The 57,671-nt window shown below is 69.2% G+C and carries 48 protein-coding genes, 1 tRNA gene and 1 pseudogene (1 of these 50 running past the window's edge); 24 read left to right on the top strand and 26 right to left on the bottom strand.

Annotation, left to right across the window (positions count from 1 at the left end; genetic code table 11):
• Positions 1-256 precede the first annotated feature (256 nt).
• The 6 genes from ABZ861_RS25580 to ABZ861_RS25605 all read left to right on the top strand — a co-directional run bounded on the left by ABZ861_RS25580 (position 257) and on the right by ABZ861_RS25605 (position 7,975).
• Entirely contained in the window at positions 257-1,192 is a 936-nt protein-coding gene (locus ABZ861_RS25580) for a hypothetical protein (RefSeq protein WP_361634345.1), read from the top strand.
• Positions 1,193-1,428: 236 nt separating this feature from the next.
• Positions 1,429-1,692, top strand: a complete 264-nt coding sequence (locus tag ABZ861_RS25585; protein WP_361634348.1) for a hypothetical protein — start codon at positions 1,429-1,431, stop codon at positions 1,690-1,692.
• Positions 1,693-2,239: 547 nt separating this feature from the next.
• Positions 2,240-2,680 carry a hypothetical protein gene (locus tag ABZ861_RS25590; RefSeq protein ID WP_361634351.1) on the top strand — a complete coding sequence of 147 codons (441 nt, stop codon included), beginning with the start codon at positions 2,240-2,242 and terminating at the stop codon, positions 2,678-2,680.
• On the top strand, positions 2,677-2,931 hold the full coding sequence (locus ABZ861_RS25595; RefSeq protein WP_361634354.1) for a hypothetical protein: 255 nt from the start codon (positions 2,677-2,679) through the stop codon (positions 2,929-2,931). The genes ABZ861_RS25590 and ABZ861_RS25595 overlap by 4 nt, the downstream gene beginning before the upstream one ends.
• Before the next feature lie 55 nt (positions 2,932-2,986).
• Positions 2,987-3,490, top strand: a complete 504-nt coding sequence (locus tag ABZ861_RS25600) for a hypothetical protein (RefSeq protein WP_361634357.1) — start codon at positions 2,987-2,989, stop codon at positions 3,488-3,490.
• A gap of 141 nt (positions 3,491-3,631) precedes the next feature.
• Positions 3,632-7,975, top strand: coding sequence for a hypothetical protein (locus ABZ861_RS25605; protein ID WP_361634360.1), 4,344 nt, complete (start codon positions 3,632-3,634; stop codon positions 7,973-7,975).
• A gap of 1,139 nt (positions 7,976-9,114) precedes the next feature.
• Here the strand turns inward: ABZ861_RS25605 and ABZ861_RS25610 are convergent.
• Positions 9,115-9,285, bottom strand: a complete 171-nt coding sequence (locus ABZ861_RS25610; protein WP_361634363.1) for a hypothetical protein — start codon at positions 9,283-9,285, stop codon at positions 9,115-9,117.
• 294 nt (positions 9,286-9,579) lie between these two features.
• Between ABZ861_RS25610 and ABZ861_RS25615 the strand changes: the two genes are divergently transcribed.
• Complete coding sequence (locus ABZ861_RS25615) at positions 9,580-11,451, top strand: helix-turn-helix domain-containing protein (protein WP_361634366.1); 1,872 nt, start codon at positions 9,580-9,582, stop codon at positions 11,449-11,451.
• Between the two features lie 213 nt (positions 11,452-11,664).
• Here ABZ861_RS25615 and ABZ861_RS25620 read toward each other — a convergent pair whose 3' ends face one another.
• Genes ABZ861_RS25620 through ABZ861_RS25635 form a run of 4 tightly spaced genes read right to left on the bottom strand, consistent with a single transcriptional unit; the run spans position 11,665 to position 15,395 of the window.
• Positions 11,665-13,053, bottom strand: coding sequence for an FAD-dependent monooxygenase (locus ABZ861_RS25620; RefSeq protein WP_361634369.1), 1,389 nt, complete (start codon positions 13,051-13,053; stop codon positions 11,665-11,667).
• On the bottom strand, positions 13,046-14,230 hold the full coding sequence (locus ABZ861_RS25625; protein ID WP_361634372.1) for an MAB_1171c family putative transporter: 1,185 nt from the start codon (positions 14,228-14,230) through the stop codon (positions 13,046-13,048). The genes ABZ861_RS25620 and ABZ861_RS25625 overlap by 8 nt, the downstream gene beginning before the upstream one ends.
• The gene (locus ABZ861_RS25630) at positions 14,227-14,823 is read right to left on the bottom strand and encodes a toxin (RefSeq protein ID WP_361634375.1); all 597 of its coding nucleotides are present in this window, start codon (positions 14,821-14,823) and stop codon (positions 14,227-14,229) included. Before ABZ861_RS25630 ends, ABZ861_RS25625 begins: the two co-directional genes overlap by 4 nt.
• A gap of 11 nt (positions 14,824-14,834) precedes the next feature.
• Positions 14,835-15,395 (bottom strand): hypothetical protein, encoded by a 561-nt coding sequence (locus ABZ861_RS25635; RefSeq protein ID WP_361634378.1) that lies wholly within the window; start codon positions 15,393-15,395, stop codon positions 14,835-14,837.
• A 588-nt stretch (positions 15,396-15,983) separates the two neighbouring features.
• On the opposite strand from ABZ861_RS25635, the gene ABZ861_RS25640 reads away from it, so the two are divergent.
• The 5 genes from ABZ861_RS25640 (at position 15,984) to ABZ861_RS25660 (ending at position 20,323) form a co-directional block, all read left to right on the top strand.
• Positions 15,984-16,268: a hypothetical protein gene (locus ABZ861_RS25640; protein WP_361634380.1), complete on the top strand. Its 285-nt coding sequence runs from the start codon at positions 15,984-15,986 to the stop codon at positions 16,266-16,268.
• Positions 16,269-16,466: a hypothetical protein gene (locus ABZ861_RS25645; RefSeq protein ID WP_361634383.1), complete on the top strand. Its 198-nt coding sequence runs from the start codon at positions 16,269-16,271 to the stop codon at positions 16,464-16,466.
• A 14-nt stretch (positions 16,467-16,480) separates the two neighbouring features.
• Complete coding sequence (locus ABZ861_RS25650) at positions 16,481-16,846, top strand: hypothetical protein (RefSeq protein ID WP_361634385.1); 366 nt, start codon at positions 16,481-16,483, stop codon at positions 16,844-16,846.
• Between the two features lie 489 nt (positions 16,847-17,335).
• Positions 17,336-18,718, top strand: coding sequence for an NAD(P)/FAD-dependent oxidoreductase (locus tag ABZ861_RS25655; RefSeq protein ID WP_361634388.1), 1,383 nt, complete (start codon positions 17,336-17,338; stop codon positions 18,716-18,718).
• Positions 18,719-19,012: 294 nt separating this feature from the next.
• A complete protein-coding gene (locus ABZ861_RS25660; protein WP_361634391.1) occupies positions 19,013-20,323 on the top strand; it encodes a cyclopropane-fatty-acyl-phospholipid synthase family protein in 1,311 nt (436 codons plus the stop codon).
• A 68-nt stretch (positions 20,324-20,391) separates the two neighbouring features.
• On the opposite strand, the gene ABZ861_RS25665 is transcribed toward ABZ861_RS25660, so the two are convergent.
• On the bottom strand, positions 20,392-22,920 hold the full coding sequence (locus ABZ861_RS25665; RefSeq protein WP_361634394.1) for an FtsX-like permease family protein: 2,529 nt from the start codon (positions 22,918-22,920) through the stop codon (positions 20,392-20,394).
• A gap of 58 nt (positions 22,921-22,978) precedes the next feature.
• Positions 22,979-23,752 carry an ABC transporter ATP-binding protein gene (locus ABZ861_RS25670; protein WP_361634397.1) on the bottom strand — a complete coding sequence of 258 codons (774 nt, stop codon included), beginning with the start codon at positions 23,750-23,752 and terminating at the stop codon, positions 22,979-22,981.
• A 428-nt stretch (positions 23,753-24,180) separates the two neighbouring features.
• Here ABZ861_RS25670 and ABZ861_RS25675 point away from each other — a divergent pair.
• Positions 24,181-24,263, top strand: a tRNA-Leu gene (locus tag ABZ861_RS25675).
• A gap of 361 nt (positions 24,264-24,624) precedes the next feature.
• Positions 24,625-25,566, top strand: a complete 942-nt coding sequence (locus ABZ861_RS25680; protein WP_361634400.1) for a Bax inhibitor-1/YccA family protein — start codon at positions 24,625-24,627, stop codon at positions 25,564-25,566.
• Positions 25,567-25,699: 133 nt separating this feature from the next.
• Here the strand turns inward: ABZ861_RS25680 and ABZ861_RS25685 are convergent, their stop codons facing one another.
• On the bottom strand, positions 25,700-25,927 hold the full coding sequence (locus ABZ861_RS25685) for a DUF4287 domain-containing protein (RefSeq protein ID WP_361634403.1): 228 nt from the start codon (positions 25,925-25,927) through the stop codon (positions 25,700-25,702).
• A 101-nt stretch (positions 25,928-26,028) separates the two neighbouring features.
• Between ABZ861_RS25685 and ABZ861_RS25690 the strand changes: the two genes are divergently transcribed.
• Positions 26,029-26,340 carry a hypothetical protein gene (locus ABZ861_RS25690; RefSeq protein WP_361634406.1) on the top strand — a complete coding sequence of 104 codons (312 nt, stop codon included), beginning with the start codon at positions 26,029-26,031 and terminating at the stop codon, positions 26,338-26,340.
• 12 nt (positions 26,341-26,352) lie between these two features.
• Here the strand turns inward: ABZ861_RS25690 and ABZ861_RS25695 are convergent, their stop codons facing one another.
• From ABZ861_RS25695 to ABZ861_RS25705, 3 genes are all read right to left on the bottom strand, one after another.
• Entirely contained in the window at positions 26,353-27,186 is an 834-nt protein-coding gene (locus tag ABZ861_RS25695) for a hypothetical protein (protein WP_361634409.1), read from the bottom strand.
• 308 nt (positions 27,187-27,494) lie between these two features.
• On the bottom strand, positions 27,495-28,715 hold the full coding sequence (locus tag ABZ861_RS25700; protein ID WP_361634411.1) for an acetyl-CoA C-acetyltransferase: 1,221 nt from the start codon (positions 28,713-28,715) through the stop codon (positions 27,495-27,497).
• Positions 28,716-29,076: 361 nt separating this feature from the next.
• Positions 29,077-30,108 carry an SGNH/GDSL hydrolase family protein gene (locus ABZ861_RS25705; protein ID WP_361634414.1) on the bottom strand — a complete coding sequence of 344 codons (1,032 nt, stop codon included), beginning with the start codon at positions 30,106-30,108 and terminating at the stop codon, positions 29,077-29,079.
• 160 nt (positions 30,109-30,268) lie between these two features.
• Between ABZ861_RS25705 and ABZ861_RS25710 the strand changes: the two genes are divergently transcribed.
• Positions 30,269-31,660: a cystathionine beta-synthase gene (locus tag ABZ861_RS25710; protein WP_361634417.1), complete on the top strand. Its 1,392-nt coding sequence runs from the start codon at positions 30,269-30,271 to the stop codon at positions 31,658-31,660.
• A gap of 348 nt (positions 31,661-32,008) precedes the next feature.
• On the opposite strand, the gene ABZ861_RS25715 is transcribed toward ABZ861_RS25710, so the two are convergent.
• Together ABZ861_RS25715 and ABZ861_RS25720 are read right to left on the bottom strand one after the other, a co-directional pair.
• Positions 32,009-32,437, bottom strand: a complete 429-nt coding sequence (locus ABZ861_RS25715; protein ID WP_361634419.1) for a hypothetical protein — start codon at positions 32,435-32,437, stop codon at positions 32,009-32,011.
• A 76-nt stretch (positions 32,438-32,513) separates the two neighbouring features.
• Positions 32,514-32,951, bottom strand: coding sequence for a hypothetical protein (locus ABZ861_RS25720; RefSeq protein ID WP_361634422.1), 438 nt, complete (start codon positions 32,949-32,951; stop codon positions 32,514-32,516).
• A gap of 435 nt (positions 32,952-33,386) precedes the next feature.
• On the opposite strand from ABZ861_RS25720, the gene ABZ861_RS25725 reads away from it, so the two are divergent.
• Genes ABZ861_RS25725 through ABZ861_RS25735 form a run of 3 tightly spaced genes read left to right on the top strand, consistent with a single transcriptional unit; the run spans position 33,387 to position 35,152 of the window.
• Positions 33,387-33,794 (top strand): hypothetical protein, encoded by a 408-nt coding sequence (locus ABZ861_RS25725; protein WP_361634425.1) that lies wholly within the window; start codon positions 33,387-33,389, stop codon positions 33,792-33,794.
• Positions 33,766-34,290 carry a DUF6879 family protein gene (locus ABZ861_RS25730; RefSeq protein WP_361634428.1) on the top strand — a complete coding sequence of 175 codons (525 nt, stop codon included), beginning with the start codon at positions 33,766-33,768 and terminating at the stop codon, positions 34,288-34,290. The genes ABZ861_RS25725 and ABZ861_RS25730 overlap by 29 nt, the downstream gene beginning before the upstream one ends.
• 7 nt (positions 34,291-34,297) lie before the next feature.
• Positions 34,298-35,152, top strand: coding sequence for a helix-turn-helix transcriptional regulator (locus ABZ861_RS25735; protein WP_361634431.1), 855 nt, complete (start codon positions 34,298-34,300; stop codon positions 35,150-35,152).
• 532 nt (positions 35,153-35,684) lie between these two features.
• Here ABZ861_RS25735 and ABZ861_RS25740 read toward each other — a convergent pair.
• The 6 genes from ABZ861_RS25740 to ABZ861_RS25765 all read right to left on the bottom strand — a co-directional run bounded on the left by ABZ861_RS25740 (position 35,685) and on the right by ABZ861_RS25765 (position 40,761).
• Positions 35,685-36,155 carry a hypothetical protein gene (locus tag ABZ861_RS25740; RefSeq protein WP_361634434.1) on the bottom strand — a complete coding sequence of 157 codons (471 nt, stop codon included), beginning with the start codon at positions 36,153-36,155 and terminating at the stop codon, positions 35,685-35,687.
• Positions 36,156-36,582: 427 nt separating this feature from the next.
• Positions 36,583-37,089 carry a hypothetical protein gene (locus ABZ861_RS25745; protein ID WP_361634437.1) on the bottom strand — a complete coding sequence of 169 codons (507 nt, stop codon included), beginning with the start codon at positions 37,087-37,089 and terminating at the stop codon, positions 36,583-36,585.
• A 471-nt stretch (positions 37,090-37,560) separates the two neighbouring features.
• Positions 37,561-38,592: a hypothetical protein gene (locus tag ABZ861_RS25750; RefSeq protein WP_361634440.1), complete on the bottom strand. Its 1,032-nt coding sequence runs from the start codon at positions 38,590-38,592 to the stop codon at positions 37,561-37,563.
• 74 nt (positions 38,593-38,666) lie between these two features.
• Positions 38,667-40,157 (bottom strand): ThiF family adenylyltransferase, encoded by a 1,491-nt coding sequence (locus ABZ861_RS25755; RefSeq protein ID WP_361634443.1) that lies wholly within the window; start codon positions 40,155-40,157, stop codon positions 38,667-38,669.
• Positions 40,154-40,513: a hypothetical protein gene (locus tag ABZ861_RS25760; RefSeq protein ID WP_361634446.1), complete on the bottom strand. Its 360-nt coding sequence runs from the start codon at positions 40,511-40,513 to the stop codon at positions 40,154-40,156. Before ABZ861_RS25760 ends, ABZ861_RS25755 begins: the two co-directional genes overlap by 4 nt.
• Complete coding sequence (locus ABZ861_RS25765) at positions 40,510-40,761, bottom strand: hypothetical protein (RefSeq protein ID WP_361634449.1); 252 nt, start codon at positions 40,759-40,761, stop codon at positions 40,510-40,512. Before ABZ861_RS25765 ends, ABZ861_RS25760 begins: the two co-directional genes overlap by 4 nt.
• Positions 40,762-40,941: 180 nt before the next feature.
• On the opposite strand from ABZ861_RS25765, the gene ABZ861_RS25770 reads away from it, so the two are divergent.
• Both ABZ861_RS25770 and ABZ861_RS25775 read left to right on the top strand, forming a co-directional pair.
• The gene (locus ABZ861_RS25770; RefSeq protein ID WP_361634452.1) at positions 40,942-41,337 is read left to right on the top strand and encodes a hypothetical protein; all 396 of its coding nucleotides are present in this window, start codon (positions 40,942-40,944) and stop codon (positions 41,335-41,337) included.
• Positions 41,337-42,452 (top strand): ImmA/IrrE family metallo-endopeptidase, encoded by a 1,116-nt coding sequence (locus tag ABZ861_RS25775; protein WP_361634665.1) that lies wholly within the window; start codon positions 41,337-41,339, stop codon positions 42,450-42,452. Before ABZ861_RS25770 ends, ABZ861_RS25775 begins: the two co-directional genes overlap by 1 nt.
• Before the next feature lie 61 nt (positions 42,453-42,513).
• On the opposite strand, the pseudogene ABZ861_RS25780 reads toward ABZ861_RS25775, so the two are convergent.
• The 4 genes and pseudogenes from ABZ861_RS25780 to ABZ861_RS25795 all read right to left on the bottom strand — a co-directional run bounded on the left by ABZ861_RS25780 (position 42,514) and on the right by ABZ861_RS25795 (position 49,728).
• Positions 42,514-43,205 (bottom strand): annotated as a pseudogene (locus ABZ861_RS25780) (transposase family protein).
• Positions 43,202-44,122: a hypothetical protein gene (locus ABZ861_RS25785; protein ID WP_361634455.1), complete on the bottom strand. Its 921-nt coding sequence runs from the start codon at positions 44,120-44,122 to the stop codon at positions 43,202-43,204. Before ABZ861_RS25785 ends, ABZ861_RS25780 begins: the two are co-directional and overlap by 4 nt.
• Complete coding sequence (locus ABZ861_RS25790) at positions 44,119-48,552, bottom strand: SNF2-related protein (protein WP_361634458.1); 4,434 nt, start codon at positions 48,550-48,552, stop codon at positions 44,119-44,121. The genes ABZ861_RS25785 and ABZ861_RS25790 overlap by 4 nt, the downstream gene beginning before the upstream one ends.
• 435 nt (positions 48,553-48,987) lie before the next feature.
• A complete protein-coding gene (locus ABZ861_RS25795; RefSeq protein WP_361634461.1) occupies positions 48,988-49,728 on the bottom strand; it encodes a hypothetical protein in 741 nt (246 codons plus the stop codon).
• Positions 49,729-50,136: 408 nt separating this feature from the next.
• Here ABZ861_RS25795 and ABZ861_RS25800 point away from each other — a divergent pair, with 408 nt between their 5' ends.
• Both ABZ861_RS25800 and ABZ861_RS25805 read left to right on the top strand, forming a co-directional pair.
• On the top strand, positions 50,137-51,303 hold the full coding sequence (locus ABZ861_RS25800) for a hypothetical protein (protein ID WP_361634463.1): 1,167 nt from the start codon (positions 50,137-50,139) through the stop codon (positions 51,301-51,303).
• Between the two features lie 163 nt (positions 51,304-51,466).
• Entirely contained in the window at positions 51,467-52,255 is a 789-nt protein-coding gene (locus ABZ861_RS25805) for a hypothetical protein (protein ID WP_361634465.1), read from the top strand.
• 695 nt (positions 52,256-52,950) lie between these two features.
• On the opposite strand, the gene ABZ861_RS25810 is transcribed toward ABZ861_RS25805, so the two are convergent.
• Positions 52,951-53,184: a hypothetical protein gene (locus ABZ861_RS25810; protein WP_361634467.1), complete on the bottom strand. Its 234-nt coding sequence runs from the start codon at positions 53,182-53,184 to the stop codon at positions 52,951-52,953.
• 268 nt (positions 53,185-53,452) lie between these two features.
• Between ABZ861_RS25810 and ABZ861_RS25815 the strand changes: the two genes are divergently transcribed.
• Entirely contained in the window at positions 53,453-54,277 is an 825-nt protein-coding gene (locus tag ABZ861_RS25815; protein ID WP_361634470.1) for a hypothetical protein, read from the top strand.
• Between the two features lie 377 nt (positions 54,278-54,654).
• Here ABZ861_RS25815 and ABZ861_RS25820 read toward each other — a convergent pair whose 3' ends face one another.
• The gene (locus ABZ861_RS25820; protein WP_361634473.1) at positions 54,655-55,752 is read right to left on the bottom strand and encodes a hypothetical protein; all 1,098 of its coding nucleotides are present in this window, start codon (positions 55,750-55,752) and stop codon (positions 54,655-54,657) included.
• A gap of 4 nt (positions 55,753-55,756) precedes the next feature.
• Positions 55,757-57,671 carry the 3' portion of a methyltransferase, FxLD system gene (gene fxlM, locus ABZ861_RS25825; protein WP_361634475.1) on the bottom strand. The gene runs 137 nt beyond the window's last position, so only the last 1,915 of its 2,052 coding nucleotides appear in the window; its start codon lies beyond the right edge, outside the window — the gene reads right to left on this strand; its stop codon occupies positions 55,757-55,759.

Consider the following 57,671-nt stretch of genomic DNA (forward strand, 5'->3'; position numbering starts at 1 on the left):
CCGTGCAGAACTGCGCCGACTCCGACAACTATCGCGTGTACTACAACTCCGACTACGGCGGCGCATCTCAGTACTTCGCGAAGAGAGACCCTTACGCCGACTGTACTCTCACCGACCTGATCTCCGCCTTGAAGAACAACAACGCGTCCTCCCACTTCTCTTGAGAGGAAATCACCTCGTGAAGCACGTCAAACGGACGGCCGTCGCAGCAGCCTTAACCGCTTCAGCTTTTCTGGTCAGCGCCTGTTCCTCTGGCATGGCCGCGGACACCGCGAAGAACGCGGCCGACGGCAAACCGATTGTGAACAAGGAGAACTGGCCTGCGAAGACCCCGACCAGTGGTCTGGTGAAGGGCCTGACCCTTCCACTGGAGACGTACATGTCCTCCTACGCGGATCAGGTCGTCGTCGAGCAGGCCGCCGATGATCTTCAGCAGTCCTGCATGAAGGACTATGGCATCGACCTGACGCTTCCACTGGCGGGCGCCAACCCGCCTCCCAGTGACAACGACGCCAACATCGAACGCCGTTACGGCATCACCGACCGGGCCGAGGCGGAGAAGTACGGCTACGAGCTGCCGCCGGCGCTGCAGGAGCACACCCGGCAGACTCTGCCGGACCTGTCCGGTGTCGAGGTCGAGGTCCTGACCGGCCACACCAAGCCCGAACTGCCCGAGGTCCGCAAGGGAGTCAAGACGGGACAGGCGCCTGTCCCCAGCCGGGGCACGAAGCCCGCCCGAGCGGAGTACGACGGAAAGAAGCTGAAGACGGGCGGCTGCATCGGCTGGTCCAAGGAACAGCTCGGCACGAAGGAAGCCGAACCGACCCTCGTGGCACAGCTCGCCGGGGACAGCCTGGTGCAGTCCAGGAAGGACGACAAGGTCGTCAAGGCGATGGCCGCGTGGTCTTCGTGCATGGACGGGAAGGGCCACAAGGGACTCGCCGATCCCTACAAGGCGATGGACCAGGGTGTCACGGACGGCGGGCAGCCGTCGCAGGATTCCATCGCTCTGGCGGTCGACGACATCGACTGCAAGAAGCAGACGGACCTGGTGAAGACGTGGTTCGGTGTCGAGTCGGCGATCCAGGACAGGCAGATCGCCGACAACAAGAGCCGGCTGACCGGAATCGAGGAGCAGCACGGTGAGCAGCTAACTGCCGCGCGCAAGGAAACGGCGGCTTCCGCCCGGTGAAGACTGATGCAGTGGTGTCAGTGGTGTCCGGATCGAGCCTGGTCAGGGCACTATGCATGATGACGGCGTGTGCGCTGGCCGGCGGATGCACGGCGAGCGCCCCTGACAGGGCTCCCGCATCGCAACGGCCGGCTACTTCGAGCGCGGATCCGAGCACTCCGCAGGTGCGTCCCTCGCCTGTGCCTACGGTGCACTCCGAAGGCCGCACGCGCGTCTTGGAGTACGGAGACCTCGTCGTGCGTGCCACGCCGGAAGACAGCGGTGTGCGTACCGAGATCGCGGTAGCCAACAGCTATAGGCGGAAAACGACGTACTCGGTCCAGATCAGCATCGCCGACGGTCAGGGCTGGACCGCGTACAACCGGTTCTGGCTTCAAGATGTCCCTCCGGGAAAAACCGGACGAGCTGTCGCGGTGATCGGCTCGGATGCCATGGGACCCGTTCCGCAGAATCCGAAGATTTACGTCGATAAGTTCACTCCTATCGTCGACCGAAAGTAGAAGAGGAAGCGTCTCTGACAGAAGGTCAGTGCGAATTCTATTGGCCGGCGAGCCTCGGCCCCTCCAGAGAGCGCCGACCGGCCACGACGCCAGTCACGGCCTGCGCGTAGCGAGGCGCCGAGGTTGGCGTGCCGTCATCAGGTTCACATTTCTGTGCTCACCGCTGCAATTGACGCCAATTCAACGTGCAGCCGCAACGTACTAGAGCGGCGCTGGCAACGGCTGCGCGTGTCAGGAACGGTTCTTTCAAACGGCGCGTCGACTACTCCCGCAGGGCATTCCTCAGAAGCCGAGATCGGCATCAGCCGATCGGAAGTCTACTGAAAAGGAAAACCGTCACATCATGCACTCTCAGTTACGAGAGAGACGCAAGCGACGTTTATCTGCTGTGGTTGTCACTGAGGCAACCGCGTTGACGGCCTCCCACTTTACCGTTAGCGCGGCACAGGCGACGGTACCGAAACCGCACGAGGGCTCGGCACAGCGGCAGGCTCGCATCCCAGAGCCGAGAGCCGCGTCGTCGGCCGTTCCACTCAAAGATCGCGACATGGTCCTGGGGAAGGGCTGGAAGACCTCTGCCGACCGCGCCGTGACCACGGCAGCCGACAGTGACGGACTCCGTCTTCTGGTCGCCGACAGCGACACCGGCTATACCTGGCGGACGGTCACGGTCCTGAGGGAGCCTCAACTCCCGGCCGGCACATGGATCGGCAACCAGTGCGTCATGGACGACCATCGCGCTGCCGTCGCCTACGCTCCCCGGACCTTCGCCGACAAGTCGGACCTGATGATGGGCGGCGCGTTCACGGCGATCGTGAACCTCGATGACGGCAGCGTCACCAAATTGCCCTCACGGCATCGCTCGCCTACTTCGACCCCACGTGTAGCCCCGGCACGCATACCGCGGTCTTCACTGCGCTCCGAGACGCAAAAACGCGCCTGGCCACTGTGCATGCCAAGGGCTTCCCCCTCGCGGACACCACCGTGAACGGCGAGATCACCTCTGCTGTGCCCACCAAGGACGGTGTGATCGCAGCCGCTGGAAGCCAGCTCGTTCATGTCGACCACATGGGGAGGACGGCCAAGCTCGCCGCTACCAGACACGCCCCGTACGACATCCGTGTCACCAGTGACGGCATGGTCAGCTACATCGACCGGACTGGCGACACCGACGCCGAGGCGCAGACTTACCTGCACGGCGAGAAGGCGGTCGTCGCGAGGGCAAGCTCACTGCGATGAACCTGCGTCAAGGCACGGACGGTACGGCCTACCTCAGCACACTGCCGACGGCCCCGTGACCTTCAGGGCTACAGCCCTCTCCACATGGGGACTCGGTCTGGACTGGCAAACGGGAGTCACCACCACCGCCGACGGCGCCCTACCCGAGCTGGACGGCGCAGACAAGGCCGCCGCCACCATCGGCCGAGGCGAGGTCCGCCTCGACACCCTCAACCTCGCGTCCCTCACCGCAACCGTCCAGAGCGGATTGTTCCGGCAGCCCCTGTTGGTCGCCCCGAAGACCAGCGGGAAGACGCCAGCCGCCGCTCGCCGACCGCTCCCCCGTCAGGTCGCGGACGATCTGCGAACGCTGATGCAGTCCTATGCCCAGACCGCCGGTGTCGACGGTGCCGCGTTCGGAGGCGTCGCCGACCAGTTCGGCGACAGCGACCAGCCCATCACGGGCTGGTTCACCGCCTATCGCGGAGACCTGGCCGTAGCCGTCACCGCTGCCGAGCAGACACACCGACCAAAGACCGCCAAGGCAGTCGTCCGCGCGGTCCTGGACGCCACCAGCTGAACACCGAGCTCCCGCCCAGCTCAGGTCCTCAAGACCGTGCTGGGTGGGCCGAGTCGTGCCCACAAGGGCACGGAACTTCAACGGGAACGGGGAAACTCTCTCTTGAGACCCAGAAGACGAACACGCGCGCAATGGGCCGCAGTGCTGGCCTGCGCGGCACTGGCAGGCGGTGCTGTACAGACCGCACCCGCCCTCGCGGCGCCCCAGGCCAAGCCAGCACCGCGCCACGCCACGACGACACCGCCCGGCCAGGTCCCGGATCCGGACAAGAAGCTCGGTAAGGGCTGGAAGACCAGCAAAGACCGAGCGGTGACGGCCGCTGCCGACACCGACGGCCTGAAGCTCCTGGTCGCCGACAGCGCCCAGGCGTACACCTGGAAAACCGCCGCCGTCCTGAGTGAACCGGGCATGCCCGCAGACTCCTGGATCGGCAACCAGTGCGTCATGGACCACGACCACGCAGCCGTCGTGTACGCGCCGCGCAGCTTCACGAACAAGCCCGACCTGATGCAAGGCGGCGCGTTCGCCGCGATCGTGAATCTCACCACCGGCAAGGTGGTGAAGCTGCCGTTCACGGCGTCCCTGGCGTACTTCGACCCGTCCTGCAACCCGGATACGCACACCGCCGCGTTTACCGCGTTCCGCGACATGAACGACCCGGCAGACACCAGGACCCGCGTGGTGAGCGTGAACTTGGCCGGGCAGACCGTCGCTACGGCCGCGACGAAGGGCGAAGTCACCAGCGCCGTCCCCGTCAGGGACGGCGCGGTCGCCGCCCTGGGCCGCCACCTGGTCCATCTCGACCGCTCCGGCAAGGTCGAAAACCTGCTCACGGCGGGTGGTCTGCCGTTCGACATTCACCCGACCAAGGACGGGAAGATCGCCTTCGTCGAACGTGACGGCAGCACGAAGGCTCGCGCCCGAGTGTGGGCGGGGCGCGGCACGCCGGACACGGTCGCTACCGGCAAGCTCGGCGACCTCGACCTCAAGCGCGGCGGATCCGCGCAGATCTTCCTCACCGGACATGTGGCCGGCACTCCCCGCACCGAAGGCCACCAGATAACCCGCATCGACGCCCCGGCCGACCGGGACGTCTCCAGCCAGGGCCGGCTCGCCGTCGATCCGGTCCTCACCTCGGGTGTGCGGGCGGGCGTCGACCGGGTCACGAACGCAGGCAACGGCTTCACCGGCGCCGAGCCCTCCGTGAAGGACAGCCCGGCACAAGCCACGGGGAGGCAGGCCGCGGATGCGCCACTGACGGTGACCTCCACCGTCACCACTACCGGTGAGAAGCTCAGCCAGACGGTCACGAAGACCATCAAGGCCGCCGGCAAGGACCGGCTCTCGCCGGCTCTGACCGCCGCCGGCACGTCAGGCTCGGACCCGGGTGCTCACACGCATCTGATGCGGACCGCAGTGACGGCCAACGTGTCGCACGATCCGACGGATCCCGACCGCTGGTGCTCCGTCTCCCGCAACGACGTGAACGCGCAGGCATTGCAGCCCACCCCCAACCAGGTCGAGTGGGCCGTCGACATGGCCGTACGCGGTGACCTGCGCGCGAGCTACCTCCGCCAGGGCGGCTACCGCAACCAGACGGGCCTAGGTGCCATCGACCCGCAGGGTCTGTTCTCGCCGCCCACCCTGACTGGCGCGAGCAACGCCCGAATCCCGGCCAACGTCATGCTCGGCATCATGGCGCAGGAATCCAACCTGTGGCAGGCCGAGTCCGGTGCCATCCCCGGGCAGATGGGCAGCCCCCTCGCCGCCGTGGACGGCTACTACGGCCACCAGGCCGACTCAAGCTACCCCGATGCCTACTGGAACATCAACTGGGACAAGTCAGACTGCGGTTACGGCGTCGGACAGGTCACCGACGGCATGCGTCTGGCCGGGCACGAGAAGAGCGGCGAGAAGGGCCTGTCGCCGGCCCTGCAGAAGGCTGTCGCCGTCGACTACGCGACGAACATCGCAGCCTCCATGAAGATCCTCGCCGACAAGTGGAACGAGGTGCACACCGCTGGGCAGACGGTCACGGTCAATAACGACGACCCCTCCCGGGTGGAGAACTGGTTCACCGCGGTGTGGAACTACAACCTCGGCTTCAACCCGCCCTCCGCCGCATCGCAACACGACGGGCACTGGGGCCTGGGCTGGTACAACAACCCGGCCAACCCCATCTACGAAAAGTCCTGGGGCCACCCGTTCATGGACACGGACGTGGACGGCACCGAGGCCAACCACGACGCGGCGCACCCGCAGGACTGGCCGTATGAGGAAAAGGTGATGGGCTGGGCCGCTTGGTCCATCGACACCGGCTACTCCTACAGCACCGACGGACGCCAGGACTGGAAGGGCGAGTCCGGATTCTCCTCAGCCGGCTTCCGGCCCGCCTGGTGGACCAGCACCGGCCAACGCAGCCAGGTCTCGCCGCCGCTGAGCACGTTCTGCAACAGCAACAACAACTGCGACCCGAGCACCCCGCCCGACTGCGGGACGGAGAGCTGCTACGCGCAGTACTGGTGGAACAAGCCCAACGCCACCTGGAAGACCAACTGCGACAACGACTGCGGGCACGAGCTCATCAAGTACCAGACACTGATCTCGGAACCTGGGCGCGGCTACCGCCTGAAGAACGGCACACCGGTCTGCAGCGGCGCGCCCACCGGCTCCCACGTCGTAGCCTCCGTCGCCAACGGCACCGAAACATGGGGCGACTGCGGACAGGCCACCTCATCCGGCACCTTCCAGTTCACCTTCTATCCGGACACCCTGGGCACCCACTACGAGGCGAAGGCGGACCTGCACCAGATCGGCGGCGGCTACGGCGGCCACTTCTGGTACACCCACACCCGCGATGACGACCATCTCGGCGGCGAGGGCGGCCCGATGGACATCGACGGGACCTGGACGCTCGGCGAGAGCCTGGACCTCGCCCAGGTCTGGGTGCACGTCCCCGACACCGGAGCGCAGACCAAAAACGCGCACTACGTGATCCATGGCGCTCTCGGCGGACCGTACGACCGTTACGTCGACCAGAACGCCAACAACGGCAAATGGGTGTCCCTGGGCGCCTACAAGTTCACCGGCACGCCGAGCGTCAACCTGTCGAACTACCCGTCCGACGGCACCGCCGGCGCCGACATCGCCTTCGGCGCCGTCGCCTTCCAGCCCGTCAACGGCACCTACGTCTCGGACAGCATCGAGGCCGACGCGTACTTCGACGAGGACCAGAACATCGACGTCAGGCCCGAGAGCCAGATGTTCAACACGCCGCTGAAGTCTCGGCAGGACCTCTACGACTGGGCACTCACGAAGTCGCAGGACATCATCGATCTGCCGACCTGCGTCGACGGAGTATCCCCGACCTGCGTCAAGCCGGAGACGAAGGCCGCCATGGTCCGGTGGAACGACGAAGTGAAGAAATCGGGGACCAGCACCACAGATCACCCCGTCGGGCACAGCATCCCCGAGTGGATGCACTACTCCAACCCTGTTGCCAAGCGCCCCACCGACGGCAGCAAGCCCTCCTGGTTCGGTACGGACGACGCCGCCTACAAGATGGACGACAAGGCGACCGTCTCCTTTGTGAAGGCCAGCGACGGAAAGATCATCAACGGCAGCGAGAGCGTGACGTACGACGACCGCACCGCCGACACCCACATGCCGGACTTCGTGCGCGAGTTCATCGCGGCGCTTCAGCAGGACTACGGCACCGCGCCACCGGACCTGGACTACGTCGCGAAGGACCTGAACGTCCACAACGGCAAGTCGACCACCACGTCCACCACCACCGACGGGATCCTTCCCGGGCGGGCCTACAAGTCGATCGGCGTGAAGCCGGTCATCACCGACGACAACGACAACGTCGTCACCGGCGACAACGGCACCTGCGTCGCGGTGATGCACACCGCCGGCGGATCCATCGGCTACCGCACGGCCCTGGCCGACGACTACCTCACCGGCGAGGTGGCCGACTGGGTGTCGCGAGTGTCGAGCGACACCGGATCGTCCGACAACCCCGTCGCGCTGATGGCCCAGGAGATCCGGAACACCTTCTTCAAGCCGGGGCTCACAGGATCCATCTTCGGATCCGCACCGCCCATCTGGCAGGAACTCGACTTCAAGACCTGCACCGACGGCACCATCAAGAAGGTCAGCGGAGCCCCCGTCCTGCGCTCCAGTTTCATGCCAAACCAGTACCTTTACCGCAACGGCAAGGCAATCGATCTGAACGGCTCCTACACCGGATCCAGCGCCCCCGTGACGACAGGCGATTTTTACCACTTCAGCGGCCCCGACATCCCCCCGCCTCCCGCTGACCCCGATCAGTCGAAGCACCCGTATGCTTCGTGCAACATCACCAGTGGTCACGGAGGAAATCCCTGGAATATCGGAGCGATCGACGACGCGGGCACAGACCCGTCAACCGCTCACTTCTGCAACGCACCAGGCAAGATCCCTGACCCGAACTACAGTCGATAGTCCATAGTGCCAGGTGGCCTTCCGGGAAGCCAACACGGAAGGCCACCCCGCACGCCCATGCGAAGGGATGAACTGGTGCCGAGCTACTTGTACGCGGCATCCGCGGCCGCGAGCGCCGTGTGCGGAACTGTGTTCGGCGTACGGCGGAGATCGTTCAAGGAGGGTCTCACAGCAGCCTTGATATGTGCCACCGCAATTTCCTGCTTCTTGTCTCTTCGGTATGTGGAAATAGCGATATTCTGGCTGCTTGGGTCACCTACAGCAGGATTCAAACTACTTGGCACAATTTGCCTGATCGTCCTCCCCTGGTTCCTGTTCCGTCACCACGAGAAGTCCGCTGTCGCCTCGGTTTCTGCCGTGGCGGCGGTCGCCGCTTGTCTCTGGATTCTCCCGTCGCACTTCCCATTTCCCCTCGTGTACGCGTCTGCAATCCTTTCTTCAGCGACGCGGATTGCACTCGAACTTCGCGCAAACCAGTAACACAGGGACGTGCCTGGGGAGCGGGACGACCTTCCAGAAACGATTCCGTCGAGCTTCAGTCGGATGATCACCCCCATAGGCTGTAGCTGAGTCTCCGGGGAAATAGTTGATCTGGTTCATCCGCTGGCAGCGTCCCAACAAGTAGCGAAACCGTCCTGTCCCTCGGAGATCTAGCGGAAGGCTGAGTCGATGTCAGATAACCTGAGGCATTCTGAGGTTCTCGGGCAGCGGTCCCCATAGGATCGACGTCCAGAACGACGGAGAGAGCACGTGGCACAAAAGCGCAGGAAGTCAGTCCTGAATTTCGGGACGAGGCGGCGGTGCTTGTGGGAGTAGTCGGCCCGGCCGTCGCCCACCCGGTCGCACTCGGCGAGCGTTCCATCGAGCAGGACGTAATCCGGGTCGGTCTCGCGATGAGCATGGCGACCCACTCGACCAGCGCATGAGGCGGGTCGAGTGCGGCAGGATAAGGAACCAACGAGGCGCCTGTGCTGCTGAGTTGGGACTTCGAACACCTCCCTCGACGGCGCGGGCGCCTCGTGCGTTGCGGGCCTCTCCACCGTCACTCCATCGGTGGCCACTCTGAAAGTGCTCAGGAGCAGCGAGGGGGGAGCGCCGGGGACCCGTTGCTGCTGGAGCCCTTCTGCGCGCCAGTGGCGTCACTCATGATCAGGGGCCTGATGCACGGGGTCGGCTTCGGGCAGGCCCAGGTACCGGCGGACCACGCCGTTGTCGCCGGTCGCCTCGGCGAGGCGGACGGCTTGGTCGAAGGCCCGCTCCCGGACGCGCTCGATCTCCGCGGCGATGTCGTCGAGGCGGCCGTGCGTCAACGAAAGTTAACCCACCATCGAACGTTCGTTGACATGCGGCCGGAGGGCGTAGCAAGATCTGCGTGCGGACAGGTCCGAAACGGCCGTCATCCGTGATCTCGTGCGCCCTGGACTGCACCACGCACCCCTGGAGAGTCATGGCAGTGAGTCCTCCCGCCCGGTCAGCCGGGTGCCACCCCTATCCGGAGCACCCGGCGGGTCCCGCACGCTGCCTCGCCGCCCAACCCGCCGGCAGCGCGCGTCGAGAGACCGCGGGCGCTCCGCCTCGTGACGCCGAGGGATAACGGAGGAAGGATGCCGACCCTTGGCTATCTGGTCAACGAGCGAGCAGAGCTGCAGCTGCGCTTCCTGCTACCTGCACACGCCCGGATCTACGCGCATGCCAGGGTGACCGAAATCGCGGAGATGCCCCTGATCCAGCCCGCGAGCGCGCCGAGGACCCGCCTCACCCCGGGGACGCTGGCCCTGGTCGGCTTGACCGGGGGCCTCGACGAGCCCGGTTCGGCGGCCCTGGAACAGATGGTGCGCTACCTGGGGGAGTGCGGGGCCAGCGGCCTCGTGATGCAGGCGTTCGGTCCGGCGCCCCGCGTCCCTCTCCGCGTCCGCGCCCGAGCCGAGCGACTGCAGATCCCTCTCCTCATCACCACCGCAGGCCAGCAGTGGGGTGGAGTCAACGAGCGTCTGCAGCAGCAGCGAGCACGATCGGCGGAACGGCATGTCGAGCGGCTCGACGGCCTGTTGAGCTCGTTGCCTAGTCAGTTCGCCAATACGCGCTCGATCGAGCGCATCGTGGACTGGCTGGCGGCGGCCCTCGACGCGGTCGTGGTGCTGAAATCCACTGACCGAGGGACCTTGGCCTGCTCTCCGAACGGCAGCAGTGAAGCGACCCTCGGGACCCAGTCCGCCGACGGTCTCCACCAGCGCAGGGTGCAGATACACGGCACGGCCGACGCGACCGTGCTGGAAGTCTCCTCTCGCCGGCCGGTTGACGAGACATCCGGCAGGCTGATCCAACACGCGGCCAAGGTGCTGGGCCTGTGCGAGCAGGCCCAGCAGGAGCACTGCGCAGCCGTCCTGGCGCCCCGTGCGGTCAGCCAGGCGGCCGCCCAACTCCTGCTCGCCGGACATGTCGCCATGGGGCAGGCCGTCGCGGGTGCGATCTCCCGGAATCTGATGGAAACCGACGAGGTCGTGGTTCGGGTCATCGACACGGGCGACCAGCGACGCGAGCCGACGCTGGCTCTGTGCGAGCGGGCACTGCACGGGCGGGCCCTGGTGTCCCCGTGTCCAGGCAAGGATCAGCAGATCATGGTGATCACGCCGAGGCGGCGGGACGCCGACGTCGAGCCTGCTCTGCGGACGATCGTCGGCAGCCGCGCCTGGCTGCTCATGGGCGGGAGCGCGCCGCACGAGCTGGCGGCCAGCGGCGCCGGGCACGCCGAGGCGGCGGAGGCGGTCCGCGCCGCGGCTCGCTCGCCGGAGCGAATCAGCGTCGGTGCGGAGCAGAAGCTCGCCGCGCTGCTGCCTCGGCGCGAGGCCCGGGCTTGGGCGGCGTCGCTCCTCGCGCCGCTTCTGACGCCGACACACGCGACGCTGCTGCGCTCCCTGCCCATCGGCCTGGCGTTCCAGAGGACCGAGGCGGCCAAGGCGCTGCGGATCCATCGCAACACGTTGCGCCGTCGACTCGACCGGGCCGCCTCCCTGCTCGGTCTCGACCTGGACCGGCTCAACGACCGTGTGGTGGTGCTCTTGGCGCTCCAGGTCCTCGCGCTGCCCGCACCGTCGGCACCGTCGGATGCCGTCGACGGCGGTCAGCATGTGGCCCTCGCCGACCTCTTGACGGGCCTGGACGTCGCGGAATGGGCGCGTCAACGGCTCCGAGCGCTGCTCTCGGACTACCCCGGTGTGCTGGCGACCGTCCGCGTGTGGCTGGAGAAAGACCTCTCGGTCAGGGACACCGCTCAGGCGCTGGATCTGTCCCTCTCCACGGTGCGGGCGCGCACGGTCAGGGCCGCGAGGCTGCTCGGTATGGAAGCCTCGATTGACGTCACGCGCGTCGGCGACACCGACGTCATCGGCATCGCCGACGTCTACGTTGCCGTCCATCTGTTCTCGGGCACGCCGCTGCTGACGGACGCGCGGCCGGCGGACGCTCGCCGGGCGTAGCCCTGTCGCCGCCCGCTGCGGAGGTCGCTCCGCGGCGACCGTCGCCGGGGCCGCTGCTGCCCAGCGTCTGGCCGGACGACGACGAGAGCTTAGCCGCCCGTCTTTCTCCGCTGGCGTGGGCGCATCGCCGTAGCAGTTCAGGTCCGCAGCCCGAGGCTCGGAGCGCGAGCAGCGGCTCCGCTCCCTCGCCTCGGACTGCCTGCGCGTCCTGGCTCAGCCGAGGGCGATCTTGCGTTCTTGCTCCGTGAGCGGAGGGCCGTCGAGTGGCTGCTTCTTGCGGCAGACGAGCATGGGCCAGAGCATGTCGAGTGAGAACAGGCGGGTCGGTGGGCGTTCGAGGCTCATGACGTCGAGGAGGGCGTGCAGGGCTCGGGGGTTGGCGGCGCCGGTCTCCACGCAGCGGTCGACGTAGCGGGCCAAGAGCCTCTCGAGGGCGGTGGGCGGGGTGTCGCCGGCTCCTGGATAGAGAGCGTCCTGACCGACGGCGAGGTCCCATGCCGCGCCGACGGGGCGAGCGGCCGCGCGTTGAATGCGCCGGGCGGCGCCAGGGGTGGTGAGCGAGGTGGAGCGCAGGACGGCGCGCACGGCCAGGGCGCACTGCGCGGCCACGGTGAGGCCGTGGCCGTAGACGGGGTTGTAGCCGGCGACGGCGTCGCCCAGAGCGATGAATCCGTCGGGCCAGGCGGGCAGCTTCTCCCAGTAGCGCCGGGTGTTGGCGGTGGAACGGGAGACGGCGACGTCGCCCAAGGGCTCGGCGCCGGCGATCAGCTCACCGATGACCCGGTGGCCGAGGGCGAGCGCGAAGGCGGCGAACTGGTCCGGATCTGAGGGGGGTTCGCCGCCGCGGGTGCCGGACAGAGTGACGATCCACTGGTCGTTCTCTATGGGCAGGATGATGCCGCCTCGTCCGGGCGCCTTGGTCGGGTTCGCCTGCACGTTGACGAGCGGGAAGTCCGCGGCCGCGGCGCCGGCGGGCGCCCTGAACAGGCGGGTGGCGTAGACGACTCCGGCGTCGACCTGGCGTTCGGGGACGGCGGGCAGCCCGAGGTCGCGCAGCCAGCCCGGTGCGCGGGTGCCGCGCCCGGAGGCGTCGACGACCAGGTCGGCGCGGACGGTCTTCTCGACGCCTCCTACGCGGACGTGCACCCCGGACACCGCCTGGGCGGTCCCCTCCAGGCCGAGGACGGCGGTCTCCTCGCTCAGGGTGATGCGCGGGTCGTCGAGGACCCGTCCGCTCAGCACGTGGTCCAGTAGGGCGCGCGAGCACACCAGGTTGCGGTGGGGTGTGCTGGTGAAGCGCCTGAACCAGACTTCGTTCGGGGCGCGGGAGACCATGTCGCCCATGATGTGCGCGAGGCGTCCGCCGCGGGCGACGACCTCGTCGACGACGCCGGGCAGAAGCTCTTCGAGGGCCTTCACGCCGCCGCTCCACACCAGGTGAGCGTGGTGGGCCTGGGGCACGCCGCGGCGGGGCTGGGGGGCGTCGGGCAGGCTGTGCCGTTCGAGGACGGTGACGTCGGCGAACTCGGCGAGGGCCGTGGCGGCGAAGAGCCCGGCGGCGCTGGCGCCTACGACTATGGCGGTGGGGCGTCTGTCAGGCATGTGCGGCGCTTTCTGGTCGGGTCATCTGGCGGTGGACGCGCTCGAGCAGGCGTGGACGGTGCAGGGCGCGGGCCACCGCGTCGATGTGCGCGGCGACTTCGCCTCCGCCCGGAGTGGTCTGGTCGCCGGTGGTGGTCAGCGTGTTCGTCTCGTACGCGCTCACGGCGGCCTGGAGGGCCAGCGCGCCGGCGATGCCGCGGGCCCTGTCCTCGGCGTGCCCGAGGGCGGCGGACGTGTACGCCCTGCGGTAGAGGTCTTGGTCGAAGTACGGGCCGAGCAGGCGCAGTGCGTCGTGGATGCGCTGCTGGCGTTGCATCAGCCGCAGGCTCAACGGGGTCCACAGGCCGAACCGGGCGGTGGCCGCGGACGCTTTGGTGACGCGGAGGGCGCGCCACAGGGGGCGCAGGCACCAGAAGTCGCGCCGATCGCGCCCCCATCTCTGCACGATGGGGCCCGCCTGCGGGACGATGAAACCGCAGGCGACCATGATCCCCTCCATCATCGCGAAGGGAGGCGCAGCGTTGGTGCTGAGGACGTCGAGGTCGTGGCCCGTCCAGCGGGCGACGACGGCGACGAGCTTGGCGGCGTCGAAGAACAGGCCGCTGCCGAAGCCGACCTGCAGGCAGACCACGCCGGCTTTCAGCCAGCGGTGGGTCACCTCGGGGGACCACTGCCGCAGCATCGAGACCGCGACGAGGCCGGACACCATGTGCGCGACGAGGTAGAGCAGGATGTGCTCGCGCATCCACGGCGTGTTCGCGTAGTAGGTGTCCAGGTCGTAGATGCGGATCTCCGAGGCGTCGGCCAGGAAGAACGTGGCCCACAGGCCGGCGATGATTCCCCCGTAGATCCAGTAGATCCGGATCATCCGTCGCCGACGACGCTCGGAGGGTTCCTCTCTCCACCGCATGATCATGGTCAGGGCGGTGGCGCAGAAGGCGGTGAGGAAGGAGTAGGCCCAGGGCGCCGATAAGTTCGGGATCTTGCTCCATGCGTTGAGCCGCTCGATGTTGATCGGGGTGATGACCACCATGACAGCGGTGGCCCAGGTGAGCAGCAGAGTCGTCGCTCGCACATCGGGGTCGCGCCACGCTCGTACGACCGTGGGCCCCTTCAGCACGAGAGCTACGGCGAGCAGGACGGTCGGTATGAGGTAGGGGATGCGGAGATGACTCAACGCAGTATCCCTCCGTCCCGGTTGAGGAGCGAGAGGTGGAGGCGTCCCTCCACAGTGGCCGCGGTGACGGGGTTCTGTGCGTGACGTCCCGTCATCCAGGTGCGCACCTCGTGACCGAACAGCAGGCCGAAGGTCTCGGCGTCGATCTCGCGGTCGTCGACGGACTCGGCTCGCGCGGCGACCGCCCGGACTGCGTCGTGGGGAACCTCCTCGGCCGCCAGAATCTGAGCGGCTACGCGCTGGATTTCCTGGGGATTCCCCTCGGAGGTCAGTGAGCGGGCGGCGGTCGACGCCCCGGAGACGTGGTGGCCGCACTCGCCTTGCTCTTCGTGCCACAGTTCGTGCCCGAGGATGACCAGCTGGGCCTCGGGCACTGTGTGCTCCTCGACCACGATCAGGGACTGATCCCCCAGGTCCATCCGCAGCCCGGAGACCGGTATGTCGGCCGGGAACGGGCGGAAGATCAGACAGACCGCACGGCCCGTGCGCACGCTCATGGCGCGGCAGAACTCTCGCATGACCACTTCGGGCGTGGCCGGGCGTTGGATGGCCTGGCCCACTTCGCGCCCTAACGCGGCGAGCAGGCCCTTCATCGCGTGGGTGCTCACGGGCGGTCGTCCCCCCGAGGCGGCATCACGGACTTGATGACGCCGGCGAACAGGGCCTCCAGCTGCTCGGGGGAGATCATGCCGTGCTGCCGCATGTCCGCGCCGACGATGCCGTACCGCTTCATCAGCGCCTGGACCGGGTCGCTCTCCGGGTTCTCGTAGCGCTCCAGCACGGGCAGCAGGACCCGGTTGAGGGCGTCCGAGGCGGTAGCCGTGAAGTACCGCTCGTCCTCGACGCCGAAGTACCGGACGAGCTGGTGCAGGAAGGTCACGGTGGGGACCTTCTCTCCGTCCACGAGTTTGCGGGCCCAGGCCGTCGACAGGCTCAGCCGCTCGGCGACTTCGTTGACGAGCGCCATCTTGCCCATGCCGCGAGAGGCCATGTGCGCCGCCGAGATCGTCCGCATCCTGGCGCAGACCCGCTCCTCGACCGAGTCGTCGGGGACCCGCTCGCCGTGCAGCAGGCGTTCGACCACGAGCACGGGCAGCGAGGTCTTGCCGGAGAGCTCGGCCGGGTCGAAGATCGCCGGGCCGTCGAGGCCTTCGCGCTCGATCACGGCGCTCAGCCTTCGAAGCGTCTCGGAGAGGGAGATCGGTGGCTCCACTGGGGCGCTCCTGTCGGTGGTTGTGTGGCTGCACACTACGCGGCCCGCCGAGCCGCCTCAACGAAGGTTCACTCACAATTGAACGTTCGTTGACATGTAGTCGGGAGGCGTAGCAAGATCCGATGTGCGGACAGGTCCGGTTCGGCCACCGTCCGTGATCTCGTGCGCCCTGACGCTGCATCATCCATCCTTCGGAGAGTCATGGCAGTGAGTTCTTCCGCTCCGTCAGCCGGGCGGCGTCCCTTACCCGGCGCGACCGCGGCCCGGCCCGCCAGCGCGGGCGGCGCGCAGGGCTCGACGCGGCAGCGTACCGCCGAGCTGAACCGGCTGGCCCTGCAGCGGCAAAGGCCGGCCGCCCGGTGAGGGACATCGAGAGCGTCGGCTCCGGACTCGTCGGTGGGCTGCTGATCGCGACCCCTCTCACTGCGGTGCTGCACCGTCGCTCAACTCGGGCGCGTTCGGCCGCGAGCGACTTGGGGCGGCTCGCCGAACAGCGGCGGGACGAGGTGGTCCATCTCGCCGGTGAGGTCGTCCCCGCCCTTGCCGAGCAGCGCCTACGCGGACGCCGCGACGCGGCGCCCCCCCCCCCCCGGGCCGCTGGGCTCGGCGCCCGACGCGGTGGGCCGGGACTTCGCCCTCGCAGTGGCCGAGGCGCACGCGGCGCTCACGGCCGACGAGGGCGCCCAGCGCGAGCGAGCGCTGCGGGACTCGGTCCTGGCGGCGTACGAGTCGGTGGCGCGGACCATGCACGCCACGGCCACCGTGCAGCAGGGGGAGCTCGACGCGATCGGCCAGGCGACGCAGAACCCCGGCTTGATGGGATAGGTGACGAGGGCCGACCACGCCGCCGACGCCGACCAGTTGCTCACCCACGCGTCCGAGGCCCTGCGTCTCGCCCGGCGCTCCTCGTCCGGGTATCTCGTCCGTAGACTCCAGGGGCTGGCGGCTGACATGGGCTCGCTCGCCGGGGACCGCCGGGTCGCCGGACTGGGCGCCGAGATCGCCGCACTGAGCGCGACGTGACGAGAGGGGCTGCCGTGACGGAGACCGAGGGTGCCCGGCTGTTTCGCGAGGCGTGGATCGCCGGTGTGCGCAAACACTTCCCGGGCGAGCCCAAGCCGGGCTACGTGAGTGGCTGGGAGGAGACGCCCGAGTGGGAGCGGCAGGCCGCAGGCGCCGTGTACGAGCAGGTCCGCCAGTTCCTCGACGTGAGCGACGGTCACGCCTCGCGGCTGAGCCGTGAGCAAAAGGGCCGCTTCGTCGCGACCGCGTGGATCGCGCAGATGTTCAGGCACTTCGAGGAGCCCAAGCCGGGTTACGTCGCCGACTGGCCGGACCTTCCCGAGTGGCAGCGGGAGACCGACGCCGACGTCTTCGAGGCGATCGAGGGCGCCCTCGGTTGAGGGGGCGGGCTGCTGGGCGCGCCCCCCCCGTTCGGGCGTACGTCCCGCCCCCGGAATCACTTGTGTGCTACCAGTCGGTAACATAAGTGTGAGCAGGGGCGGAGTCGTCTGAGCGAGGGTGGGCGGGGTGATCGCCGCGGGCGGATGACGTTCCGTCGGAAAGCTTCGTGAAGTTCTTCACAAGTATTGCCGTCAGGGAGGCGGTCCGGAGGGTCCCCGGCGGCCTGTTCCGGCGCTCGGCGGGGTCGCGGCGGCCTCCGGGGGAGTCTGCGCGGGGGCGCCGCGAGGCGGCGGCGAAGATCGTCCGGCGGGGCGCCGCAGACTCGGAAGGGCAGCTCACGCGGCCTTGACATAGGGCTTAGCGGGCGCCGGTTCCCCTCCCCGAGCATGACTTCCGTCACGCGAGCGGCGGAGTTTAACACAGGGGGTCCCCAAGCTTGTGAAGGGGCGCACGAGGTACCCCCTCGGAACGGGTGGATACTCGATGCCATGAGCACCACGGAGCGTCCCAGGATCCTCGTAGTAGGCGGTGGGTACGTAGGCCTGTACGCAGCCCGGCGCATCCTCAAGAAGATGCGCTACGGCGAGGCGACCGTCACGGTCGTCGACCCGCGGTCGTACATGACCTACCAGCCCTTCCTCCCCGAAGCCGCCGCCGGCAGCATCTCCCCTCGCCACGTCGTCGTCCCGCTGCGGCGCGTGCTGCCGAAGGCGGAGGTCCTCACCGGCCGGGTCACGACCATCGACCAGGACCGCAAGGTCGCCTCGATCGCCCCCCTCGTGGGCGAGGCGTACGAGCTGCCCTTCGACTACCTGGTCGTCGCGATGGGCGCGGTCTCCCGCACCTTCCCGATCCCCGGCCTCGCCGAGCAGGGCATCGGCATGAAGGGCATCGAGGAGTCCATCGGCCTGCGCAACCACGTCCTGGAGCAGCTCGACAAGGCCGACTCCACGACCGACGAGGAGATCCGCCGCAAGGCGCTCACCTTCGTCTTCATCGGCGGCGGCTTCGCCGGCGCGGAGACCATCGGCGAGGTCGAGGACATGGCCCGGGACGCGGCCAAGTACTACACCAACGTCTCCCGCGAGGACATGCGCTTCGTCCTCGTCGACGCCGCCGACAAGATCCTCCCCGAGGTCGGCCCCAAGCTCGGCCAGTACGGCAAGGAGCACCTGGAGAGCCGCGGCGTGGAGGTCTACCTCTCCACCTCCATGGACTCCTGCGTCGACGGCCACGTGGTCCTGAAGAACGGCCTCGAGGTCGACGCCAGCACCATCGTGTGGACCGCGGGCGTCAAGCCCAACCCGGTCCTCTCCCGCTTCGGCCTCCCCCTCGGCCCGCGCGGCCACGTCGACTGCGAGCCCAGCCTCCAGGTCAAGGGCACCGACTACATCTGGGCCGCCGGCGACAACGCCCAGGTGCCCGACCTCGTCGGCCGCAAGGCGGGCAACGAGAACGCCTGGTGCCCGCCGAACGCCCAGCACGCGCTGCGCCAGGCCCGGGTGCTCGGCGACAACGTGGTCTCCGGCATGCGGGGCTTCCCGCAGAAGGACTACAGCCACGCCAACAAGGGCGCGGTCGCGGGCCTCGGCCTGCACAAGGGCGTCGCGATGATCGTCATGGGCAAGATGAAGATCAAGCTCAAGGGCCGTCTCGCCTGGTACATGCACCGCGGCTACCACGGTCTCGCCATGCCGACCTGGAACCGCAAGATCCGCATCTTCGCCGACTGGACCCTCGGCATGTTCCTCAAGCGCGAGGTCGTCTCGCTGGGCGCCATGGAGAACCCCCGCGAGGAGTTCTACGAGGCCGCCAAGCCAGCGCCGGTCGCCGCCGCGCCGAAGACCGAGAAGACGGCCACGGCGTCCTGACGCCCGGTCACCTGCCGTACGCCCGAAGGGGCCGCCCGCCATCCGTGGTGCGGGCGGCCCCTTCGGCGCGTCCGGCGCCCGACGGCGGGCAGAGCCCCGGACGGGGGCGCCGGGCGTCGGGCGCCTCCGGGCCGCGGACCTCCGCGCGCCGTGCATGGCCGGCACGGGCGGCGGCCCGCGTGGCCGTCCCCTCTCTTTGCCCGGCCGTGACCCCGTGGCGGGACTGCGCCGCGGCGCGCGCGGTGTTACGTAAGGGAGGATATTCCGGCATTCGTCGTCACGGAGGTGTGCGCCATGCCCGACGCCGCGCTGCGGCTCACGAGACTGCTCGAACAGCTCACGGGGGCCCCGCTCCCGGTGCGGATCCGCGCCTGGGACCGCTCCGAGGCCGGCCCGCCCGGCGCGCCGACGCTGGTCGTGCGCAACCGGCGCGCCCTGCGCCGACTGCTGCTCAAACCGGGCGAGTTGGGGCTGGCCCGAGCCTGGGTCTCCGGCGACCTGGAGGTCGAGGGCGACCTGTACGCCGCCCTGGACGCGCTCTCCGGTCTGATCTGGGATCGCGGGGAGGACGCCCGGGGGCTCGGCCGCGCGCTGCTCGACCCGGAGGTGCGGGCCGCCGTGCGCGGCCTGGTGCGGCTGGCCGGACCGCCGCTGCCGCCCGCCCCGCCCGCCGAGGAGGTCCGCCGCCCCGGCCACCTGCACACCCGGCGCACCGACCGGCGCGCCATCAGCCACCACTACGACGTCGGCAACGACTTCTACGGACTCGTCCTCGGCCCGTCCATGGTGTACTCCTGCGCCTACTGGGCGGCCCCCGAGCCCGCCGCCGCCCTGGAGCAGGCCCAGCGCGACAAGCTCGAACTCGTCTGCCGCAAGCTCGGCCTGAAGCCCGGTCAGCGGCTGCTGGACGTCGGCTGCGGCTGGGGCTCCCTGGCGATCCACGCCGCCCGCGAGCACGGCGTGAGCGTCGTCGGCGTCACCCTGTCCCAGGAGCAGGCGGCGTACGCCCGCAAGAGGGTGGCCGAGGAGGGGCTGACCGACCGGGTGGAGATCCGCGTCCAGGACTACCGCGACGTGGACGACGGACCCTTCGACGCGATCTCCTCGATCGGCATGGCCGAGCACGTCGGCGCCGAGCGCTATCTGGAGTACGCGCGCGTGTTGTACGCCCTGCTGGCCCCCGGCGGGCGGCTGCTCAACCACCAGATCGGCCGCCGCCCGCAGGGCGAGGAGTCGGCTTATCAGATCGACGCGTTCATCGACGCCTACGTCTTCCCGGACGGCGAGCTACAGCCCATCGGCGTCACCGTCTCCGCGCTGGAGCGGGCCGGTCTGGAGGTGCGCGACGTGGAGTCCCTGCGCGAGCACTACGCGCTCACCCTGCGCCGCTGGGTCGCCAACCTGGAGGCCGAGTGGGACCGCGCGGTGCGGCTCACCAGCCCCGGCCGCGCCCGGGTGTGGCGGCTCTACATGGCGGCCTCCGCGCTCGCCTTCGAGCACAACCGGATCGGCGTCAACCAGGTCCTGGCGGTGAAGACCCCCGACTCCGGTGAGTCCGGCATGCCGCTGCGGGCCCGCACCTGGGGAGCGCCCGCCCAGCAGTAGACCCGCACCCGCGCCTCGGGCCCCGTTCCGCGAGGGAGACGGGGCCCGAGGGGTGCGGTCGGCCGCCGCTACTCCGAGGTGATGGCCTGGAGCATGTTCAGGCGGGCGGCGCGCCGGGCCGGCCACAGGGCGGCCAGCACGCCCACCGCCGCCGCCAGCAGCAGGAAGACGCCCATCCGCGCCCAGGGCAGCACCAGCTCATACGTCGCCAGCTCGGCGCCGAGCAGTCGCCCCGCCGCCCAGCCGAAGAACACGCCCAGGCCGATGCCGAGGACGCCGCCGAACAGCGAGATCACCAGCGACTCCAGCCGGACCATCCGCTTGACGCTGCGGCGGTCCAGCCCGATCGCGCGGAGCATGCCGATCTCCTGCGCGCGCTCGAAGACCGACATCGCCAGCGTGTTGACGACCCCGAGGACCGCCACGATCACCGCCATGGCGAGCAGGCCGTAGAGCATGTTCAGCAGCAGCGTGAACACCCGCGCGATGCCGTTGGAGATGTCCTTCTTGTCCTGGATCCTGATCGCCGGGTTGGCGCCGAGCGCCTTCGCCAGCCGGTCCTTGGCCGTGCCGGACGCGCCGCCGTCGGTCTTCACCAGGATCTGCGCGTCCCTCGGGTCGCTCTGGTGCGGGGCGAGGACGGCGTCGTCCACCATGATCCCGTGGATCAGGGCGTTGCCCTCGTAGACCCCGGCGACCGTAAGCCGCTGCCTGCGGCCGTCCTGGTAGGCGACGGTGAAGGCGGAGCCGGCCTTCCAGTGCCGGGAGGCGGCGGTCTTGTCGTCGACGACGATCCGGTCGCCGCGCACGGCGAAGGCGCCGTCGGCGACCTTCAGGTCGGTCAGCCAGCCGATCGCGGCGGCGTCGACGCCCGTCAGGTCGTCGATCCGGCCCTCCACGCGGGCCGGGGCGTCGCGCAGCGGACTGACGGCGGTGACGCCGTCGGCGTGGCGCAGCTTCTCCTCGACGCCCGGGGACAGGCCGTTGCCGTTCGCCATCGACACCACGTAGTCGGCGCGAATCGCGGAGGACGCCATCTCGTCGATCGCGTGCTGGAGGCTGCCCGCCGTCACCGTCATGCCGGTGATCAGGGTCAGTCCGATCATCAGCGCGGACGCGGTGGCCGCCGTACGGCGCGGGTTGCGCACCGCGTTGCGCCGGGCCAGCCGGCCCGAGACGCCGAAGACGCGCAGCGCCGGCGCCGCCGCGGCGATCAGCGGGCGGGAGAGCAGCGGGGTCAGGATGAAGACGCCGATGATCAGCAGCACCGCGCCGAGACCCATGGGCGCCTGGGCGGCGTCGGCGTCCATCGTGGTCGCCCCCAGCACCGTCGCGACGCCGGCCGCGGCGAACAGGGCGCCGAGGGTGTTGCGCAGCACCAGCGACTTGGCGGTGGCCTGCGCGTGCACGCTGCTCATCGCCGCCACCGGCGGGATCTTCGCCGCCCGCCGGCCGGGCAGCCAGGCCGCCAGCACGGTCACCAGCACGCCGACCGCGAGCGCCGCGACCACCGTGCGCGGGGCGACGACCAGCGGGCCGTCCGGCACCGAGGCGCCCAGCGACCCGATCAGGGACCGCAGCCCGGCGCCGATGCCGATGCCGGCCAGCAGCCCGGTCACGGCGGCTGCCGCGCCCACCGCGAACGCCTCGATCAGCACCGACCGGGTGACCTGCCGCCGGGAGGCGCCGACCGCGCGCAGCAGCGCGAGTTCCCTGGTGCGCTGGGCGACGAGCATGGTGAAGGTGTTGGCGATGATGAACGTGCCGACGAACAGCGCGATCCCGGCGAAGACCAGCAGCCCCCGGCGCAGTCCGCTCATCGAGGAGGCGATGTCCTTCGCCTGGTCGTCCGCGAGCCGCCGTCCGGTGGTCGTCTCGGTCTCACCCGCGGGCAGCGCCGCGTCGAGCCGCGCCTTCAGCGCCTCCTGGCCGGTGCCCGGCGCCGCCCGCACGTCGATCTCGTCGTAACGGCCCGGCTTGCCGAACAGCTTCTGGGCGGTGGCGGTGTCGAACAGGGCGAGGCTGCCGCCCGCGGCGACGTTGCCGTCGTCGGTGGTGAAGACGCCGCTGACGGTCGGGGTCAGGACGGGCCCGTCGACGGAGACGCGCACCGTGTCGCCGACCTCGTACCCGGCCCGCCGGGCGGTCTCGGAGTCGATGAGGACCTGGCCCTCGCCGTGCGGGGCGGCGCCGGAGGTCAGCGGGTACCGGGGGTCTTTCGCGCCCCAGTAGTCGCCGCCCTCGGAGCGGAAGCCGCCGCCGATCAGCTTGCCGTGCCGGTCGGCTATCGCGGTGAAGCCGCGCACCACGCCGACGGCCGAGGCGGCGCCCGGCACGCGGGCGCTGCGCTCCAGGTCGGCCTGGGTCAGCTCGGCGGCGCGGCCCGGCCGTTCGCCCCCGGCGTCCTGGTGCCGGGGCCGTACGGCCACGTCGACGTGGTCGAAGCCCCGGGCGGAGCTGTGCTGGTAGGCGTCGGAGACGGTGTCGGTGAAGACCAGGGTCCCCGAGACGAAGGCGACGCCGAGCATGACGGCGAGCACGGTCATCAGGAGCCGGGCCTTGTGCGCGAGGACGGTGCGCAAGGCGGTGCGGAACATGGGTGTCTGTCTCAGTCCAGGAGTACGGGAGGGCGGGCTGGGGGGAGGGTCCGGGGGCTCAGCTCGTGCGGCCCTTGGCGTCGAACTGCTTCATCCGGTCCAGTACGGCGTCGGCCGTCGGCCCGTGCACCTCGTCCACGATCCGGCCGTCCGCGAGGAAGACCACCCGGTCCGCGTAGGCGGCCGCCACCGGGTCGTGGGTCACCATGACGACGGTCTGGCCCATCTCCCGCACCGAGTTGCGCAGGAAGCCGAGCACCTCGGCGCCCGAGCGCGAGTCGAGGTTGCCGGTGGGCTCGTCGCCGAAGATGATCTCCGGCTTGGAGGCCAGCGCCCGCGCGACGGCGACGCGCTGCTGCTGGCCGCCGGACAACTGCGCGGGCCGGTGGCTCAGCCGCCCGGACAGCCCCACCATGGCGATCACCGAGTCCAGCCACTGCCGGTCCGGCTTGCGGCCGGCGATGTCCATGGGAAGCGTGATGTTCTCCAGCGCGGTCAGCGTCGGAAGCAGGTTGAACGCCTGGAAGATGAACCCGATCTTGTCCCGGCGCAACGTGGTGAGCTGCTTGTCCTTGAGCGCCCCCAGTTCGGTGTCGCCGATGCGGACCGAACCGGAGGAGAAGGAGTCCAGTCCCGCCACGCAGTGCATCAGGGTGGACTTGCCGGACCCGGAGGGGCCCATGATCGCGGTGAACTCGGCCTGCGCGAAGTCGACCGAGACCCGGTCGAGGGCGACCACCTGGGTCTCGCCCTGTCCGTAGACCTTGGACAGTTCCGTGGCGCGCGCGGCCACGGCGGTGGCCGCGCCGGCGAGGGGGGACGTGGTGGTCACGGGCAAGAGCTCCTGACGGTGCGAGGACGGTTGCTGGGCACGTACCCCATCGTCGCCGCCGAACCGGCCCGCGGCGTCACCCGCTGCTCCGGTTCCGGTGGACGACTCGGGTCGGACCGCGGGCGCGGGCGTCATACCTGGGGAGGACACCGGCCCCGCGGAGGCGCCGCGGCGGCCGCCCGGAAAGGGGAGGGTGAGAGTCCGTGCCGAGCCCCCGTGGAGTGCCTCTGACCGGGCGGTGAAATTCCGTCATTCCGTCCGCGCGGGCTCGCGCGGCCCGGGAGGCTGAGGGCAGGCGCCGACTGGTGGTTTGCCAGCCTGATACACCCTCAGGAGTCAATAAAATAAGACAACATCAGTCCATCTGACCGCTGGCCGGGGGAGGCCTGCCGATAGGCTCAGACCTTCAAACGCGGAGCCCATGGCCTGCCCGGATGGTGGAATGCAGACACGGCGAGCTTAAACCTCGCTGCCCCTCGCGGGCGTACCGGTTCAAGTCCGGTTCCGGGCACTTTCCCTCGGTTCGCCGCCTATCCACCGCTCCGGCCGTCTTTGCGGCAGTGTCTCCTCCGCGTCACCGGGTCTCGCCCTGTTTGATGTCGATCGATCTCGTTTGATCTCGTACGTGCTCGGCCGCTCTCCGACCGCTCGGCGTCGATCCGTGACCGGTCCGGGATGGCAGGGGTCTCCGGCCGGTACCGGACGTGTCGCAGGTTGGTCATGGCGGTCGCCGTCTGTCGCCGGGAATCTCGTGGCCGCGTAGCGTGTTGCGGAACAGGACGAGGGAAAGATCCTTCCCAGGTACGAGGGTCGACCCTTTGCCTTTCCATTACTCTTGAGCCAAGGCCGCGACGCGGCCATGGAGGAGTGCGATGAGGAGCAGAAACCCGGTCTTCTCGCGACGGGGGTTCAGCCGCGACAACGGCTACGCGGGCTTCAACGCCGCGCCGCAGGCCGGGGGCCCCGCAGTCGGCGCCCAGGGCGACCCGTACGCGCAGGGCAATCCGTACGCCCAGCCGAGCGGCGGCCCGTACGCGCAGAACCCCTACGCGCAGAATCCGTACGCGCAGAACCCGTACGCCCAGCAGGACGCGCAGTACGGCGCCCCGCCGCAGGCCCCGGCCGCCGCCGGCCGGATGACGATGGACGACGTCGTCGTGCGCACGGCGTCCACCCTCGGCGTGCTGGTCGTCACGGCCGCGCTCGCCTGGGCGCTGCTGCCGGTGGACGACGCCCACCTCAGCCGCTCCTACGGCATCGGGGTCGGCGCCGCGCTGATCGCGATGGTGCTGGGCTTCGTGCAGTCCTTCAAGCGCAAGGCGTCGCCCGCGCTGATCCTGACCTACGCGGCGTTCGAGGGCGTGTTCCTCGGCGTCGTCTCCAGCGTGGTCGACAACCGCATCGCCAGCGGTGCGGCCATGCAGGCCGTGATCGGCACGATGGCGGTCTTCGCCGCCGTGCTGCTCGCGTACAAGGCGGGCTGGATCCGCGTCAACCACCGGTTCTACGGCTTCGTCATGGCGGCGGCGCTCGGCTTCGTGCTGCTGATGGCGGTGAACATGCTGTTCGCCGTGTTCGGTGGCGGCGACGGCCTCGGATTCCGCAGCGGCGGCCTCGGCATTTTCTTCGGCGTGGTCGGCGTCATCCTCGGCGCCTGCTTCCTCGCCCTGGACTTCAAGCAGGTCGAGGACGGCGTCGCCTACGGCGCCCCGCGCGAGGAGGCGTGGCTCGCGGCCTTCGGCCTCACCCTGACGCTGGTCTGGATCTACATGGAGTTCCTGCGGATCCTCGCGATCCTCAACAGCAACGACTAGCGGCCTTCCGCGACCAGCGGTCTCCCGCGTGACGAAGGGCCCCGGCGCCGTGCCGGGGCCCTTCGCCGTGCCGTCCGCCCCTGCCGCGGGAGGCGTCGTCCGCCCGCCCGTCAGGGCATCAGGGCACGCGCGGTCAGAGCAGCTTGCGCGCGGCCCTTCTCAGGTCGTACTCGTGGATGATCGCCTTGGCGTGGCCGTAGGCGAGGTTGTGCTCGTGGCGGAGCCAACTGAGCTTCTCCTCGAAGCAGAGCGCCGGGCCGTCCTCGACGGTGCGCAGCCAGTCGGCGACCTCACGACCGGTGCACTGGGGGATGCGGGCGAGCAGGTTGCGATGGGTCTCTTCGGAGAAGACTTGGGACATCGGCGCCTCCGGACGCGTTCGACGAAGCCAGTCCTTTCCGTCACCGTGCCTGAGCATCGGTGCGTTGGCAACAGTCCGGCCGCGACGCGTAGTCTCACGGAGTGGTTGACACGACATCACTGACCCGGGCCGTGGATCACTTCGCCGACCGTCTCCGGGCGGCGCCGCAGAGCCGGCTGCAACGGGCGGGCGCCGCCGAGGCGCTGGGACTGGCCAGGGAGCTGTCCCGCCGGGCGCAGCTCCTGGAGGCGCCCTCCGCCGAGCCGCGCGAGATGCCCGACGCCGGGATGTTCGCCGCCGCGGACCAGATCACCGTGGCCGGACACGACCTCGCCCTCGTCCTCGGCAGCGACGCCGAGGTCGAGGAGGCGGTGCGGCTGGTGCAGGAGGCGCTGAAGCGGGCGGGGGTGTGACGGCCCGCCCGGCTACAGCGAGGCGATGACCCGGTCGGCCAGGATGTACACGCTCTCCTCGCCGCAGGAGAAGGTCAGCGTGTACGCGCCGGAGACGCCCGAGCCGCCCAGCAGCACCGGGGACTCGCCCGCGTGCAGGGCGGCGGACAGCCGTTCGGCGGTCTCGCGGTGGCCCGGCGTCATGCACAGGGTGGTGCCGTCGGCGAAGACGTAGACGTCGAGGGTGCCCAGCGGACCCGGGCGGACGTCGGCCAGCTCCACCCGGGACTCGGCCAGCTCCTCCAGCGCGGCGACCGTGCGCTCGTGGTCGCCGACGACCGGGGAGGGGTGCGGGGTGAAGTCCGGGTGCGAGGGGTGGCGGCGCCGGGCCGCGGCGAGTTCGGCCGACTCGCCGGACGGGCCGCCCTGCACGGACTCCCGGCCGGACCGGCCGGACAGCTCCTCGGCGTCGGCCGCGCCGGCCTCGGCCGCGGGCTCCAGGTGGTCGAAGGCCGCGAAGTCACTCTGACGGGGGAGGAACAGCTCGCTGTCGGGCAGCCCGAGCAGCGAGGGCGCGTCGGACGCGTCCCGCGTCTCCTGAGCGGCCCAGAAGGCGCGCGCCTCGGCCAGCTCCCGCTCCCGCTCCTCCGTGAGCGCCTGCACCACGGCGGCGCGTATCTGCTCGGCGTCCGCGTGCGAGCGGGCGGCGGGCAGCAGGGCGCGCGCGGTGACGGCGTGATTCTCGGCGAGCTGGCTCTGCAGGGCCGTGACCTGACGGCGCAGCACGAAGAGGGTGCGCAGGACGGCGACGCCCACGGCGCCGGTGGCGGCGCAGGTGAGCAGCAGGGCGATCGGCATGGCGCTCACTGACGTACTCCTGGGTTCAAGGTCGACCCCCGACTTCCTACATCAGCTTGAAGGGCGAACGATCCTGCTGTCAGTGCGTAACGTCACGAAACGGACAGGAATGCGGCTCAAGCGGCGCGTGAGTCACCCGCAGGAACGCTGCTGACCTGCGAAGATCCCCCCTCGGAGGGAGATGGGTCACACTCTGGGGGAGATTGGATCACAAAACGGCCCGGAATCCACCCGTTTCCTGGATTCCGGGCCGTACGTTCACGCTGGGTGTTATGGCGAGCGCTCGCGGCGCCGGGAGGGGCGGCCGCGCGGGCGGATCAGCTCAGGCGCTCGACGACCATGGCCATGCCCTGGCCGCCGCCGACGCACATGGTCTCCAGGCCGAACTGCTTGTCGTGGAACTGGAGCGAGTTGATCAGGGTGCCGGTGATGCGGGCGCCGGTCATGCCGAAGGGGTGGCCCACGGCGATGGCGCCGCCGTTCACGTTCAGCTTGTCCAGGTCGACGCCGAGGTCCCGGTAGGACGGGATCACCTGGGCGGCGAACGCCTCGTTGATCTCGACGAGGTCGATGTCCTCGATGCCGAGACCGGCGCGGCGCAGCGCCTGCTTGCTGGCCTCGACCGGGCCGAGGCCCATGATCTCCGGGGACAGCCCGGACACGCCGGTGGACACGATCCGGGCGAGCGGGGTCAGGCCCAGCTCCCGGGCCTTGGTGTCGGACATGACGACCAGCGCGGCGGCGCCGTCGTTGAGCGGGCAGCAGTTGGCCGCGGTGACCATGCCGTCCGGGCGGAAGACGGGCTTGAGGCCGGACACGGCGTCCAGCGTGACGCCGGCGCGCGGGCCGTCGTCCGTGCTGACCACCGTGCCGTCCGGGAGGGTCACCGGGGTGATCTCGCGCTCCCAGAAGCCGTTCTTGATCGCCTGCTCGGCGAGGTTCTGCGAGCGGACGCCGAACTCGTCCATGTCCTGCCGGGTGACGCCCTTGACGCGGGCCAGGTTCTCGGCGGTCTGGCCCATGGCGATGTAGGCGTCGGGGACGAGGCCGTCCTCGCGCGGGTCGTGCCAGGTCGTGCCCTCCTGCTGCGCGGTGGCCGCGGTGCGCGCCTCGGCCTCGGCGAAGAAGGGGTTGCGGGTGTCCGGCAGGCTGTCGGAGCTGCCCTTGTCGAAGCGGGAGACCATCTCGACGCCGGCCGAGACGAACACGTCGCCCTCGCCCGCCTTGATGGCGTGCAGGGCCATCCGGGAGGTCTGTAGGGAAGAGGAGCAGTACCGGGTGATCGTGCAGCCCGGCAGGTGGTCCATGCCCATCCGCACGGCGACGATCCGGCCGAGGTTGTTGCCCTGCTCGCCGCCGGGCAGGCCGCAGCCCAGCATCAGGTCGTCGATGTCCCGGGGGTCCAGCTCGGGGATCTTCGCGAGCGCCGCCTGCACGATCGTGGCGGTGAGGTCGTCCGGGCGCAGGTCCTTGAGGGAGCCCTTGCGCGCGCGGCCGATGGGAGAGCGGGCGGTCGAGACGATCACGGCTTCGGGCATCACGGCTCCAGGGACGGTGCGGAGTGGTCAGCGGCTGGTCTGGAAGTTACCCGTCCGTATGGCCTGGGTCACGGGGATCGCGGTGTGACCCTGACCGCAGTTTTCTAAGCGCTTGCTTTGCTGGGTGCGGGTGCGGGTGCGGGTGCGGGTGCGGGTGCGGGTGCGTGGGGGTGCGCGGTGTACGGGGCGTACGGCGGTGCGTGCCCGGGTGCCTGGCCGAACCCCGGGTGCCCGCCCGGACCCGGGCGCACGCGCGGGGCCGCGCACGTCCCGGGGCCGCACCGGCTGCCGACGCGTCGAGCCTGCCCCCGGGTGCTGACGCGTCGGGGCCGTCGGTCCGGCGCCGGCGGCCACGTCGTGCTCAGACGCCGGACGGGCTGGGCGGGGCCGCCGGCTGGGGCTCCGGGACGCGGCGGCGGCGCCGGCGCTTGAGGAGGGCCCACGGGCCGCGAGGCCCGGTGGGCAGGGCGGCGGCCACCTCGGTGCCCGCCTCCGAAGCCGCCTCCGCCGCCGCGCGGGCCACCGGCAGGAACCCCTCCCGGCGGGACGCGTCCGGGCGCTCCTCGTCCGCCGGCCACAGGCCCAGCACCGCGCACATCGTCGGCAGCACCGCCATCGCCGCCGTGGCGTACCCCTCGGCGGAGGGGTGGTAGTTGTCCGGTCCGAACAGCTCCCGCGGGTTGGCCTCGAACTCCGGGCCGAGCAGATCGCCCAGCGACACGGTGCGTCCGCCCTGCTCCACCGTCCCGATCGTCTGCGCCGCCGCCAACTGCCGCGAGGTCCGGCGGGCCAGCCACCGCAGCGGCTGCTGCACCGGCTCGATGGTGCCCAGGTCAGGGCAGGTGCCGACCACCACCTCGGCGCCGGCCGTGCGCAGCCGCCGCACCGCCGCCGTCAGATGGCGCACCGAGAGGGTGGGCGGCATCCGGTGGGTGACGTCGTTCGCGCCGATCATGATCACGCAGACGTCCGGCGCCCCGACCGGGTCGGCGAGCACCAGGGCCACCTGGCGGTCGAGGTCGTCGGAGCGGGCGCCGGTCGCGGCGGCGTTGCGCAGCAGCACCGGGCGCTCGGCCACCGCCGCCAGGCCCGACGCCAGCAGCGCGCCCGGCGTCTGCCCGGCCCGGTGGACGCCCTGCCCGGCGGCCGTGGAGTCGCCGAGCATGGCCAGCCGCAGCGGCGGCTCGCCGGGGGCGCCGTAGCCGCGGCCGTACAGTCCGTCCGCCGACGGCGCCCGGTGGCTGGTCCCGTTGCCCACATGGCGCCTGGCGAGCCGCAGCTCGGCCAGCAGCAGCCCCACGGCGGCGACGCCCGCCAGCCCGATCCCGCCCCCGCCGTACGCGGCGCCGGCCGCGATCCGCCGGGCCACCCGCGCCCTCGACATGCTCGTCATGCCTCGCCGCCACCTCCCGCGTAGCCTCACACCCACTTCCTTGCCCCGCACCGGCAGTCGCTCAATCTCGACGGGGAGTGAACGCCAGCCCCCCGAACGGCGCGAGCCGTAGGCTGGCAGCACCACAAGGACCACTCTTTTGCAGCGACCGGAGACAACGGTGCGATTCCACGACTCGATGATCAGCCTCGTCGGCGACACCCCGCTGGTACGGCTCAACAGCGTCACCAAGGGCATCCAGGCGACCGTGCTGGCCAAGGTCGAGTACTTCAACCCCGGCGGCTCCGTGAAGGACCGCATCGCCCTGCGCATGATCGAGGCGGCCGAGCAGAGCGGGGAGCTTGAGCCGGGCGGCACGATCGTCGAGCCGACCAGCGGCAACACCGGCGTGGGACTGGCGATCGTGGCCCAGCAGAAGGGCTACAAGTGCATCTTCGTCTGCCCGGACAAGGTGTCCACCGACAAGATCAACGTGCTGCGCGCCTACGGCGCCGAAGTGGTGGTGTGCCCGACGGCCGTGGACCCCGAGCACCCGGACTCCTATTACAACGTCTCCGACCGGCTGGTCCGCGAGACGCCCGGCGCGTGGAAGCCGGACCAGTACTCCAACCCGAACAACCCCCTCTCGCACTACCACTCCACCGGCCCTGAGCTGTGGGAGCAGACCGAGGGCAGGATCACCCACTTCGTGGCGGGCGTCGGCACCGGCGGCACCATCTCCGGCACCGGCCGCTATCTCAAGGACGCCAGCGACGGCGGGGTCCAGGTCGTCGGCGCCGACCCGGAGGGCTCGGTGTACTCCGGCGGCTCGGGGCGGCCGTACCTGGTCGAGGGCGTGGGCGAGGACTTCTGGCCGACCGCCTACGACCGGGACGTCGCCGACGAGATCGTGCCGGTCTCCGACAAGGACTCCTTCCAGATGACCCGGCGGCTGGCGAAGGAGGAGGGGCTGCTCGTCGGCGGCTCCTGCGGAATGGCCGTGGTGGCCGCGCTGCGGGTCGCGGAGCGGCTCGGCCCGGACGACGTCGTGGTGGTCCTGCTCCCGGACAGCGGCCGCGGCTACCTCAGCAAGATCTTCAACGACGAGTGGATGGCCGACTACGGCTTCCTGGAGGACGAGGGCCCCAGCGCCCGCGTCGCCGACGTGCTGACGGACAAGGCCGGCGCCATCCCGTCCCTGGTCCACATGCACCCGGACGAGACCGTCGGCGAGGCCATCGAGGTGCTGCGCGAGTACGGCGTCTCGCAGATGCCGATCGTGAAGCTGGGCGCCGGCCACCCGGACGTCATGGCGGCGGAGGTCGTCGGCTCGGTGGTCGAGCGGGAGCTGCTGGACGCGCTGTTCACCCAGCGCGCCTCGCTGGAGGACCCGCTGGAGAAGCACATGTCCCCGCCGCTGCCGCAGGTCGGCTCGGGCGAGCCGGTCGCCGACCTGATGGCGGTGCTCGGCAAGGCGGACGCGGCGATCGTGCTGGTCGAGGGCAAGCCCACCGGCGTGGTCAGCCGACAGGACCTGCTGTCCTTCCTGGCCAAGAACCCCAAGAGCCAGTGACGGCGCGGCCCAGCCCGTGACCCCGGGCGCGGCCTGCCCCGCGGCGCCCGTGCCACCGCACTCGCCGCCGGGTCGGCCGACCCCGAGGTCCCCGTACCGCCTGGGGCGGCCGATCCCGGGCGTCGGGAAAGCGGTACGAGCGCGTCACGTACGCGTAGCACTCGCTCAACACGCGTCCCGGCACAGTGGTGAACGTCGGCCGGGAGGGAGCGGCTCCCCTCCCGGTCATCGGCCTGTGGCACTGCGCCGTCTACGGCGCGAAGCGCCCGCTGGGGCCTGTAGCGCGTGCAGACATGAAGCCGCCCCGATGGCCACTCGACCTTCGCGAGAATGAGAGTGGTCAGGGCGTCATTCGGCGTAGTGCGGCCAATAGGTGAACTTCCGCGCGGTCTGCGCGGTGGCAAGCGTCGGCACCGCGAGGTCTCCGGTGACTAATACATCCTGGTTGGACCAGGAACCGTCGAGTTCCACTCGTCGGCCGCTCGGCTCCATCTCCCAGTCGGCGTCGGAGAGCTTCGTGACGACATCGCTCCCGGTGATGAAGGAGCGGTTGGCCTGAGTGATGATCCACTTGGCGTGTTCGTGCTGCGCGTCTCGCGGTTTGCAGCACTTCTCCGCCATCCGCCACAGCAAGCGCCACTCAATGCCGGGGGTCAGCGGACCCACATAGGCGACCTGATGGTCGTCCACGAGGGTGGTCGCGTAGCCGAAGACGGGCCCGAACATCGAGAAGACGGTTACCCGTCCTCGGCCCTTGGGTCCTTCGGCAGGTGCCATGAAAACTCCCTTTTGCACTTAGAGTCCCGATCCGTGAGGGCCGGACTCTAGCGGGGGCCACTGACAGGGGCCGTCATCAGCAGCAGGGGCCGTCGCCACAGCACGTGGGCTCGTTGCAGCCGGCCTTCGTACCCCACAGGGACTCGTCCGCCTCGAAGCCGTGGGCGCGGATCTTGGACACGACGTCGGCCATCGCTGCCTTGTCCCGGTACCTGCTCTTCGGGGCGTGGTGAATGAACCGGCCGTACCGCGTCTGGCAGAACTCGGCGTATTCCTCGGTGTGGAGCATGAACGTGTGCCAGCCGGGGTCCACGACCTGGGAGGGCGCCATGCCCTCGCCCGTCTGCCCCATCACGTCCAGGAAGGCCAGGGCCTCGTCCATGATCCGCGCGGCCATGCTCCGTTCGTGTCCGTACTCCTCGGCGCAGAAGTCCACCAGGCGCTCGAACAGCTCGGGCGGGACGAGGTCTCGGCCCTGCCGCAGAACGACCGGCCTTTCAGGTGTCACAGTCATGGGTAGTCCCTTCTTGGGTCTGGACCGAAATGCACTTGCCGCCCCACCCGCCGGCCCGATTTGTGATGCCCAAGGGCGGAGGGCGGAGGGCCTGGAGCTCGCCGACCTTCGGCAAATCCCCTGTTGCCACTTCCGGACAGCGGTCACGAATCCCGTGTGCTTCGTCTACGACCGCGGTGATCGTCTCCACGTCGGTGGGCAACGCGCGGCTTCGGCCTCCGACATCTCGCGTCTGTCAGTCACGCTCGCCACCACGCTTCTCCCCCTCGACACCGCCTACGCGGGTTGGGTCCGAAGACGAAAGTAGAGTGACCGGACCCCAACTTCCAAGAAGATTGCGCCAGTTTGCGGCAAGCGGATTGACGGGCTCGAACGGCCCAGCGACCATCTTCTCGTCGCGCAATCCTGCGCAAGACGGCGAACGGGAGACCAGCCATGCAGCTACGGTTCCTCGGGAAGAACTCCACCCCCGGAGACAGCCCCACCCTGTACGCCAGCGACCAGGACAGCTACGTCATCCAAGGCTGGAAGGTGTACGCGAACGATCTGCTCATGCAGCTCGACGTGCCGGAAGGACAGACCGTCATCGAGGTGCCGACCGAGCTGTTCGAGCACCTGACGAAGGACGGCCGCCCCTCCGGAGAAATCAAGAAGTTCACCGCGCCGATCATGCTTGTCACAGAGCAGGGGACATGCGTTCTCCAAGGCCCGGAAATGCATGACCCGGACGCTCTCGGCCAGATGCGCATGCCCGACTACGAGACCTGCATCGAGGTCCCCAAGTCCTCGATCGCGGCCCTACTGGAGGAAGACAGTGGACCTGATCACTCCCGCGCAGCGTGACGAGCTGTTCCACCAGTTCGAGCGGGACGCCTTCCACCTGGAGCTGCGAGACGACTACGGCTCTCCCGTGGAAGACACGCCATACGCCCGGTGGAAGAGGGGCGAGCCGGACGACCACTCCTGGCTCAACGACTGGACGACCCTCATAAGGCGCGTCACGGGCGAAGGCAAGACGGTGCGTCGCGTGCGCGTGGTCACGGAGCCCCACAGTCAGTACGTCACATGGGAACACTCCCTCACGCACCTCAACATCGAGACCGGCGAAGACATTCGCTGGCTTCCACGACACCTGCTCCCTGAAGGCGTCGTCTTCCCTCTGGCGGGCAATGACTGGTGGCTGTACGACGACCGCCTTCTTGCCGTGGGCCACTTCGACCCTGAAGGCCGAGTAATCGGCTCAGAGATCGTGGAACACCCGGCCACCGTGAACGAGTGCGTCCGCCTACGCGACGTGCTCTGGAGCGTCGCCGTCCCGCACACCGAGTACAAGCCCTGACCCATCAGTGAGCAACCGCGCGCAAGAGGCACGAGAGGCGCTGGGCGCCCGGCTCCGAGGATTCCGGAAAGACGCGGGGTTCACGAGCGGCCGGGCATTCGCGCTGGCCACTGGGTGGCAGGAGTCCAAGGTCTCCCGCATCGAGAACGGGAAGCAGAACGCCAGCGAAGGGGACATCCGTCTCTGGTGCAGCAAGACTTGCCGGGACGAACACGTTGAGGACCTGATCGCCACGATTCGGCACATTGACGAACTGTGGCTTGAGTGGCGCCGGCAGTTGGAATCCGGCGCCGAGAAGAGGCAGCGAGCAGCGCTGCCGGTCTATTCGAAGACCAAGGTCTTTCGCATCTGGCACCCCACCGTGATCTGGGGAACGTTGCAGACCTCTGAGTACGCAGAAGAGACGTTCCGGCAAGTACGAGACTTCTATGAGATCCCCGACGACACCGAAGCGGCGACCGCCAAGCGACTTGCGCGACAGCAGTACCTCTACCAGGGCGACCGCATCTTCAACGTGCTGCTTGCCGAGCAGGCCCTCTACACCAACTTCGGCGGCCCGGAGGTGATGAGGGGACAGCTTGACCGCCTCCTGGCCGTCATCAGGCTTCCGCGGCTGAGCCTGGGCATCCTCCCTCGGTCCGCGCCCTCGCGCATTTGGCCTGGTAACTCCTTCTCGATGTTCGACGACAAGCTCGTCTTGGTTGAGACCTACTCGGCAGAGTTCTCGGTGACCCAGCCCCGAGAGATCGAGCTGTACGCCAAGGCATTCGCCCTCCTGAAGCGCTCAGCGGTCTACGGCGCCGCTGCCCGCGACCTCATCCTCGGCGCGATCCAGCACTACGACCACATGCCCGGTCAATAAGGCTCTCCCTCTCGGGGCGGCCCAGCCCGTGGCGTCCGTGCCGCCGGGTCGGCCGACCCCGAGGTTCCCGTACCGCCGGGGGCGGCCGATCCCGGGCGTCGGGAAAGCGGTACGAGCGCGTCACGTACGCGCAGCACCCGCTTAACACGCGTCCGGCACAGTGGTGTGCGTCGGCAGGGAGGGAGCGGCTCCCCTCCCTGGCCGGCGATCGGTACGGCGCCGAGGACTCCGGAGCGGCTCCCGGGCTTCCTGGACGCCAGCGGACGCGCGTGCCCGGTTCTGACCCGGCCCGCGTCCCTCGCGGGGACCGCCGTCGTCCCGCCCCCCACGCGTTGGGGGTGCGGCGGTCCCCGCGCAACCGATCACCGCACCCGGCCCCCGTAGCGCTCGCCGCACCTGGCCCGTAGCGCTCACCACACCCGGCCCGTAGGACTCACCGCACTCGGCCCGTGGGGCTCGCCGCACCCAGCCCGCGGCGCTCACCGTGCTCAGCCCATAGGGCTCACCGCCTCGCTCGGCCGTCCCCCAGGGCTCAGTCCTCCCACGCGTCCTCGTCCCGGTGCGCAGCGCGGCGGCCGCGGGCGAACAGGTCGGGGCGGGTCCGTGACGCCTGGACGGCGTTGACGCCGACGATGCCCGCCCAGGCGATCAGGAGGCCGGGCAGGTGGCCGAGGGCGCCGCCGATCGCGGACAGCGGGACGGCCAGGACCAGCGAGACGATCCCGAAGCCGAAGCGCTCGCCCCAGGAGTCCGTGGCCCTCGGCGCACGGGCGTCGCGGGCCGCGGTCATGTGCTGCTCGGCTAGTTGCCGGCGCACCCGGCGGTCCACGGCGGCGTCGATGCGCCGGTCGACCTTCTCCAGGAACGAGTCCACCAGGGCGGACTCGTACTCCTCGCCCAGCTCCCTGCGGGCCCGCAGGGTGGCGTCGAGTTCCTTCGCCAGTTCGGTGTCCCGCGCCGGTCCCGCGTCCGGCGCGGCCCATCTCGTGTCCTGTCCCGTCATGACGGCCACGCTAGGGAGCCCGGCCGCCCGCCGCACTGGGGTTAGCCCCCTGATTCCGGAGGGGGCGGCCCGCAGACCGCGCCGTGGGGCGCCGGTCGTGCGGCGGGGGCGGGCGGCTCGGCGGCGGACGTCGCGCGGGGTGGGGCGGCGGGGGCCGGGCGGGCCCCGCGGTCGGGGCCGTGACGTCACCGGTTCCGGCCGCCGTGCTCCGGCGCCCGGCGCGGGGCCGGTCGGTTCCCAGGGGTGGCGGGAACCGCGTCCGTTCACAGGTAGCACGGCGACGGTCGCCCGCCGTGCTCGCGCTGAGAGCGGTCTTTGTAAGTGAGAGTTGACAAGCCGTCTGACCTGCGCACTATTAGTTTGATAAGTGTCGAAGCAGTGCAGGCGTGGGACATTGGAAATGAGAGTGCTTCTGACCAGCGCAAACTCAAAGCTGATCGCGCATCGCTTCGATGCAGGCGCCCCGGGCTGCGTTCGATCGGTCCCGGGGGTACGGGGTTCCGAGGTTCATGCCGTTGTCGGTGGTGATCGGTGGTTGCTGCCAGGCGAGGCTCATCTGCGCGCCTGCTTCCGCTCGGGCCGTGGCCACGAAGGTCGCGTACGGTCCCGCGACGGCCGATGCCTCGATCTGGAGCCACGCCTGGTGGAAGGCCATCCGAGCCAGTAGGCCGCTGACCTCGTCGGTGAGCTGCTGCCGCACGGCGGAGGAGGACTTGGGGCGACGCCGTATGCGGTACGGCATCTCCAGGTACTCCTCGACCGCCGTCAGGGCCTCCGCGAATGTCTTGGCCCGACGCTCCTTGCGTACGGCCCGCTGGTTGAGGGCGTACGTCAGGAAGGCGCCGAAGAGGGCGATGCAGGGGACTATCAGTGCGGCTGTCTGGGCCCAGGTCCAGCCGCCCTCCGTCGCCTGTGTCTCCGCGACGATCTGCACACGTCACTCCCCGGCATGCCGTGAGGGGCATCCTCCATCAGCCACTGGCCGCCCTGCTCACCGCCGGTGAGCCGCCAGTAGTGTTCGAGGAACAAGTGTGTGCGGACAATCTCGATGAGGTCCAGAAGCCCTTTCGAACTCGTCCATCGGTGCTCGTCCGGATCGAGCGGAAACCAGAGGCAGAGGGCGTCGTCGAACGAGTACCGGTGCTTCGACGGGGCCCCGGGTTTGGCGTGGACGCGCGGGAAGTCCTCCGGCCGCAGGCCGTACGTCGGGTAAGGCGGGTCCGCGTAGAAGCGGATCCGGACGTCGATGGGGTCGGGCTCGCCTATGACATCGAGACCAGCGAGTCCGTACGTCAACGTCCCTCGGTCGTATGTGTGTTGGAGTGCGTCGCCGAAGTGTCGCCGGGCGTCTCGTTCGAGCGGGGCCCACCATGGCGGCTGGGCCCCGTACCAGAGGGGCACAGTGTCAGTCTCCCCAGGCCCGGGGTCGGGTCGGCGTGACGAGCCGGGTGGCGAGCCCAAGTCCCGAGGCGGCCGTGCCGCCGGCGAGGACGGTCTGCGCGAGGCGCCCGGCCTCCTCCTGCGTGCCGTCCGCGTCCGGCACGAGCTCCGGGAGGACTTGGTGCAGCGCGTGCTGAGCACTCAGCGGGCGCCCGGCCTTCTCATGCTCGATCGCCAAGTCGATGTACTCCTTTGCGGTGCACAGCCGCTTGTACACGTCGCGGCGCGGCATGTTGAGCGGGATCGGTCCGGCCACACCGGCCGGGTCGGGCGTCGGGCCCTTGTCGATCTCGTCCGCCGCGTAGGTGAAGAAGGTCTGCAGCGCGTTGATGAGCGGCATGGGCTCGTCGAGGCAGCCGAGGCAGAGAGCCTTGATGTTCCAGGAGCACATGGGCTTGCTGTGGGTGCCGTTCCAGTGTTTCAGCAGACGGACCGTACGGGCGAAGACGACCTTCGTGTCCTCGATGGCCTGGAGGACCATCCGCGTGTGGGTGATCGGGTCGGCGCGGTCCCACTGGTCTGCGATCTTCGTGTTCGGGATGTACAGCCCGCGGCCCGAAAGATGGGGGAGCGCGGTCATCACGTCCGCGGTGAAGTCGGCCTGGCCCTGCGTGACAGGGTCGCCGAACCGTACGAGTACGGCGCGGCGGCGGCCTTCGACTTCGATGGTGAGCTTGTCGAACTCGTCATCGAGGTCCTCGTGGATCACCTCGCGGACCTTCTCCATGAGGTCCAGGGCGCTCTTCTTGCCGGGGCCGTACGGCTCGGCGTCCTTCTTGGTGAGGACGACGCCGAGGTCGACGTCGGTCAGGGGGGTGTTGGCGTCGCCGTGCGCGACGCTCCCGTTGTAATAGGTGGTGGAGCCGGGGAAGGCCCGGCGCGAGGACGCGGCCAGGAGCTGGCGGCGGCGCTTGGCCTCGGCGAGCTCCTCGTCGGTCACCTGGATCTCGCGGCGCCCTTCGTCGAGGAGCTGCGCAAGGGACTCTTTTCGATCCATCGGTACCTCTTCCTCTGCCAGGCGGCAATCGGTAGACGCTGCACGTGCGTTGGCTCGCCGAGGCAGCGCAGGTGTCATGAGCGGGGGTCGCGCCATCGGTGCGCGAGCCGGGCGAAGCGGGAGCGGAGGGTGTCGCGTCCGGCCCGGGCGCGCTCCGCCGCGAGGTGTCGTCCCGTGACGGTGGGGGCGGCATCGCCCAGGGCGAGCAGTGTTGTGTCGTACGGGCATCCGGGGTTGCACCCTTCGGTACGACGGTCGAGGGTGCCGGTGGCGAGGTGGTACAGGTGGGCTCCGTTGTCACTGACCCCGGCGGGCGCGGCCACCATGGTGATGAACTGGACCAGTTCGGCGGCCGCGGCAGCGGTGGAGAACACGAAGACGTTCTCCTTGCGACGCAGCGGATGGTCGGCGGGCAGGCCCCTGATGTAGGAGGGGTCCTCCAACAAGTTGTCGCGCTCCATCGGGACGTACGCGGAGTCGTACTGACCGAGGCATTCGAGGCAGGCTCGGCCCGGGGCGGCGATGTGGGCACGCCATTCGGCACCTTGGAGACCGCCGCCGCGCGCGTCGACGCTGACTCCGCCGTCGACGACGGGGATGAGGTGCGCGTACGCGAGCTGGTTGAGGACGTGACGCGGCCACGGGCGGTCGACGCAGGAGAAGAGCACGTCGCAGTCGGCGGCCACCGCGAAGCCGTCCGGCTCGGTGATGCTTGCCTCCAGCGCGGTGACCTGGAAGGCCGGGGCGGTGGCGGCGCGACGGGCCTCGCGCGCGGCGAGGCGGACTTTGGGCCGCTTCACGCGGGCGTCACGTGATGTGGCGTGCAGGAGGCGGTCGAGGTTGACGGTCTCCACGGTGTCGAAGTCGAAGAGGGTGAGGCGGCCTATGCCGGTGCGCGCGAGGGCCTCGACGATCAGCATGCCGACCGAGCCGGTTCCGACCACACCGACATGGAGACGGGCGAGCGTGTCCTGGGTCTGTTGACCCCACGCGGAGAGACTGCGTTGCTGTGCGCTCGTGACGCCCGGCGGGTGGAGCAGGGCACTGTTGAAGGTGACGGTGAACTCTTCGCCGACGACGCGGACGCTCTCGGCGTGGCGCGGTCGGTAACGCCGGGCCCCGTGTCGCTGCCAGATCCGGGCGCTGTGCCTGCCGTCGCCCCCGGCGAAGGTCATCCCGAGTAGAGGGTGGTCGGTGAGCGCGAGGGCCTGCGCTGCGAAGGAGGCTTCCGCGTCGTGGTCGATCTGGTTCAGACGCTGCCAGCCATACCCCTTCGGGTGGGAGTGGATCAGGCCCACCCCGCAGCCGCGTTCTGAGGCCAGGGCTGCGGAGCGCAGGAAGTAGGCGCTGGTGAAATCGACGGTGCCGTGCACGATGCGCTCGTCTTCGATGGGCAGCACGACATCGGCCAGCACCGCGGTGGTACGACGGGCACCGGTAGCCGGACGCCACAGGACGAAGCAGCAGTCCTCGTGCCCGTCGGCACGGCGAAGGTGCTCGCCGAGTCGTCCGGCGAGCGGCGCGGGTACGGCGGCACTGAACCGGGTGATCATGCCGCTGCTCACTCGCCGAGCTGTGCGAACATGGTGCGCAGGTGGCGTAGGTAGCCCTGGACACTGCGGTCGGCGGCCCAGTTGGCGGCCGGACGGCTCCAGTACTCCCACTCCGTTCCCAGCCCGGAGAGGTGGACGGCCCCATGAGGGTGTCCGAGGCGTGGGCTCACGTGCGGGCCGCTGGGCGGGGTCGTGGGGAAGTCCGCCGCGGCCTGTAGTCCGATCTTGACGGTCTGCCCGGCGTACGAGCCGGCCTCGATCGTGTAGTCGAAGACGATGAAGCCGTTCTGCTGCTGGGGCGCGTAGCCGGTTGCCCGGAGGCCTGCCAGCAGCGCGGCAGGCCCCCAGAGCGGCCCGGTCGTGGTCATGAGGTCGGGGTCGGGCCGGTGGACAGCGACACGAACTTCTCGTGCTCGTGCACGGTGATCGGCTCCTCCCTCCGTCCCTCGAAGGACTCCTGGTGGCGACCGGTGATCTTGACGAGGTAGTGGCCGGCGGGGTCGATTCCCGCCAGCCGCAGGATCTCGTCCGGCGTCGTGTGGCGGGGCACCCCGGAGACCGGCTCGCGGTCCACGGTGATGGTGACGGTCTTGAGGGCGGCGTCTGCCATAGCCATGGCGAGACCTCCTTGTCTCCCGGCGATGCCGGGATCAAGCGGACATGGACCGCGACGTGCTGGTCCCGTGAGCAGGCACAATGATCCGTCGCGAGATTTACATGCACCAAATCGGTACATGCAAACTCTCGATCTTGCGCCGATGTTAGCATGCACCAAGCCTGTTAATGCAAATGATTCGTGAGGCGGCTGGTGGAGCTCTCCTACCTCGACGTCGAGCTGGCCCTGTCCTGCAACGACGACGCCATGCGTGAGCGCCGCTACGGCCCGGCGCTGTCCGCGGTGCTGCGGCGGCGGCTGGCGGAGATCGACGCCGCGGCTCATCTGGCAGCCCTGTCGTGCCTCCCGGCGGCCAGGCTGCGCCCTTGTCCGGACGGCGGTGGCCTGCTGCTCGTGTCTTTGGGGCCGTATGCGGATCTGCATCTGCGTCCGCGCGCCGATCCCCCTCCCCGGCTCGCCGACGGAAGACTCGACTACGCGGGCGTCCGAGCTGTGATCGTCACGGATGTCCAGCCCGAACCCGCAGTGTTCAACTCCCGCCCCGTACCCCTCCATGCCCGAAGAGAGGCACCGTGATGACCCCCGGCGCTGACCCGACCGCGTACGCGCCCCAGACTGTCCCTCCCCCAGGGGAGACCCTGAAGGAGACCCTGGAGGTCCTGGGGATCCCGCAAGCCGACCTTGCTCGCCGGACCGGGCTCTCCACCAAGCACATCAACCAGGTCATTCAGGGCACCGCTGCGCTGAGTCCCGACACCGCCCTGCTGCTTGAGCGTGCCACGGGAGTGCCCGCCGGGCTGTGGAACGCGCGGGAGGCCGCCTGGCGCACGCAGCTCGCCCGAGAGGAGGAGGAGAAGGCCCTGGCCGGACATCTCGGCTGGCTCGACCACTTCCCTCTGCGTGAGTTGGTCAGCCGCGGCATTCTGCCCGACGGGTCCAAGAGCGTGAAAAACCTTCGGCGGCTGCTCGATTTCTTCGGTGTGGCCACTCCCGAAGTGGCCCACAACGTGTGGCGTGGTTACCAGGCCGCGTTCCGTCGATCCTCTGTGCTCAGTCCCAACGAATATGCGACCGCGACCTGGCTGCGTCTGGCCGAGCATGAAGCGCGCAACCAGCACTGCGAGCCGTACGACCGAGCGGCGCTCACCGCGCTCCTGCCCCGCCTTCGCGAACTGACGCTGCAGGAGCAGGCCATTTGGTCGGAGGAATTGCCGCGACTCTGCGCTCAGGTGGGAGTTGCATTGGTGTTCGTCCCGGCACTTACCAAAACGAACGTCTCCGGTGCGACGCGTTGGCTGACGTCCGACAAGGTCATGGTGGCCCTGAGCGACCGGTTCAAGACAGACGACCAGTTCTGGTTCAGTCTCTTCCATGAGCTCGCGCATGTCCTGCTGCATGGCAAACGGCTGACCTTCATGGACGATCGCAAAAACCTCGCGCCTGACAAGCGTCACGAAGACGCAAGCGAAGATGAGGCGAACGCTTTCGCAGCCAATATCCTCCTGCCGCCTGAGTACGCCGCGGCGTATCGAAGACTGGCTGCCACCCCCTATCTCTCGCTCGCAGCCATCGAAATCTTTGCCCGTACTGCGGGCATCGCGCCAGGCATCGTCGTCGGAAGGCTCCAGCACGAACGGGTTTACGATTGGGCTAAGGGCAACGGTCTCAAGCGCAAGGTCATGCTCGGCTAACAGAGGCCACTGAGTCATCAGCCCTCGAGGTCAGGGCTGTATCTCATTTAGTGAGCGTTTTTCAACCTCGGTAGGTCGGGTTCTCAACGTGGTGCAGGGCGAGGACGGCCTGCACGATCGTGGTCGTCCGGGATGGGCTGCAGCGCAGCTTGGTCAGCAGCTTCCACGTTTTCAAGATGGCGACGGCACGTTCGCCACGGGCGCGGATGCGGGCGTGGGTCTTGTTCACGGCCTTCTGCCGGGCTGACAGTTTCGGCCGGTAGCGGTGCTGCTTGAACGGTGTACGCACGGCGCCGCCGGCGCCTTGATAGGCATTGTCCGCAAAGGTCATCACCGTCGCGCTGGTCAGCGCGTCGATGATGCCACGGGTCCGGGCGGCGGTCAGGTCGTGTGTCGAGCCCGGGCAGCGCGGCCGAGGCCCAGACGAGACGTCCCGCAGCGTCCGCGATGACCTGGACGTTCATACCGTGGCGGCGGTGTTTTCCGGAGTGATAAGGCTTCTGATGGTGGACACGGTCGATCGGGAAGGGTGCCGCCGAGGATCGCGTAGGCCAGGAGGCGGATCCGGGTCATGGCTGTCTGCAGGTGCTCGGCGGTGGCCACCCCGATCTGGAAGCCGGCTGCCAGCCGGGTGAACGTGTCGCCGTTGCGAAGGTGGGCCAGCGCCAGCAGCGGCCGGGAAGCGAGGGCGAGATCCACTGAGGGGCGTGCTCGCTGTGGGCGACGACGCTTCGACCTCTACGCGGTGGTCAAGTGCCTGTCTGGCGACGCAGCGGGGTCGGTGTGTACGCCGAGATCTGCTCTCGCAGATCGGGGATGTCGATGCTCAGGCGTTCGGCCGTCTCGGGGAGCCGGACTCCGGGGATCGTGGCCGCCAAGCGGAGTACGTCCTCGTGCAGTGAACACTCCAGCTGAGTGTTGTCACGTAGGTGTGCCCGCGCCTGTGCTGCGGCGTCGTGGATGAGCGCCTGGAGCTGCTCCGCCGCTGGTGCAGGTGCGGGAGGCGCCGTTCGCGCCGGAAGGTCCGGCGCGGGCCCGTCGGTCCACTCGGGTGTGTATGTAGGCAGCAGGGGTGGTTCGGCGCATTCGCGGTACCAGGCCCATGCGTGGTGGGCAGGGATGTGGATCTTTCCGCCGGGCGTGGTGCGGGTGGTGGTGACGGGCTGGTCCGTGCCGGTGACCGGAGGGTGCTGCGGGGAATCTGCGGGCAGTCCGCGCAACGTGACGAAGTCGGCGGGGTGTGCAGCCAGGAGTGTGGTCACGGCGTGGGCGAGGGCGGCGGCGTGGCGGCAGGGCGAGCTTCCGCAGTCGCAGTCGAAGGTGATCTCTTCGGGCGCGGGCCAGGTGGGCACGCCGCCGGTGTGGTCCGGGTTCGTCAGGCATTCGGGGAGCTTGCCGGTGCGGACGGCTTGGTGGTGGCCGCAGGTGGGGGAGGTGGTTTGCCAGGCCGCGGTCTGGGCGTGGGTGAGGACCGGCATGGTGATCGCCGGGTTTGCTGATGCGGTGTGGTGCCGGTCAGTGGCGGTGGCGCTGACCCGGCCGGGTTCGAGGGTGAGGTGGGTGAGGCCGCCCGCGGACAGGTCGTTGTGACCGGCGAGCCAGAGAGTTTCGTCGTTGATGGCGGCCCGCAGGGGGGTCTCCCAGGCGTGGGCCCACGCGTTCGGGGTCATCGTTGTGCTCCCAGAGCGATCAGGTCGATGATCTGGTCGTCGGTCAGTTCGGTGAGGGCGGAGTAGCCGTCGGCGAGCACGGCGTCGGCGAGGGCCCGCTTGTGCTGGAGGAGCTCGTCGACTCGGTCCTCCAGGGTGTTCTCCGTGATGAGCGGGTGCACGGTGACAGTGCGCTGCTGGCCCAGGCGGTGGGCGCGGTCGATGGCCTGGTTCTCCTTCGCCGGATTCCAGGGGCGGTCGAAGAGCACGACGTGGCTTGCCTGGGTGAGGGTCAGGCCGGTGCCACCGGCTTTGACCGTCATCACCATGAGCTGGCCGGAGCGGGCCTGGAAGGTGTCGATGATGCGTTGGCGTTCGCGGAGGGAGGGGATGTCGCCGCTGTAGTAGAGCGGGTCGTGGCCGTGGCTGCGCAGGTGGCGTACGAGGAGCTTGGCCATGGTCCGGTACCGGGTGAAGATCAGTGTGGACTCGTCGGGGGCCGTCAGGGTGGGCAGCAGGTCGTCGAGTGCGCCGATCTTGCCGGAGCGGGACGCTGCCTGCTCGGTGTCGTAGTTGTCGTCTTCCAGGGAGTCCCTGAGGTACTGGGCGGGCGTGTTGCAGATCTGCTGCAGTTTGTTGAACAACTCGAGCAACAGGCCTTTGCGGTGAACTCCTTGGGCGTCGCGGATCGCCTGGAGGGTGTCGTCGGCGGTCTGTTGGTAGAGCTGGATCTGTTCGTCGCTGAGGCCGACAATGCGCGGCCGGATGTCCTTGGGCGGCAGCTCGGTCAGGATGCCGGGGTCGCTCTTTCGGCGGCGCAGCATGAACGCGCTCATGAGACCGGACAGCCGTGTGGTTCGCTCGGTGTCGGCGATGTTGTCCTCGATAGGGCGGGCGAACTGGTCACGGAAGATGCGTTGCGTGCCGAACAGTCCGGGGTTGAGCCAGTCCATGAGGGCCCATGCCTCGGTGAGATTGTTCTCCACCGGAGTGCCGGTCAGGGCCACCCGAGCGGTGGTTCGGACCCGGCGCAGGGCGCGGGCGGTGGCAGTGTGGTGGTTCTTGACCATCTGGGCTTCGTCGGCGACGACCAGGTCGAAGGACAGCAGGGCCAGCAGGTCGACGTCGCGGCGGAGCGTCTCGTAGCTGGTGAGGACGATCGTGCGGGAGGTGGCGTCCTCAAGGGTGCGGTCGGCCCCCAGATAACGCAGGGTCGGCACAGTCGGGGCGAACCGGTGGACTTCCCTCTCCCATGTGACGACGACGGAGGCCGGGCAGACGATCAGGGTCGGTCCGGTGGCACCGGTCGTGGTGGGTTCCCGGCGGTGCAGGTGCAGCGCCAGCGCGGTCAGGGTCTTGCCCAGACCCATGTCGTCTGCGAGCAGTGCGCCGAAGCCCGCGTCGGTGGTGTTCGCCAGCCAGGCCAGGCCCAGTTGCTGGTAGTCGCGCAGTGTGGCCTGCAAGGCTCCCGGCGCGGCGACGGGGGTGGTGCGGGATCCGGTGCGCAGGAAGTTCACGAGGTCGGCGAGCGCGGCCGCCGGCTCGCAGGGCATGTCCTGCCCGTCGACGTCGATGCGCCCGGTCAAGGACGCTCGGAGGGCCTGGTCCGAGGAGATCGGGCCGATGCGGCGGTCGGTGGCACGGCGGGCGGTTTCTTCGTCGACCATCACCCACTGGCCCCGGACCTTGGCCAGCGGTCGTGGCGCTTGGGCGATGTCGTCCATCTCCTGGTCGGAGAGATCGGTGTCGCCGAGTGACATCTGCCAGCGGCCGTCCAGCACGTCGTCGAGGGAGAACCGCGGACGGGTCACTGCCGCAGCCGCATCGGGCAGTCCCCCGACAACTGCGCGGGTGCGCAGCAGGTCGGTCCACTGCTGGTGCCAGTACACGTTCAGGCCGGCCGTCTCGAGTTGATCGCGTGTGGCACCCAGCAGCAGGACGGCCTCGCTGGCGAGCAGGGTGAACTTGTCGGGTACCGGGCATTCGAGGAGCCGTCTGGCCGGCTCCCACGTCTCGGCGATGCGTCGCAGCCATCGGCGGATGTGCCCCACCAGCGCCTCGTCGCCAGCTACCTGCTTAACCGGGCGGAATAGCTGCTGCTTGCGGCTTTCCGCAGCGGGCTGGGAGACCAGCAGTTCGGCCCACAGCAGTTCCGTGTCGTTGGGGCTGCCCTTCTTCGGGGCCTGTACGGACAGTTTCAAGTCCAGGGTCGGCGCCTCGGCGCGATCGTCCTCGGCCCGGTCGGCCCACTGGTGCAGTGCGGAACTGTTCTGCTGCTGCGGGATGGGGGCGGTGAACGGGGTGTGTCCCAGGATCGCTGAGGTGCCGGGGCCGCGCAGCATCGCCTCGGCGACCGCGTCGAGTCCGGCGCGGATCGCGACACGTGGCGCCCAAAGGAGGTAGGGCCGGGTGTCGGTGGCGGCCCCGCAGTGCGCGGGAGGCACCAGGGCCTGGCGCAGTTGCCGTGCGCGCTGGCGCTCGTGTTCGTTGAGCGGGCCCAGGCGCCACACGTCGGCGCCGTTGCTGTCCAGCGTCGGGTACACCCGGCCGTCGGCCACCACAGCCAGCCCGAGCTGGAGCAACTGATGCCACAACTGGACGGACGGGGCGGTCTTGTCGCCGTCGGAGGTCCGGGCCAGGGCGTTGGCCAATAGCCGCATGGGCACCTGCCAGCATTCCACCGGGCGGGGGCCGACCGCGAGGCCCTGTCCGGGCAGGATGAGGTCGGCTGTGCAGCGTCTGATCGGCTTGTGGCAGGGGGCCTCCAACGGGAGCCCGTCGGCCTGGAAGAGCAGGAAGCGGCCGGTTCCGTCCTGCAGGTCGATGGTGATCTCCATACCCTGCTGCAGCAGTTCGACAAGCATGTCCTCCGCAGCTGCAGCCTCATCGCGGTCCGCGAGAGGGCCGCCCGGATTACGGTGCGCGCCCACGGCTCCCGCACTGGCAGCCGCCGCTTCCGGAGCGGTGGGACCTTTCTGGCCGTGGCCCTGCCCCTCCATGGGAGTGGCCAGCAATTCGACCATGGTCTCAGCAGCCTGACGTTGCGCCTCGCGCTTGTTGGCCCCATGGCCCTCGGACTCCAACCACTCCGAGTGCACCTTGCAGGTGATCCGTGCGACGAATCCCGCGGCACCCTTCTCGGCCTCGGGGTCCTCGATACGCAACTTGCTGATCTTGCCGGTCTGTTTGAGCTCGTTCAGGAGCATCAGCGGGTTCTTGCCACCGAGTTCCGGCACCGGGATACGGCCCAGGCGCAGACCCCGGCCTGCCTTCATGGCGCGCTGGACGATATCGAGCAGTTGACGCGCGGCCGACACCCGCGTGCTTGAGCGGCCCAGCCCCCGCTCGGTAACGGTGAGCAGCTCACCGCGGTGTTCACAGGCGGCAACGGACACGAACAGCGGCTCCAGGCCCGTGATGCCGGGTGCGCCTTTGAAGACGAGCTCGCTGATCGCACCGGACTCGGCCATGGCCTGCAGCTGCTCCTGCGGATCACTCTCCTGTGCACGGCGGCTGCCCGTCGCCGGGAGCGGCTGGGCGCCCTGAAGCGGCAGCGGCGCTTGCAGGGGCAGTCCGGCCAGCTGGGCCAGGAGCCGGTGCGCGACTGCTCCGCGCGCCTGTCTCTTGTTGTTGCGCCAAGGACCGAGCTCGCTGATCTCCTCTCCGTCGACCCTGCAGGTAGCGCGCATGCGGAAGAGCGGCGGGCCGGGCTCGCTCTTGCGCACCTCTTCTGTATAGGTGGGCGTCGCTGCATGACGCAGGGATTGATGCAGGGTCAGCACGGCTACCGCGACACTGGGATCACCCGCCGCGGCCAGGGCCGCCTCGCGAGCGGGCAGCCACGCTGCAGCAAGGGCGTTGAACAGAACAGCGTGCAGGTCGCGCGGAATGAGTTCGCCTGCGTTGATCCGCAAGACGACCTCGGTCACTTCGGCCGGAGCGATCCGGGGGCGTTCCAGAGCATGTTGAAGTCGGTTCGGGAAGGATCCATCCCGGGCTTGGGCTGGTGGCGAAGCCGATGAGAAGCGCCCGGCGGGCACCCATCCGGCCAGAGTGCTGTCCTGCTCGACCGGCTCGGCCCCGCAGAGGTGACCGAGCAGGCTCACAGCCGCGCACTGGTGGGCGGCCTTGCGGCTGGGGCGCGTCACCACGGCACCGTGGGCGCTCGTTCCGGGCTCCCGCCAGCCGGCCTGAGCGCTGAACAGCTTCGGGTTCGCACTGGGCACCTCACGAATCATGAAGGCCGACGCGGCGCCGATGTCCTGGCAGTGCGTATGAAGCACGGAGGTGGCCAGCTCGGGGCGTGCCGAAATGATCGCCCACGCGCCGGAGACAGCCGCTTGGGCGGAGGGGAGCGAGGCGGCTCGCATCAGCAGCAGACGCAGATCTTTGACGCCCAGGCGTCCGGATCCCCCGCGTGTGGCGGCCTCGGCATCCACCTCGGGAGGCATGCATCGGTTTGCCCACGCTGCCTCCAACAGCCTGGAGAAAACATGCGGATCCACCGACTCAAGAGCAACTCGGGAACCGGACGCGGGACGTGGCACACGGACAGTGGAATGCGGCGGTACAGGGGACATCTCAATCCTCACGGATAAGAATGAAGAAATGTGGCGGAAGCTAGCAAATCGTCACCATTGTGCTCGGCCTCCGGTGCGCAAGTCCCGCCCCGCTCTGGGGCAGAATGCCGCTGACCAGCGAGTTCTTGTGCGCGGCGGCCAGTCAGGAGAACCAGTACGCAGCCCCGGCGAGCGCCCCGTTCGGGGGGCAGATGATCAAGACAGTGCGATTCACCTGCCAGGAAGACGGAGGCCGCGTCCTCCCAGATGCCTCGGCGCCGGCATGCGGTCAGCGCGTGCCGGAAGCCATGGACGTCGCAAGGCTGCTCAGAGGCTCAACCACTCGATCACGTCGGACAGTTCCTGGCTCTGCTCCAGGTCCTGGCTGGCGCTGACGCGCCTTTTGTGGGGTACGACCGCTCGGCCGCTGTCAGTGGTGCAGCTCTCGCCCGGCGCGGCGCCGCAGTGCCCGCAGTTCAGGGTCAACGGCATCTGTTCGAGCTGACTCTTGTAGACCGTGAGTCTGGCGTACCGGTGGTCCCGGCACGCGAAGACTCCCTGGGGGATCGCACAGGTACCGCCGTCGTCCACGGGATGACCGCACAGCTCCTGGTCGCGTGGATCGTGATGCGCACACCGGTGGCTTCCCGGGTGGCGGTCGAAAGGGCAGCGCAGCCCACCGGAGTAGTCCACCCAGCGGGAGTCCTCAAGTTCCTCGTCCAGTGTCACGATGCACCGGTCCGGGAAGGGATCCGGGACGTCGGCGGGCAGCGGCCACTGGTGCTCGACGCAGCGCTCGTTCGGCGCGTCGACGAACGCCCCACAGGGGCCCCAGGCCGGATAGTTGGAGTAGCGGCCCGTGCGCGACGATGCCCAGTAGCACACCGGCCGGAGCACGGCGGCGAACTTGTCCCGCAGCTGACGGGCCTCGGGAACAGGCACAAATTGCAGGAGCCGGAAGGCTTCCTCCACCTCTTGCGCAGAGATCTCGACGCGCCGAGCGGCTCCATTGCGCCTACGTGCGATCACACTTGCCGGCTTGGGCGGAGTGGGGATGGTCGTCGCCATGGAGGCGATTTGTACCGCAGCGCGGCGATGCCGACACGGAGTACGCGCCGACATCGCCCACGCTGCCCAGAATCAGCGCCGAAGCGCTGCACGCGCATCGTAGCCAGAAGGCGGCGGAAAACCGTGCAGGCCGGGCGCTCCGAACCAGCGCATATCCGGCTCTGCCGACGTCGCGTCCTGAAGGACTTTGTGTTGATCCCGGAGTACTGCCCGTTTCACCAGGTCGAGGCGGCCTGCGGGCCCATGGCCCGGCTGCTGGAACAGGCGGCCTGCTCGCCCTGACGCCGAATGCTCCGGCCCGCCCCGGTCAGCAGGCGCCCGCCGCACCCGTCCGGGGTGCCAGGGACGACGGCCTGCCAGATGGCGTATAGAGCGTGACCCGGGTGCGTGACATGCGTTGAACGCGCCGTGCCGAAGACTGCATCCAGCCTCAGCAAGGTCAGCACTCCCCCTGACGGTGACCCGTCTGCGCTGCCATTCCTCTTGACCTCCGGGCAAGGGGAAGCCGCACGCACGTTGTTGAGCTACGTGGCCTCGCTGCCCCTGCCCGGTCCCGACGCTCAGTTGATCGCCGTGGTGGTGGCCATCCGGGCCGCACGGGGCGGTGCCGGCAACCTCACCGGGCAGGATCTGTCCGCCATGAGGCTGGGTAATCCGCAGGGAGCGGTTGACGCCCTGCGCGGCCTGGGCTGGCAGATCGACGACGCGCTCTTCGACGGTGACCCGTCGATGCCTGTCCGGATCGCCGTCCCCGCTTTGGCCCGGGAGGACGACCACCCACTTCCCTTCGGGAAACAGACGCGCTCACGGGTGTCCGGATGGGCCACAAGAGCCTTGTCGGCCAAACCGGTCAAGAAGCTGTCGCCCGCCGCACGGCTGGCCAGCCTGTTCCTCGCCGCCCACAGCACATCCAAGCTCCTCGGACGGATCCCGGCGGATCTCCCCGCAGCCTGCCGGGCCCTTCTGCCGGAACTCCTGCAGAAGGGCTTCCTGACCGAGGTGTCCGAGGACCGCTTCCTTCTCGCCCCCGTGGTTCAGCACCTGTCGGGACAGCGCTGCCCCACTGTGGAGGAACGGTCCGCCACCATCGCGACTCCCGAGCCCCAGTTCGATGCTGCTGCGTGGAAGCAGTGGAAGCACACGGCCACCCCTGCCCTACGGCGCCACGTCGAGGCCGTTGAGTACTGCGCAGTGTGCGCCCTCCCGGTGGAGCGGGTCGCGGAGGCATTCACCAGCGTCGCCCGCTCCCACTTCTTCTCCCAGTCCGTCAAGAATGCCTACGGCGAGTGGAAAGACGCCCACCCTGATCGTGGTCTGCAGGCCGCCGAGTTCACCGTGGTCTTTCGGGCCGAGCACGGGCACGGCCCCTCGTACGCCCAGTTGTGCGCAGGCCTGGGCTGGCCTCTGAAGGGGCCGCTACGTGGCTTCGTGTTGAAGCGTCTGCTGGCGAATGAGTGGCTGACAGACACCGGCACCGTGCCGTGGACCCTACGCCCGGGCCAGGCAGCTCAGGCCCAGGGCATCGTGCTGCCCAAGGCGCGAAGCACGGCCGTCGCCGCACAGGCCGGGGCGTAGTTCGAAATTTCATCCGCCGCTCGCGGTTCCGCGTGCGTGATCTGTCGGCGTTCCTGTCGGAGCGGTGGCCGGTCCGTCTGCCTGGGTCTGCGGCGTCAACGTCGGGCGTCTCGGGCTGGTAGATGTTCCGGCTCAAGTCTGGGTATCGCGAAGGAGTTTGACTATGGGGCGTCGGAAGATCGGTAAGCCGCGCAGGGAACGGCGTGCGGCGGCGGACTACTCGCTCGATCAGCTGGAGCCGCCCGGCGTCCTGTACGAAGAGTGGTTCCATGTCGAAGAGGGGATGGACACCTCGTTCGCAGCCAATGACCCTCGGATCGACGCCGATGCGCTCGACCTCGTGGAACGGCTTGCCCGGCTCGCGAAGCCGTACGCCGGCCGGGTGCCGCAGGCCGCAGTGCTGCTCGATATGGCGCTCGACTCCGGCTTCCTGCCGCTGCGTCAGGGCGACGGTGGGATCATGGTGCCGCTGGACGAGGCGGCCTCGATGTTCGCCGCAGGGTCGGTGAATCCGGATGAGGTACGCGAGAGCGTCCATTCCCTGCACGCGGTAGGCGCCCTGCTCATGGAGTTGGTCGAGGACACGGCGATCGGCCGCCTGGTCGCCCGTAGGCCCGTACACCCCGGTGAGCCCTGGGCTTTCGTGGACGATGAGCCCGAGGGCGTGGGGCCGAAGACGTGCATGCCCAACGGTGCCGTGGCAGAACTGACAGCGGAGGAGTTCGCCGCATTCGGCTATCTCCGCTCATGTGACGCCGCCGGCGACGAGGCAACCGCCGAGTACTTCTGCGAACGCATGGGCTGGCACGGGGACGTGGACCGGGCAAAGGAGTTGTTTACCGCCGTCGCCGAATCCGGCTGGCTGGAGGTGAAGGGCTGCCCGGCCTGCCCATCAGGACATCTGTGCACTCGGGACAGGAGCGAGGAGTCACCCGATCCGGTTCACCGGTGAAGCCGGGGCGCACGAATCTGTCCCATCCCGCTGATCACACCCTCACCAGGGTGACCGGCGGGGTCGGCAGGGAAGTAGCTGAGCTCCGATACGTTGGCCGCCATGAGGTATTTCGCCCGGAGACGCACCCCGTATCGCCATGAAGTCCAAACGGTGCCCTGCCCGCGTTGTGGTGCTCGGCCAGGCAACGCGTGCGTCGATGACGACGGGCGTGCGCAGGGCGTGGGCGTGAACCATCAAGAGCGGGTGAGGGCATTTCTCGACGTGCGCGAGCTGACAGAACCCAGCCCCGCAGGCGGGATGCCCTATCACCCTCCCTGTGAAGATGTCCGTGCTGTTCCCTGCCCGCGCTGTTCGGCCCGCCCATTCGAGTCGTGCTCCGGCGCTCGCGGCCAATCACGGAAGTCAAATCACTATGAACGGGTGACAGCCTTCACTGAGGTTTGAAACGGCCGGTCTCGGTCTTCGGTAGCTTGCCTAGAATTCAGCCCCTTCGGCCCCTTCGGCCCCTTCAGCCCCTTCAGCCCCTGGGAAGAGCCAGGTCCGGGTGGCGTGGAGCTCGCCGACAGGTTTCTGATCTTGTCCCATAGAGCCTGACCCAGAGCCCGGACTTCATCTATGTATTCGATGCCCACCTCGCGGGCCGTCTCCCGGGCTCGGGCCTCTCGCTCCTGCTCAGTGAGCAAGTCCGGCTCCTAGAGATCGTCGAGGAGGCTGACCGCTGCCGGAGCGCCTGACGCTGCCCCGGCAGCGGCTTGCTCAAGAAGTTCGCAATTGGTCTGCCCGTCCCGCGCCCGCCGCGTGGCGGCCTGGTGAATGTAGGCCTCGACGGGAACGTCTAGCTCGGCCGCGTGTTCGACGATGGCCGTATGCTCGGCGACTGAGAACGTCACCATGACGTTGAACTCCGGGTCCTCTGTGCTCAGCATTTTCCCCTGATGACGGCTGAAGGAAGATCATCGTCCGCTGGGGCGTGCACTTGTACGCGCGCAGACTTACCACCGTTACTGCCCCAGTGTCATCGAAGGGCGTGCGTGTACCCTGACGGCGGCAAGTTGCGTACGCCCCCACCGTCGCCCTCACGCCTGCACAGCGAGGGCAATGATCGGTCAAGGCCCCCAGGGCCCGCATGGTTGATGCACTCATTCTTCTCTCGCTCCCGCGAGGTGTGCAGGGTCTCGCGTTACGGAGTGGATCATGACGAAGGCCGGAAGTAACGCCCTCAAGCAGGAGGCTCGCGCGCTCGCGGCCCAGGAGGGGATTTCCTACACCGCGGCGCTGCGACGGCTCATCGAGGTCAGCAAAGAGCATGCGGATCGTCCGTGCCCACCGGACTGCCCGACCAAGGAGACGGTGCTGGTGAACGCGGGCGAGCCATGGGAGAGGGCCTGCTGCCCCGCTCACCAGCCCGACCTTGTCGCCGGCTGGGAGCTAGAAGGCGCCTATCCAAGGGCACGCTGGGAATTCCTCACCAACGGTGGAGTCGACGGCCCCTTGTTCCGGGAAGAAGATCGCTGGACTGGGGACTGCCGCAAGGACGCACCAGAGCTGGCAGCCTTCTTCCAGCGGTTGTCGCCTGTAGGGCAGGTCGAGTTCGCCCGCACCTGGAAGAACGCTTTCGACACCGAGTCGGTGGGCGTCGAACTGATCCTGCAACTGCGTCAGGCGGACGAGGACTGGCTCGCGCAGATGGTCCACGCCATGGAGCGCGAAGCGATCCGGAAGGAGCTGAGGGGCGCCCTCGGCAGCGATGAGACCGGGTTCGAAGAGATTGGCTTTGATGAGTTCAGCGAACCCGCCAGGACCGACCACTCGGAAGAGATCGACCATCTCGTCGACGTCATCGAGACCTCGACAGCGCTTCTGGCGATGTTGCTGAACCATCAGGAACTGACCATGAAGAGCATGGAGCAGGGGCGCTTCGCTGAGCTCGTACGGCAGCGCCACCGGGCCACCGCGCAGGAGGTCTTCGACGCAGCCGGCTGGCAGCTGCGCTCAGCGTCCGATTCCGAGGACGAGTAGGCAGGCCCCAGGGAGGAGGCCGCGCGCAATCAGGTGGGGATCGCGGCCTTCGCCAACGACACCATGGAACAGGAGTGAACCGGCGCGCTGCCCGCGTCCGCGTCGCTGCGCCGTTGTGTTCCGCCGCCTCCGTGGGCTCAGATTCCCGCGCGTGCGGGCAGCGGCCCCGGAGGCGTGCTGGATGTCCTGATGGAAGGACGCCAGCCTGAGGTTCCCACCGTCGCCCGTCTGATCCAGGCGATCGACGCATTCGTTGATGCTGCGCGCAGTCACCTCAACGGAGGAGACTCCTCCCCGTGAGGTGGCGCATCACCGGCTTTTGTCCGGCACCCGCAGTGCCATTTCCATGGCGCCGGGTTGGTGCTCTGCTGGGCGGGTTAAAGAAGTTGACCGAGCGCGGTTTCGGCCTTGTCCACGGCTTCGGTGAGGGCGTGCAGGTGGGCTTGCGGAAGGGTTCCTGCGCCGAGTCCGGATGCGGTGAGCACAGAGTCGAGTTTCTGTCTGTGCTGGCTGGTCAGATGAGCCTGGGCCGTGCGGTGGTTCAGGATGTCGCGGGCAGCGTACGCATCGAGACGGGCCACTTCGGCGACGGCTTCGTGCAGGACGGCAGCGTGGGGGCTGGCGCAGTCGCCGACCAGTTCGAGCGCGGCCAGTGCGGCTCTGGTCTGGAACGCTGCGGTCAAGGGGTCGGACGGGTCGAGCAGCGCGAGTGTTTCCTGCAGAGCGAGGTCAAGCTCCGGCTGCGGCGTGGGTGAGATCGCGGACCGGCAGCACAGGCGCAGGAGGGCTGCGATGGCGTTCTCCCACGGTTCGGTGGGGACTGTGGACTGGATCGTGTCGCGGGCCTGCTGGTCGAGGCCGCGTTCCATCAGCGACATGATCATGATTTGGCGGCCGTCGAGGAGGCGGTTGCCGATGCCTCGGTGCGAGGTCATGGCTTCGGCGGCCTCGGTCCACCGGCCGATCCGCGCCAGGGCTCTGGCGCCGTCGACGAGCACGGTGACCCACAGCTCCTCGCAGACCTTCCGGTGGTCGGCTTCCGTGTCGATCAGCATCGACAGATCGACGGTGTTGCCGCGGATCTCGGCTGTGCCGCGCTTCTGGGCAGCGCGGTACAGCCGTGTCAGTACGTCGTAGGCGGCTTCGCCGTCACCCTCACGGGTCAGCAGCCGGGAGATGTTGATCAGGGGCATGAGCGCCATCACGGCGACGTCTCCCGTGAGGTGTCCGGCGCCGGCGAAGGCTTTGTGCTGCTTCCAGCACAGGTCGGCCGCCAGGTCGGGCATCCCGGCGTCGGAGGCGATCAGCGCGGCGTAGTTGAGGACCCCGCTGGCGCGGGCCACCAAATCGTGGTGGCTCGCACCAGCGGGCGCGACGGTCAGCCCGTGAAGGTGGGTGATGCGCTCGTCCAGCGGTAACGCGGGCGCCTTGGGACGGCGGACCAGCGGAATGCGGCTGGCTATCGCGGGGATCATCGGCTCAGCCCTTGCGCGGCCAGTCGACGACGAGACGGCTGTAGGTCTTGTCGATGACGAAGCGCGGGTCGGCGGCCGTGAGCTGGTCGCGGGCGTCGCCGACGGCCATGCGGAAGGTGGGTTCCGGCGCGGTGTTGCCCCAGCCCTCGTCCCATTCGCGGATCTCGGTGGCGACCTGGTCGGCGAGTTCGGCGGCGTGGGAGCCGTGGCCGATGACGCCGATCTCCCAGAACCTGCCCTTGTCGTCCGCGCCCTCGCGGATGGTCAGGTAGGCCAGGGTGTCGCCGTCGAGGGCGGCCATGGAGCCCCAGCCGAAGTGCGGGGTGAACCCGGGCCGCTGGCCGGGGAGACGGGACAGGCCGCCTGGCAGCACGGAGGCCAGGTACAGGTACAGCCACTCCCAGGGGTCGCCCTGGCGGAACTTCACCCCTGTGTAGACCTTGGCCTGCTTCTGATCCAGGACGGTGCGGATCGCGTCGCGGTCCACCTCCTGCTCGCTGAAGGTCTCCAGGCGGACGTTGCCCTCGCCCTCCATGCGCACGAGGGTGTAGATGTCGTCGCAGACGCCCTTGCGCAGGGGCACGAACGTCGCCATCTCGCAGGAGACGGTCTTGAAGGTGTCGCCGTCCCGCTCGAAGGCGAAGCTGCGGGAGATGCTGCCGCGAATCCGCATCGGAAGGACGAGGCGGCCGCCGGGAGCAAGCTGGTCGAGGATCTTCGCCGGCACATCGCCCGCGCCGACGGTGAACTGAATGCGGTCGAACGGCGCGTGCTCGGGAAGGCCGGCAGCGCCGTCGGCCAGTACCGCGGTCACGTTCGATGCACCGGCCTGCGCGAGGTTCTTATTCGCGCCGTCGACGAGGTCCTGGTCGACGTCCACAGTCCACACGTGGCCGCCAGGGGCCACGAGCCGGCCGAGCAGGCGGGCGTTGTAGCCGGTCGCGGCACCGGCTTCCAGGACCTTGTGGCCAGGCTGCGCACCGAGCTGTTCGAGCTGGGTGGCGACGATCGAGGGCGCGGAAATGCAGGAGATCATCTCGCCCGTCTCGTCGTGCTTGGTGGGCACCGCGTCTTCGATGTAGGCCTTCTGGAGGTCGACGCCGGGGAGGAACTGGTGGCGTTCGGTGCTGCGGAAGGCGTCGATGACGGCGGGGGTGCGCAGGTGGCCGCTGTCGATGAGGCGGTTCACGAGTGCTTCGCGCAGTTCAGCGGGGTCGGTGACGGGTGTCACGGTGGTCTCCATTCGAGTGAGGTTAGGGTCCGGTGAGGCGGACCGGCGGGTAGACACGTCGGCTGCTTGGTCTTCGGCGAAGGCGACTTGGCGGCCCAGCCATGCGGTAGCGGCCTGCTCGCCGACCGGCACTCCGGCGCGGTTGAACGCGAAGACCGCGTGATGGGCGAGCACCGCGCGCAGGCCCCGTATCAGCCGCCCATCAGCGGCGAGCCACCGCAGTTGCCGGCCGGCCGTATCGAAGGCGGTGACGCGCTCGGCCCAGCCGGGCTCGGCGGCTGGCCGCAGGGCCGCGTCGGCGTTCATCAGACGGCGCATGGCCGCGACCGCCCGGTCGCGCGCGGGGCCAGCGGGCGGTGTGACGGGCGGTCGCAGGGCGGCGAGCTTCGCCCACACGTCACCGGCCTCGAACGGGTCCAGCCCGGCCGACCGGATCATGGCGGCCAACAGCAGCACACTGCGCTCTCGGGTGCCCGGGCTGCCGGTCTCGGACAGGGCGGCGCGACTGTCCGCGCAGAACACGTCGTGTGCGACGTCCATGCCTTCTCGGCCGCCGAACGCCTCGGTCTCGGGCTCGTAGACGCCGCCGACCCAGCCGCTGGCCTTCTGGTCGGCGACGAGGCGGTCCAGCAGGTCGGCCGCGGAGCGCTCGGCGCGCAGTCGCAGCCCTCCATCCTTGCGCAGGAAG

Origin of the sequence: Streptomyces sp. NPDC046985, from assembly GCF_040644415.1 — a bacterium.
Classification (GTDB): domain Bacteria; phylum Actinomycetota; class Actinomycetes; order Streptomycetales; family Streptomycetaceae; genus Streptomyces.

Excerpts from the sequence above, each read along its gene's own strand:
- ABZ861_RS25820 (WP_361634473.1), bottom strand. The coding sequence starts at position 55,752 with ATGATCCCCGCGATAGCCAGCCGCATTCCGCTGGTCCGCCGTCCCAAG.
- ABZ861_RS25660 (WP_361634391.1), top strand. The coding sequence starts at position 19,013 with ATGCCCGACGCCGCGCTGCGGCTCACGAGACTGCTCGAACAGCTCACG.
- ABZ861_RS25620 (WP_361634369.1), bottom strand. The coding sequence starts at position 13,053 with ATGCCTGACAGACGCCCCACCGCCATAGTCGTAGGCGCCAGCGCCGCC.
- ABZ861_RS25715 (WP_361634419.1), bottom strand. The coding sequence starts at position 32,437 with ATGGCACCTGCCGAAGGACCCAAGGGCCGAGGACGGGTAACCGTCTTC.
- ABZ861_RS25590 (WP_361634351.1), top strand. The coding sequence starts at position 2,240 with ATGGTCCTGGGGAAGGGCTGGAAGACCTCTGCCGACCGCGCCGTGACC.
- ABZ861_RS25630 (WP_361634375.1), bottom strand. The coding sequence starts at position 14,823 with ATGAAGGGCCTGCTCGCCGCGTTAGGGCGCGAAGTGGGCCAGGCCATC.
- ABZ861_RS25785 (WP_361634455.1), bottom strand. The coding sequence starts at position 44,122 with ATGACCCCGAACGCGTGGGCCCACGCCTGGGAGACCCCCCTGCGGGCC.
- ABZ861_RS25760 (WP_361634446.1), bottom strand. The coding sequence starts at position 40,513 with ATGACCACGACCGGGCCGCTCTGGGGGCCTGCCGCGCTGCTGGCAGGC.
- ABZ861_RS25740 (WP_361634434.1), bottom strand. The coding sequence starts at position 36,155 with ATGACGGGACAGGACACGAGATGGGCCGCGCCGGACGCGGGACCGGCG.
- ABZ861_RS25580 (WP_361634345.1), top strand. The coding sequence starts at position 257 with ATGGCCGCGGACACCGCGAAGAACGCGGCCGACGGCAAACCGATTGTG.
- ABZ861_RS25815 (WP_361634470.1), top strand. The coding sequence starts at position 53,453 with ATGACGAAGGCCGGAAGTAACGCCCTCAAGCAGGAGGCTCGCGCGCTC.
- ABZ861_RS25720 (WP_361634422.1), bottom strand. The coding sequence starts at position 32,951 with ATGACTGTGACACCTGAAAGGCCGGTCGTTCTGCGGCAGGGCCGAGAC.
- ABZ861_RS25725 (WP_361634425.1), top strand. The coding sequence starts at position 33,387 with ATGCAGCTACGGTTCCTCGGGAAGAACTCCACCCCCGGAGACAGCCCC.
- ABZ861_RS25665 (WP_361634394.1), bottom strand. The coding sequence starts at position 22,920 with ATGTTCCGCACCGCCTTGCGCACCGTCCTCGCGCACAAGGCCCGGCTC.
- ABZ861_RS25615 (WP_361634366.1), top strand. The coding sequence starts at position 9,580 with ATGCCGACCCTTGGCTATCTGGTCAACGAGCGAGCAGAGCTGCAGCTG.
- ABZ861_RS25790 (WP_361634458.1), bottom strand. The coding sequence starts at position 48,552 with ATGCCTCCCGAGGTGGATGCCGAGGCCGCCACACGCGGGGGATCCGGA.
- ABZ861_RS25655 (WP_361634388.1), top strand. The coding sequence starts at position 17,336 with ATGAGCACCACGGAGCGTCCCAGGATCCTCGTAGTAGGCGGTGGGTAC.
- ABZ861_RS25750 (WP_361634440.1), bottom strand. The coding sequence starts at position 38,592 with ATGGATCGAAAAGAGTCCCTTGCGCAGCTCCTCGACGAAGGGCGCCGC.
- ABZ861_RS25805 (WP_361634465.1), top strand. The coding sequence starts at position 51,467 with ATGGGGCGTCGGAAGATCGGTAAGCCGCGCAGGGAACGGCGTGCGGCG.
- ABZ861_RS25775 (WP_361634665.1), top strand. The coding sequence starts at position 41,337 with ATGACCCCCGGCGCTGACCCGACCGCGTACGCGCCCCAGACTGTCCCT.
- ABZ861_RS25810 (WP_361634467.1), bottom strand. The coding sequence starts at position 53,184 with ATGCTGAGCACAGAGGACCCGGAGTTCAACGTCATGGTGACGTTCTCA.
- ABZ861_RS25705 (WP_361634414.1), bottom strand. The coding sequence starts at position 30,108 with ATGACGAGCATGTCGAGGGCGCGGGTGGCCCGGCGGATCGCGGCCGGC.
- ABZ861_RS25765 (WP_361634449.1), bottom strand. The coding sequence starts at position 40,761 with ATGGCTATGGCAGACGCCGCCCTCAAGACCGTCACCATCACCGTGGAC.
- ABZ861_RS25685 (WP_361634403.1), bottom strand. The coding sequence starts at position 25,927 with ATGTCCCAAGTCTTCTCCGAAGAGACCCATCGCAACCTGCTCGCCCGC.
- ABZ861_RS25795 (WP_361634461.1), bottom strand. The coding sequence starts at position 49,728 with ATGGCGACGACCATCCCCACTCCGCCCAAGCCGGCAAGTGTGATCGCA.
- ABZ861_RS25680 (WP_361634400.1), top strand. The coding sequence starts at position 24,625 with ATGAGGAGCAGAAACCCGGTCTTCTCGCGACGGGGGTTCAGCCGCGAC.
- ABZ861_RS25700 (WP_361634411.1), bottom strand. The coding sequence starts at position 28,715 with ATGCCCGAAGCCGTGATCGTCTCGACCGCCCGCTCTCCCATCGGCCGC.